The 57,671-nt window shown below is 61.8% G+C and carries 44 protein-coding genes (2 of these 44 cut by a window edge); 22 read left to right on the forward strand and 22 right to left on the reverse strand.

Features of this window, described 5'->3' with window-relative positions:
• Nucleotides 1–112, forward strand: the final stretch of a protein-coding gene (locus KUV45_RS18335; protein WP_222161572.1) for a 3-deoxy-7-phosphoheptulonate synthase. Its footprint begins 983 nt before the window's first position; only the last 112 of its 1,095 coding nucleotides appear in the window; its start codon lies off the left edge, out of view; its stop codon occupies nt 110–112.
• Here the strand turns inward: KUV45_RS18335 and KUV45_RS18340 are convergent, their stop codons facing one another.
• Nucleotides 113–715, reverse strand: coding sequence for a lysozyme-like domain containing protein (locus KUV45_RS18340; RefSeq protein ID WP_222161654.1), 603 nt, complete (start codon nt 713–715; stop codon nt 113–115).
• Between the two features lie 262 nt (nt 716–977).
• Nucleotides 978–1,550 carry a hypothetical protein gene (locus KUV45_RS18345; RefSeq protein WP_222161573.1) on the reverse strand — a complete coding sequence of 191 codons (573 nt, stop codon included), beginning with the start codon at nt 1,548–1,550 and terminating at the stop codon, nt 978–980.
• A 487-nt stretch (nt 1,551–2,037) separates the two neighbouring features.
• Between KUV45_RS18345 and KUV45_RS18350 the strand changes: the two genes are divergently transcribed.
• Entirely contained in the window at nt 2,038–4,167 is a 2,130-nt protein-coding gene (locus KUV45_RS18350) for a PhoX family phosphatase (RefSeq protein ID WP_222161574.1), read from the forward strand.
• A 247-nt stretch (nt 4,168–4,414) separates the two neighbouring features.
• Here the strand turns inward: KUV45_RS18350 and ppk1 are convergent, their stop codons facing one another.
• Nucleotides 4,415–6,637: a polyphosphate kinase 1 gene (gene ppk1, locus KUV45_RS18355; RefSeq protein WP_222161575.1), complete on the reverse strand. Its 2,223-nt coding sequence runs from the start codon at nt 6,635–6,637 to the stop codon at nt 4,415–4,417.
• Between the two features lie 48 nt (nt 6,638–6,685).
• Nucleotides 6,686–7,693 carry a porphobilinogen synthase gene (gene hemB, locus KUV45_RS18360; RefSeq protein ID WP_222161576.1) on the reverse strand — a complete coding sequence of 336 codons (1,008 nt, stop codon included), beginning with the start codon at nt 7,691–7,693 and terminating at the stop codon, nt 6,686–6,688.
• Nucleotides 7,694–7,902: 209 nt separating this feature from the next.
• Here hemB and elbB point away from each other — a divergent pair, with 209 nt between their 5' ends.
• Entirely contained in the window at nt 7,903–8,565 is a 663-nt protein-coding gene (elbB, locus tag KUV45_RS18365) for an isoprenoid biosynthesis glyoxalase ElbB (RefSeq protein ID WP_206940262.1), read from the forward strand.
• A gap of 169 nt (nt 8,566–8,734) precedes the next feature.
• On the opposite strand, the gene tatC is transcribed toward elbB, so the two are convergent.
• The 14 genes from tatC to KUV45_RS18435 all read right to left on the reverse strand — a co-directional run bounded on the left by tatC (nt 8,735) and on the right by KUV45_RS18435 (nt 27,871).
• On the reverse strand, nt 8,735–9,529 hold the full coding sequence (tatC, locus tag KUV45_RS18370) for a twin-arginine translocase subunit TatC (RefSeq protein WP_222161577.1): 795 nt from the start codon (nt 9,527–9,529) through the stop codon (nt 8,735–8,737).
• Nucleotides 9,526–9,954, reverse strand: a complete 429-nt coding sequence (tatB, locus tag KUV45_RS18375) for a Sec-independent protein translocase protein TatB (protein WP_222161578.1) — start codon at nt 9,952–9,954, stop codon at nt 9,526–9,528. The genes tatC and tatB overlap by 4 nt, the downstream gene beginning before the upstream one ends.
• A 6-nt stretch (nt 9,955–9,960) precedes the next feature.
• Entirely contained in the window at nt 9,961–10,221 is a 261-nt protein-coding gene (gene tatA / locus KUV45_RS18380) for a Sec-independent protein translocase subunit TatA (protein WP_222161579.1), read from the reverse strand.
• A 58-nt stretch (nt 10,222–10,279) separates the two neighbouring features.
• On the reverse strand, nt 10,280–10,612 hold the full coding sequence (locus KUV45_RS18385) for a phosphoribosyl-ATP diphosphatase (protein WP_222161580.1): 333 nt from the start codon (nt 10,610–10,612) through the stop codon (nt 10,280–10,282).
• A 21-nt stretch (nt 10,613–10,633) separates the two neighbouring features.
• Complete coding sequence (gene ubiB / locus KUV45_RS18390) at nt 10,634–12,256, reverse strand: ubiquinone biosynthesis regulatory protein kinase UbiB (protein WP_206940251.1); 1,623 nt, start codon at nt 12,254–12,256, stop codon at nt 10,634–10,636.
• Nucleotides 12,253–12,894, reverse strand: a complete 642-nt coding sequence (locus tag KUV45_RS18395; RefSeq protein ID WP_222161655.1) for an SCP2 domain-containing protein — start codon at nt 12,892–12,894, stop codon at nt 12,253–12,255. The genes ubiB and KUV45_RS18395 overlap by 4 nt, the downstream gene beginning before the upstream one ends.
• A 7-nt stretch (nt 12,895–12,901) precedes the next feature.
• Nucleotides 12,902–13,648: a bifunctional demethylmenaquinone methyltransferase/2-methoxy-6-polyprenyl-1,4-benzoquinol methylase UbiE gene (gene ubiE / locus KUV45_RS18400; RefSeq protein WP_206940250.1), complete on the reverse strand. Its 747-nt coding sequence runs from the start codon at nt 13,646–13,648 to the stop codon at nt 12,902–12,904.
• 111 nt (nt 13,649–13,759) lie between these two features.
• A complete protein-coding gene (locus KUV45_RS18405) occupies nt 13,760–14,143 on the reverse strand; it encodes a gamma-butyrobetaine hydroxylase-like domain-containing protein (protein WP_222161581.1) in 384 nt (127 codons plus the stop codon).
• A 169-nt stretch (nt 14,144–14,312) separates the two neighbouring features.
• Nucleotides 14,313–15,635 carry an ATP-dependent protease ATPase subunit HslU gene (gene hslU / locus KUV45_RS18410; protein WP_222161582.1) on the reverse strand — a complete coding sequence of 441 codons (1,323 nt, stop codon included), beginning with the start codon at nt 15,633–15,635 and terminating at the stop codon, nt 14,313–14,315.
• 2 nt (nt 15,636–15,637) lie between these two features.
• On the reverse strand, nt 15,638–16,156 hold the full coding sequence (gene hslV, locus KUV45_RS18415) for an ATP-dependent protease subunit HslV (protein ID WP_206940245.1): 519 nt from the start codon (nt 16,154–16,156) through the stop codon (nt 15,638–15,640).
• Nucleotides 16,157–16,485: 329 nt separating this feature from the next.
• Nucleotides 16,486–22,272, reverse strand: coding sequence for an Ig-like domain-containing protein (locus KUV45_RS18420; RefSeq protein ID WP_222161583.1), 5,787 nt, complete (start codon nt 22,270–22,272; stop codon nt 16,486–16,488).
• A gap of 810 nt (nt 22,273–23,082) precedes the next feature.
• Entirely contained in the window at nt 23,083–23,826 is a 744-nt protein-coding gene (locus KUV45_RS18425) for an SPOR domain-containing protein (RefSeq protein ID WP_222161584.1), read from the reverse strand.
• Nucleotides 23,827–23,829: 3 nt separating this feature from the next.
• Nucleotides 23,830–25,515: an arginine--tRNA ligase gene (argS, locus tag KUV45_RS18430; protein ID WP_222161585.1), complete on the reverse strand. Its 1,686-nt coding sequence runs from the start codon at nt 25,513–25,515 to the stop codon at nt 23,830–23,832.
• 130 nt (nt 25,516–25,645) lie between these two features.
• Complete coding sequence (locus tag KUV45_RS18435; protein ID WP_222161586.1) at nt 25,646–27,871, reverse strand: primosomal protein N'; 2,226 nt, start codon at nt 27,869–27,871, stop codon at nt 25,646–25,648.
• A gap of 168 nt (nt 27,872–28,039) precedes the next feature.
• Between KUV45_RS18435 and rpmE the strand changes: the two genes are divergently transcribed.
• Nucleotides 28,040–28,252: a 50S ribosomal protein L31 gene (gene rpmE / locus KUV45_RS18440; RefSeq protein ID WP_206940235.1), complete on the forward strand. Its 213-nt coding sequence runs from the start codon at nt 28,040–28,042 to the stop codon at nt 28,250–28,252.
• Nucleotides 28,253–28,629: 377 nt separating this feature from the next.
• Complete coding sequence (locus KUV45_RS18445; RefSeq protein WP_206940233.1) at nt 28,630–29,901, forward strand: malic enzyme-like NAD(P)-binding protein; 1,272 nt, start codon at nt 28,630–28,632, stop codon at nt 29,899–29,901.
• A 178-nt stretch (nt 29,902–30,079) separates the two neighbouring features.
• Here the strand turns inward: KUV45_RS18445 and KUV45_RS18450 are convergent, their stop codons facing one another.
• Nucleotides 30,080–30,841: a YdiY family protein gene (locus KUV45_RS18450; protein ID WP_206940232.1), complete on the reverse strand. Its 762-nt coding sequence runs from the start codon at nt 30,839–30,841 to the stop codon at nt 30,080–30,082.
• Nucleotides 30,842–30,944: 103 nt separating this feature from the next.
• Nucleotides 30,945–33,473, reverse strand: coding sequence for a penicillin-binding protein 1A (locus tag KUV45_RS18455; protein WP_222161587.1), 2,529 nt, complete (start codon nt 33,471–33,473; stop codon nt 30,945–30,947).
• A 237-nt stretch (nt 33,474–33,710) separates the two neighbouring features.
• On the opposite strand from KUV45_RS18455, the gene pilM reads away from it, so the two are divergent.
• The 12 genes from pilM to eno all read left to right on the forward strand — a co-directional run bounded on the left by pilM (nt 33,711) and on the right by eno (nt 50,176).
• Nucleotides 33,711–34,763: a type IV pilus assembly protein PilM gene (gene pilM / locus KUV45_RS18460; RefSeq protein WP_222161588.1), complete on the forward strand. Its 1,053-nt coding sequence runs from the start codon at nt 33,711–33,713 to the stop codon at nt 34,761–34,763.
• Entirely contained in the window at nt 34,760–35,317 is a 558-nt protein-coding gene (locus KUV45_RS18465) for a PilN domain-containing protein (RefSeq protein WP_222161589.1), read from the forward strand. The genes pilM and KUV45_RS18465 overlap by 4 nt, the downstream gene beginning before the upstream one ends.
• Complete coding sequence (locus KUV45_RS18470; protein WP_222161590.1) at nt 35,314–36,039, forward strand: type 4a pilus biogenesis protein PilO; 726 nt, start codon at nt 35,314–35,316, stop codon at nt 36,037–36,039. Before KUV45_RS18465 ends, KUV45_RS18470 begins: the two co-directional genes overlap by 4 nt.
• The gene (locus tag KUV45_RS18475; RefSeq protein ID WP_222161591.1) at nt 36,036–36,566 is read left to right on the forward strand and encodes a pilus assembly protein PilP; all 531 of its coding nucleotides are present in this window, start codon (nt 36,036–36,038) and stop codon (nt 36,564–36,566) included. Before KUV45_RS18470 ends, KUV45_RS18475 begins: the two co-directional genes overlap by 4 nt.
• A gap of 24 nt (nt 36,567–36,590) precedes the next feature.
• Complete coding sequence (locus KUV45_RS18480) at nt 36,591–37,967, forward strand: type IV pilus secretin PilQ (protein WP_308126728.1); 1,377 nt, start codon at nt 36,591–36,593, stop codon at nt 37,965–37,967.
• Complete coding sequence (gene aroK / locus KUV45_RS18485) at nt 37,967–38,515, forward strand: shikimate kinase AroK (protein ID WP_206940219.1); 549 nt, start codon at nt 37,967–37,969, stop codon at nt 38,513–38,515. Before KUV45_RS18480 ends, aroK begins: the two co-directional genes overlap by 1 nt.
• Nucleotides 38,512–39,630 (forward strand): 3-dehydroquinate synthase, encoded by a 1,119-nt coding sequence (gene aroB, locus KUV45_RS18490; RefSeq protein WP_222161593.1) that lies wholly within the window; start codon nt 38,512–38,514, stop codon nt 39,628–39,630. Before aroK ends, aroB begins: the two co-directional genes overlap by 4 nt.
• A gap of 547 nt (nt 39,631–40,177) precedes the next feature.
• Nucleotides 40,178–44,623 carry a glutamate synthase large subunit gene (gene gltB / locus KUV45_RS18495; RefSeq protein WP_222161594.1) on the forward strand — a complete coding sequence of 1,482 codons (4,446 nt, stop codon included), beginning with the start codon at nt 40,178–40,180 and terminating at the stop codon, nt 44,621–44,623.
• A gap of 34 nt (nt 44,624–44,657) precedes the next feature.
• A complete protein-coding gene (locus KUV45_RS18500; protein ID WP_206940214.1) occupies nt 44,658–46,076 on the forward strand; it encodes an FAD-dependent oxidoreductase in 1,419 nt (472 codons plus the stop codon).
• A 186-nt stretch (nt 46,077–46,262) separates the two neighbouring features.
• Entirely contained in the window at nt 46,263–47,918 is a 1,656-nt protein-coding gene (locus KUV45_RS18505) for a CTP synthase (RefSeq protein ID WP_206940212.1), read from the forward strand.
• Between the two features lie 5 nt (nt 47,919–47,923).
• Nucleotides 47,924–48,775 (forward strand): 3-deoxy-8-phosphooctulonate synthase, encoded by an 852-nt coding sequence (gene kdsA / locus KUV45_RS18510; protein ID WP_206940210.1) that lies wholly within the window; start codon nt 47,924–47,926, stop codon nt 48,773–48,775.
• A 105-nt stretch (nt 48,776–48,880) separates the two neighbouring features.
• The gene (gene eno, locus KUV45_RS18515) at nt 48,881–50,176 is read left to right on the forward strand and encodes a phosphopyruvate hydratase (protein WP_222161595.1); all 1,296 of its coding nucleotides are present in this window, start codon (nt 48,881–48,883) and stop codon (nt 50,174–50,176) included.
• A gap of 832 nt (nt 50,177–51,008) precedes the next feature.
• Here the strand turns inward: eno and fdxA are convergent.
• On the reverse strand, nt 51,009–51,332 hold the full coding sequence (fdxA, locus tag KUV45_RS18520) for a ferredoxin FdxA (protein WP_206940206.1): 324 nt from the start codon (nt 51,330–51,332) through the stop codon (nt 51,009–51,011).
• A gap of 250 nt (nt 51,333–51,582) precedes the next feature.
• A complete protein-coding gene (gene mutS, locus KUV45_RS18525) occupies nt 51,583–54,171 on the reverse strand; it encodes a DNA mismatch repair protein MutS (protein ID WP_374107047.1) in 2,589 nt (862 codons plus the stop codon).
• Nucleotides 54,172–54,543: 372 nt separating this feature from the next.
• On the opposite strand from mutS, the gene KUV45_RS18530 reads away from it, so the two are divergent.
• The 5 genes from KUV45_RS18530 to alaS form a co-directional block, all read left to right on the forward strand.
• Nucleotides 54,544–54,702 (forward strand): YqaE/Pmp3 family membrane protein, encoded by a 159-nt coding sequence (locus tag KUV45_RS18530; RefSeq protein ID WP_206940204.1) that lies wholly within the window; start codon nt 54,544–54,546, stop codon nt 54,700–54,702.
• A gap of 193 nt (nt 54,703–54,895) precedes the next feature.
• Entirely contained in the window at nt 54,896–55,387 is a 492-nt protein-coding gene (locus KUV45_RS18535; protein ID WP_222161596.1) for a CinA family protein, read from the forward strand.
• Between the two features lie 225 nt (nt 55,388–55,612).
• Nucleotides 55,613–56,686, forward strand: coding sequence for a recombinase RecA (recA, locus tag KUV45_RS18540; RefSeq protein WP_206940191.1), 1,074 nt, complete (start codon nt 55,613–55,615; stop codon nt 56,684–56,686).
• 169 nt (nt 56,687–56,855) lie between these two features.
• Nucleotides 56,856–57,335, forward strand: a complete 480-nt coding sequence (locus KUV45_RS18545; protein WP_222161597.1) for a regulatory protein RecX — start codon at nt 56,856–56,858, stop codon at nt 57,333–57,335.
• Between the two features lie 217 nt (nt 57,336–57,552).
• Nucleotides 57,553–57,671 carry the 5' portion of an alanine--tRNA ligase gene (alaS, locus tag KUV45_RS18550; protein WP_222161598.1) on the forward strand. Its footprint extends 2,488 nt past the window's final position, so 119 of the gene's 2,607 nt are visible here — the first part of the coding sequence; its start codon is at nt 57,553–57,555; its stop codon lies beyond the right edge, outside the window.

The following is a 57,671-nucleotide window of genomic DNA, read 5'->3' on the forward strand; positions in this document are numbered from 1 at the left end:
GGACCCCGGCAAGCTGCGCTACGGTGTCTCCGTCACGGACGCGTGCATTGGCTGGGAGACCACCGAACACCTGTTGAGTGTGGCCGCAGAGCGCCTGGCCGAGGGCGCCTGATCAACCCCGGCAAAATGGCCAGACCTGGAAGAATCCATCGCAACGAAACTCCGCCTCGCAGGCGGCCAACTGGCCGCGATAACGCGAGGCGGTGGTCGCGACCTCGCGCGCCGCGCGCATGACCGCAGGCTTGGCGCGATAACTACCACGCTGATAGCCCCCCTGGCCTTCGTGGTAGGCCAGGTAGAGGTGTTCCGGATTGGCCAGCGAGACGCCGGTCATGCGCTGCGTTCGGGCGTTGTACCAGCCGATGAAATCGGTGGCATCGTCCATGTCGCTGCGGCTTGAGAACAGCCCACCCGCATCATCACTGTATTCTCCCCAGACCGGGTCCTGGGCCTGGGCGTAGCCGTAGGCCGAGGAGGGACGCGTCCACGGAATGAACCCCAATAGCGTGGTTCTGGGCGGCCTGACGTGGCTGCGAAACGATGATTCGCGCTTGATGAACGCCATTTGGGTCCAGGGGGGAGTCCCCCACTTTTCATACGAGGCACGCGTCGCGTCATACCAGTCCGGCTGCTGGCGAAAGATTTCGCACAGATTGTCCTGATGGGCCGGTGGCGCTGGGGCAAAGGCCGCACAGCCTCCCAGCAGCAGCAACATGCCGCTCAAGACCAAGCACTTCAAGACTAAGCACTTCAAAACCCTGCGAGCCGGTTGAGAGACAGCGCCCTTGGAGATACAGCGCCCATGGACAGAGCGCTTGGAGGAACAGCTCCTGGAGAGGGAGCTCCTGAAAAAAGACTCGGGGGCAGGCCTTGAGGCGGGCATGGACACTCCATTGTCGTGATGAGCTTGAGCATTATGCCGTTCTCGCCACCTGGAGAACACTTGGCGTCACCCATGCCGCTTTCATCGACTTGTTCTATGCCGTTTCAGGCGTCGCCTGAGAGAGCTCCCCTGGATCCTGCATATCTTCTGGCACTCGTGGCAGGTCGACGGGTAGATGGCGGGCGAAGAATGCCAGACAGTCGAGACTGCTGGAGGCGTCGGGAGCGAGCGGGCAGTTCCATGGGGAATCGCGCAACTCATCGGGCAACTGTTGGCTGAGCTGCTCCAGCTCCTGGCTCTTTGGCCAGCTGAGCCAACGCTCCCTCTCCAGGGCCTGGGGTTGACGCCACTTGAGCATCCAGTCGTCGCCCCAGGGCAGTACCGCCAGATGTCCGGGGTCTGGCAACGGCAGCCCCTGGAAGGCGCTGGACCACCAGGCGGGGTGGAGCTGCTGGCGGTGAAGCCGGTTCAAGCACTGGGCCAGCAGTCCCCGCTGGATCACCATCACATCCAGGTGCTGGTGGTCCTGATTGAGCACATGCACCGCCAGGCTCTGTCGATTCACGCACAGCTCTTTCGCGATCAGCGTGTCGAGTGACGCTTGCGGGTCACTATGGCCCAGCACTCCCCGCTCTAGTGCCACCAGAGCGATAGTGTGGGGTGGCATGACCAGCACGCAGGGTAGGGCAGGATCCAGTTGACCAAGGAGATCCAGCCGGGAGTGGCTCCCCCCTCGTTGCTGCCTTTGATCGGTGCAATGTACCCAGTGCCAGCAAGGTTCTGGGTCCTCATCGCTAGAGGGTGCCTTTTGCGGCATGAGCAGAATGCGCTGATGTCGGTGTCCCAGATGCCACATGGTTCTGGTCCTGTCGAGAGCAAGCGTTGGATCACTCTGTCGTCACGTAAGCTTAGTTTCTTTCACTAATTGTTACTCTTTTAACATTTCAGTTACCTCTTATGCTTTGTCCGGCGTACCGCATCGTCACATCCCTGTCATCTAGACATCCTAGGGTGTCGCGAGGACCGACATCGCCGAGATAGCGCACCCAACAGCGCAGATCGGCGCGAGTGACTGCCCGCCACCGGCCCGCAGCCGGCAACGACATCCCGTCTGCCGACGTTCCACACGTCGACGGCCAAGAGAGGACTGCGCAATGAGCAAGGAAATCGAAGATCACCGCCTGTTGAACCCCAGCAGCAATGAGCCCTTTTCTTCAATACTCGATCGTCGCCTGTCGCGCCGCGCTGTGATGAAGGGCGGCATGGGCATGGCAGCCATGTCCATGCTGGGGGGCTTCGGGCTGACCGCTATCGCCGATCAGCATGGGTCAGGCATGTCCAAGACGCCGCTGGCACTGGCCTTCGACGCGGTCAAAGGGTCGCGCACGGATGCGGTAGTGGTGCCTGCGGGGTATACCGCCCAGGTACTGGTGCCCTGGGGCACGCCGCTCGATGACAGCGCCCCCCAATGGCGCGACGACCTGGCCATGACGCCAGAGGGACAGGCGGCCAGCGTCGGCATGCACCACGACGGCATGCACCCCTTCGCTTTGGATGATGCCAGCGGCTCTGAGCGCTTCCTGCTGGTGATGAACAACGAGTACATCGATGAAAATGCCCTGTGGGCGCCCCAGGGTGGTCCCACCAACATGGCGGAGGGCAAGCGTCCTGCCGATGAAGTCCGAACGGAAATCAATGCCCACGGGGTCACGGTCGTAGAGGTGCAGAAGGGCGCCAACGGACACTGGAGTCACGTCAAGGGATCCCGTTACAACCGTCGCTATACCAGTGCCACGCCGATGCACCTGTCTGGCCCGGTGGCCGGCAGTGACTACGTGAAGACCCGGTTCTCTCCGGGGGGAACCCAGGCGCGGGGCACCAACAATAACTGTGCCAATGGGTATACCCCCTGGGGAACCTATCTGACCTGCGAAGAAAACTGGCCGGATTATTTCGTCAAGGACGAAGGGCGGACGCGGGACGACGATCGTCTTGGCATCGCCACCGGGCGCGGTCGCTATGGCTGGGAAACCGCAGCGGGCGACGCCAGCGAACGTGATGACGAGTTTACCCGGCTGATCGGCAACCCCGGCGATGGCGATGCCACCGGCGACTATCGCAACGAGGCGCGTCAGTTCGGCTATATCGTTGAGATCGACCCGTACACCGGCAAGCAAGCGGTGAAGCGCACGGCGTTGGGGCGTTTCCGCCACGAGGGGTGCTGGCCGGGCAAGTTGGAGGCTGGCCAGCCGGTCGTGTTCTACTCTGGCCACGACTCCCGCAACGAGTACATCTACAAGTTCGTGTCCAGGGCGGTCTGGGACCCGGCGGATGCCATCGCGCCCGGCGCCGAGGCCGACCGCCTGGCGCTAGGCAGCAAGTACATGGATGAGGGCACGCTGTACGTGGCTCGCTTCAATGCCGATGGCAGTGGCCAGTGGTTGCCGCTGACGCCGCAAGCCACCACCCAGGATGGTCGACCCCTGGCCGAGGCCCTGGAGCTCGGTGCCGACGATCTGGCAGGGGTGATCATCCATACCTGCGATGCCGCTGACCTGATGGGGGCAACGCCGATGGATCGCCCGGAGTGGGGCGCGGTGGATCCTTCCACCGGTGAGGTCTACATGACCCTTACCAACAACTCCAAGCGTACCGAGGAAGGCACCGAGGCGACACTGACCGGCGATGGCGACAGCATCGAGGCGTTGGGGAATGGCTATGCCACCGCTCCGGTCAATGCCGCCAACCCGAGGGCCAACAATGAGGCGGGGCAGATCATCCGCTGGCGTGAGGGGGCAGATGCCAGTGCTTTCGAATGGGAGGTCTTTGTCTTCGGTGCCGCCGCCAGCGATGCCGATAACCTGTCGGGCCTGACCGCCGACAACGAGTTCGCCAGTCCCGACGGTCTTTACTTCGACGAGCGCGGCGACGGCCAGGGTATCCTGTGGATTCAGACCGACAATGGCTATGAGGGAGTTGCCGAAAGTACCAATGACCAGGTTCTGGCGGTGGTGCCGGCAGGGCTGGAGCGTGCCGATGGTGCGGCTGCGGTGCTGTCCGGTGCCAACCAGGACAAGCTCAAGCGCTTCTGTGTGGGTCCCAACGGCTGCGAGGTGACGGGTATCTTCTCGACGCCTGACAAGACGGCGCTGTTTATCAACATCCAGCATCCTGGCAACTGGCCTGCCAGTGATGATGCCACCCAGGCCACCGATTCCAGCGTGCGTCCGCGTGCTGCCACGGTGGTCATTCAGCGCAAAGACGGCGGCCAGATCGGGCTCTAGCCTTCGCTAGCCGCCTTTGACTGCGGCGTCCAGCACCGGCCCCCGGCTCCTTCATCGGAGCCGGGGGCTTTGCTTTTGGGGCGGGGCGCGACAGGGGCGGGGCGCGACAGGGGCGGGGCGCGACAGGGGCGGTGCTGGCGCCAAGGCGCCCTGATGTCCGTGATGTTGGCGGTGCCGGCATGATATGCCCCCGACAGCATCGCTGGCGGGGGCTTTCTAGGAGCGCTGTGTCCTGGAGCTAAAGCCGTCAGGCACGGGCGGCATAGGCGTAGAGCAGCGTTTCCTGGGCCGAGATCGGGGCGGCCTCGCCGGGATCCTGCTTGATGTAGGTCCCGTCGCCCTGCAACAGCCAGCTCTGACAGTTGTCGACCAGGTAGGTTTCCAGGTCCTTGCGCACCCGTGCGGCCAGTTTCTTGTCCAGCAGCGGGAAGCAGGTCTCGACCCGGTGGAACATGTTGCGGGCCATGAAGTCGGCGCTGGAGCCCCAGGTTTCGGGCTTGCCGTCATTGTGGAAGTGGAAGACTCGGGTGTGCTCCAGAAAGCGACCGATGACCGAGCGCACGCGAATGTTCTCCGAGATGCCGGGAAGTCCGGGGCGCAGGCAGCACATGCCGCGAATGATCAAGTCGCATTCGACCCCGGCCTGGGAGGCGCGATAGAGGGCCTGAATCAGCTTGGGTTCGGTCAGGGAATTGCACTTGACGATGATATGGGCGCGCTTTCCCTTGCGCGCGAAGTCGGCTTCGCGCTCGATCATTGCCACCACTTGCTCGTGCAGGGTGAACGGAGCGTGGAGCAGCTTTTCGATCTGGCGGGTGCGTCCCATGCCAGAGAGCTGCTGGAACACCTTGTGCACGTCGGCACACAGCACCGGATCGGCGGTCAGCAAGCTGTAGTCGGTGTAGAGTTTTGCCGTCTTGGAATGGTAGTTGCCGGTGCCCAGGTGGGCATAGTGACGCAGCGCGCCCTTCTCGCGGCGCACAATATGCATCATCTTGGCGTGGGTCTTGTAGGCCATGACACCGTAGATGACGATGGCGCCGGCCTCCTGCAGGCGTGAGGCGAGGGCCAGGTTGTCGGCTTCATCGAAGCGGGCGCGCAGTTCGATGACAACGGTGACTTCCTTGCCATTGCCGGCGGCCTCCACCAGGGCGGTGACGATGGGGGAGTCGGCGCCGGTGCGATACAGCGTCTGCTTGATCGCCAGCACGTCCGGGTCGCGAGCGGCTTCACGGCACAGGTCTTCCACGGGAGTGAAGGACTGGAAGGGGTGGTGCAGCAGGATATCGCCTTCCTGCATGGCCTGCATGATGCTGTTGGGCTGTTTGACCTGCTTGGGTATCCCCGGCACGAAGGAGCGATACATCAGCTCTGGGCGCTCCGAGTCCCCCAGTACCGACATCATGCGAGTGAGGTTGACTGGGCCGTTGACGCGATAGAGGTCATTGGGCTCGAGCTGGAATTGCTTGAGCAGAAAGTCGGACAAGCCTTCCGGGCAGTTGTCGGCCACCTCGAGGCGCACGCCACTGCCGTAGCGGCGGGCCAGCAGCTCACCACGCAGGGCCGAGGCCAGGTCCGAGACTTCTTCCGGGTCCACGGTCATGTCGGCGTTGCGGGTCAGGCGGAACTGATAGCAGCCCTTGACCTTCATGCCCGGGAACACTTCGTCGGCGTGGGCATGGATCATCGAGGACAGGAACAGGTACTCGTTGAAGCCTTCCTCACACAGCTCGCTGGGCAGTGCGATCACTCGTGGCAGGGAGCGGGGCGCCGGAAGAATGGCGAGGCCGCCTTCGCGGCCGAAGGCATCCTTGCCTTCCAGCTCGACGATGAAGTTCAGGCTCTTGTTGACTAGGCGTGGGAAGGGGTGCGACGGGTCCAGGCCAATCGGGCTGACGACCGGAATGATTTCGTTGGAGAAGTAGTCATGGACCCACTTGCGCTGAGCCTTGGTCCAGTCGCTGCGGCGGCGGAAGCGAATGTTCTGTGCCTCCATTGCCGGAATCAGCTGCTCATTGAGAATGCGGTACTGACGTTCGACATGCTCGTGGGCGATCTTGGAAATCTCGTCCAGCACGGAGCGCGGGCTGCGCCCATCGGCCCCGGTGGCGTCATCGCCCATGGCGATCTGGCTCTTCAGGCCGGCGACGCGAATTTCGAAGAACTCGTCCATGTTTGAGGAGAAGATCAGCAGGAACATCAAGCGGTTGAGCAGCGGATGCGCTTCATCCAGTGCCTGTTCGAGCACCCTGATGTTGAACTGCAGATGCGACAACTCACGATTGAAGTAGAGGCTGGGATCGCTGAGATCCGCCTCCGGGTCGGGCAGAGCCTTGGGCTTGATCCCGGTGCGCGTCTGATTCAGCCGCGGCACCGGGGTATCGGCCTGGGGGGAGTCTCCCACCGAGACATCGGACTTGCCCAGGGTGGCCTGTTCAATGGTGGCGTTGTCGGTCTGTGCGTCTTCCATGGTCATTCCTCAAAAAGGGGCCCGGGAAGGCGCCGTTCCTTCCCCTCGTCAGCTTGCCAACAGTCTGGCCGCTCGCTTGGCAAAATAGGTCAGCACGCCGTCGGCTCCGGCACGCTTGAAGCACATCAGGGACTCCAGAATGACGCTGTCGGCATCCAGCCAGCCATGGTCGAATGCCGCCATGTGCATGGCATATTCACCACTGACCTGGTAAGCGTAGGTGGGCACACGCAGTTCGTCCTTGACCCTGCGCACCACATCCAGATAGGGCATACCTGGCTTGACCATCACCATGTCGGCGCCTTCGGTGATGTCCATGGCGGCCTCGTGGAGCGCCTCGTCGCTGTTGGCGGGATCCATCTGGTAGGTGGACTTGTCGGCCTTGCCCAGGTTGGCCGCGGAGCCCACGGCGTCGCGGAAGGGGCCGTAGTAGCGCGATGCATATTTGGCGCTGTAGGCCATGATGCGGGTGTTGTGCAGTCCTTCCTGCTCCAGCAGCTCGCGGATCGCGCCGATGCGGCCGTCCATCATGTCGGACGGTGCCACCACGTCGGCGCCCGCCTCGGCATGGGACAGGGCCTGCTTGATCAAGGTCTCCACGGTGCGGTCATTGGCCACGTAGCCGTGCTCGTCGAGGATGCCGTCCTGGCCGTGGCTGGTGTAAGGGTCCAGCGCCACGTCGGTGATGACGCCGAGTTCCGGCAGGGCCGCCTTGAGCTCGCGCACGCTGCGCTGGACGAGTCCGCCTGCGCTGTAGGCTTCTTCGGCCAGCTCGCTTTTCTTGTCGGCATCGACGACCGGAAACAGGGCAATCGCGGGGATCCCCAGCTCGACCGCTTCTCGGGCTTCTTCAATCAGCAGGTCCAGCGACAGGCGCTCGACACCGGGCATGGACGGCACGGCCTCGCGACGACCTTCGCCTTCCAGCACAAACACTGGCCAGATCAGGTCATCGGCGGTCAGGGTGTTCTCACGCATCAGGCGGCGAGAGAAGTCGTCCTTGCGCATGCGACGGGGACGAGCAGCAGGAAACAGGCGAGGGGTGATGGCACTCAAGACGGCACTCCACTGGGAACGAGATTTGGCGCCACGCGCTAGTGTGGTGGCGTTAGATGACAGGCGCGTGACATCCGTCGAGTATATTCCTCCTCGCCTGTTCGTCGAAAGTCGCGTCTTGTCGCACCCTTGGTGACTCTCTAGAGTAGTGGCTGTCTTGGCTGCACTTGGCGCCCTGGAGAGCCAAGTGCGCTCATAAGGAGAATGAAATGAGTAAACAGGTAGCGATCGTCCTGTCAGGTTGTGGCGTCCAGGATGGCTCTGAAGTCTATGAAACCACCCTGACCCTGCTGCGCCTGGATCAACTGGGCATTGCCTATCGCTGCTTCGCACCGGATATCGATCAGGCGGTGGTCGATCATCACCGCGGCGAGGCGGTCGAGGAGACGCGGAACGTGCTGGTGGAATCTGCGCGCCTGGCCCGGGGAGAGATTTCTCCGCTGGATGAGCTGTCTGCCTCGGACTTTGATGCGCTGATCTTGCCCGGTGGTTTCGGGGTGGCCAAGAACCTGTCGAACTATGCGACAGCCAAGTCCGATATGGACGTGCACCAGGACTTGAGTGAGCTGTTGATCGAGTTTCACGACGCACGCAAGCCGATCGGACTGATGTGCATTGCCCCGGTGCTGGTGCCTAAGGTCCTGGGGCCGGGAATTGCCGTGACCATCGGCAGCGATCCGGAAGTGTGCGGCTGCATCAGTGCCATGGGCGGGCTGCATCGTAGCTGCGCCGTTGACGATATCGTGGTGGATTTCGAACACCGTATCGTCACGACGCCTGCTTACATGCTGGCGACCCGCATGAGCGAAGCGGCACTAGGCATCAACAAGCTGGTCGAGCGCATCGATGAGATGATGGATCTGAATCACTGAATGTGCGGTACGCACATCACCCAGTGATCGGGATTGGATAGCAAAAAGCCGACGTTTTACGTCGGCTTTTTGCGTCTTTCGCTACAGGTCTTTCGCTACAAGTCTTTCGCTACCGAGGCGTCGGTTGCTGTGTCCCCAGCGACGCGCATGTTTGCACAATGCTCCGGGATCAGGCGTCGTTGGGGCCTTCGCTGGCGCTGTCTTCCTGTTCGGCATCAGCGCGGCGGCGCTTGACGAGCCGGCCGAACAGCAGCCCCACCTCATAGAGCAGATACATGGGAATGGCCAGCAGGCTCTGGCTGACCACGTCCGGGGGCGTCATCAGCATGCCGATCACAAAGCAGCCGAGTATGACGTAAGGGCGCTTGGCGCTCAGGCTTTCGACGCTGGCCGCTCCGGTAAGCACCAGCAAGAAAGTGGCGATCGGGATCTCGAAGGCAATGCCAAAGGCGAAGAACAGCTTCAGTACAAAGTTGAGGTACTGGTTGATGTCGGTCATTACCTGCACGTTCTCCGGCCCGGTCTGGGTGAAGAAGGCGAACAGCAGGGGAAACACGACATAGTAGGCGAAGGCCGCGCCGAGATAGAACAGCACCACGCTGGAGGCCAGCAGGGGCAGCGCCAGGGCCTTTTCCTTGTCGTAAAGTCCCGGAGCGACGAAGGCCCAGGCCTGATGCAGCACGAAGGGAATGGCCACGAATACCGCCACCACCAGCGTCAGCTTGAAGGGCGCAAGGAAGGGCGATGCGACCTCGGTGGCGATCATCTGCGAGCCTTCCGGCAACAGCTCCATCAGGGGATCTGCCACAAACTGATAGATGTCGTTGGAGAAGGCGTAGAGCGCCAGGAATATCACCACGATGGCGATCACCGCGCGCATCAGTCGCGAGCGCAGTTCCACCAGGTGTTCAATCAGCGGGGCGTGGCCCTGACCGGACGGCGGCGTGTCACCAGAATGGCTCATCGGGCGGTGGAATCCTTGTGATCGGAAGTGGCAGCTGAGTCGACGGACGAGGTTGGCTGGCTGGCGCTGTCAATGGCGGCGTCCAGACGCTGGTCCGCGCTGGTGCTGCCGTCGCTCTGCGGGCGAGCGCTGTCACGAGGCGGTGCATCGGCGATGGACTCGACACTGCGCTTGGCGCTTGCCGCACTGTTCTTCGCCTGGCTGACGCCTTCGTTGAGCTTGCGCTCCTGCTCCTTGAGCTTCTGCCGCAGTTCCTCGGCTTCGAGCTGGGCGCTGATTTCGCGCTGCATGCCCGCCACTGAGCGTTTGATCCGGCCTACCCACAGGCCGGCGGTACGCGCGGCCTTGGGCAGACGCTCGGGACCCAGCACCAGAAGCCCCACCACCCCGATGATCAGCAGTTCGAGAAAGCCGATATCGAACATGTGGCGTTACTTGCGTTCGTCGGAGGACTCGGGCTTGCGCTCTGCCTCGACATCGTAGGTGTGGGTGCCGGTGGGCTCGTCATGACGCACCTGGGCCTGAGGCTTGTCTTCCTCGGACTTCTCTTCGTCTTCGTTGACGGCCTTCTTGAAGCCCTTCACGGCGCCTCCCAGGTCGCTGCCGACATTTCTGAGCTTCTTGGTGCCGAAGATCAGGATGATGATGCCGAGCACGATCAGCAGCTGCCAGATACTGATACCACCTAACATAAGTGCTTCCTCAATGTACGGCGCCAAGCGCCTTGAATCGTTGGTTCCGGCCGCCTTGTCAGCGGGGGCGGGACGCCTTTTCCTCGTGGCCCGATACGCCAAAGCGACGGGCCAGTTCATCCAGCACCTGCTGATGGTCAAGGCCCAGGTGCGAGAGCATCACCAGGCTATGAAACCACAGGTCTGCCGTTTCAGCGATCAACGCCTCTTGACTGGCTGGATCAGCGTCAACGTCCTTGGCGGCGAGGACGGTTTCCACCGCTTCCTCTCCCACCTTCTCGAGTATCTTGTTCAGGCCCTTGTGATGCAAGGAAGCGACGTAAGAGGACTCGGGGTCGGCGTGTCGACGTTCAGCGAGGGCGGCGTCGAGCTGCTTCAGAATATCGCTCATCGGTGAAGGTTCCATGAAGGGTCAGTTCCAGATCACCAGCAGGGTGCCAATGCCTGCCGCCAGCAGGACGGGCCATGGCTGGCCCGATAGCCATGCCGTCAATGGCTGCCAAGCCAGTGCGACCGCGGCCAGCGCCAGGCCCAGGCGGGTCCGTCGGACGCGCTTGGCCTGGCGGGTGAGCTGACTCAGGATATGGGTCAGTACATCGGCCTGCTGAGTGATCTGTCGGGAGCGCTTTTCGGTTTCCGACAGCGCCTTGTGGGCCAACACGGGCAGTTCCGGTAGCTGGCGGGTGAGCTCCGGCGCTTGCCGCTTGAAGGAGTCCCAGAGTCCGTGGGCGCCGGCGCGCTCTTTCATCCACTGCTCCAGATACGGCTTGGCGGTGGCCCACAGGTCAAGATCGGGATAGAGCTGGCGGCCGAGTCCCTCGATATTCAACAGGGTCTTCTGCAACAGCACCAGCTGTGGCTGGACTTCCATGTTGAAGCGCCGTGCGGTCTGGAACAGTCCCAGCAGCACCTGGCCGAAGGAAATATCCTTGAGCGGCTTTTCGAGGATCGGCTCACACACGGTACGCACCGCGGCGGCAAACTCGTTGGCGCGGGTGTCTTCTGCCACCCAGCCGGACTCGATGTGCAGCGCCGCCACCTCGTAGTAGTCCTGGTGGAAGAAGGCCAGCAGGTTGCGGGCCAGATAGTCCTGGTCTTCCCTTGTCAGGCTACCGACGATGCCGCAGTCGATGGCGATGTACTGGGGATCGCTCGGATTCTGGCGCGAGACGAAGATGTTCCCCGGGTGCATATCGGCATGGAAGAAATTGTCGCGAAAGACCTGGGTGAAGAAGATTTCGACGCCTCGCTCTGCCAGACGCTTGAGGTCTGTCCCCTGGGCCTTGAGGGCATCGATATCGGCCACCGGAACGCCGTGGATACGCTCCTGGACCATGACCTTCTGGCGCGTCAGCGGCCAGTGGATCGACGGTACGTAAAGCAGTGGCGAGCGCTCGAAGTTGCGCTTGAGCTGGGAAGTGTTGGCCGCCTCCTTGGTCAGGTCCAGTTCATCGAACAGGGTGACCTCGTAGTCGCGTACCACCTCCAGCGGATGCAGTCGGCGTGCCTCGGGCAGAAAACTCAGGGCCTTGGCCAGCAGATACATCAGCGACATGTCCTGGCGCATGACCCGATCAATGCCCGGGCGGATGACCTTGACCACCACATCCTGGCCATCGTGCAGGCGCGCCGTGTGAACCTGGGCAATCGATGCAGAGGCCAGCGGCTCCCGCGAAAATTCGGCAAACAGCGCCGACAGCGGTTCACCCAGGGACTCTTCGATCAGCGCTTCTGCCTGCTCGCCAGGGAAGGGCGGTACCTGATCCTGCAGTCGCTTGAGTTCGTTGGCGATATCGTCGGGAAACAGGTCGCGTCGCGTCGACAGCATCTGGCCAAACTTGACGAAGATCGGTCCCAGCGACTCCAGCGCCAGGCGCAACCGCTCACCCCGTGAGCGCTCACCTACGGGCACCAGCTTGAGCGGCGACCAGGTGAACACCAGGCGTAGCCACCAGGGTAGTTTTTCCAGGGGCAGCAGGGTATCCAGGCGATAACGGGTGACGACCCAGATGATGCGCAGGGGGCGAAGGATCATGGGGCGTCGTTCTCCTGGGCCAGGCGGCGGGTCAGGCGCTTGAGGCGTGCTTCGGTGCGATCAGTGGCGAGTTCGAGCTCGGTCAGGGCGTCGCGCATGGCTTCCAGCTGGTGGCGGCCGGGCAGCCAGCGAGCTTCCTCGAACACGTACTCGGAGACATCGGCGCACAGTTCCCGCTGGGTGCGAAGCCCCCAGCGGGATAGACCGCGTAGCCCTTCGGCAAGCTGGTGGGCGGGTAGATCCCCCAGCCAGCGGGCGAGTTCGGCCTCCCAGTCCAGATCCAGGTCCATCAGCAGGTCGCGGGTCGCCTCCAGCAGGTGGATCTTGCCGCGCACCGCCAGGCGGCCCTCGAACATCAGGCGCTCCATGTCGGCACCGCCGGCGAGGCGTCCCAGGGTATCCGTGTCCAGCTCGACCACCGCATCCCAGGCAGCTTCCTCGACCTCATCGATCAGCAGCAGGTCAAGCCCTTGAGGGTGGTAGCACAGGCCCAGCTGCACCGGCGGCGATTCCAGGCACAGCAGGACGCGCTGGCCCGCCAGCTGGCGTAGCCGCGAGGGGGCAGCGGGGTCGCGGGCAAGCAGGGTGTTGACGGTCTTCTCGATGCCGGCCAGCAGCAGGGTCGGGGTCAAGGCCATCATGTCCTCAAAGCTTGATGCCGCGGTGCAGGGCGACGATACCACCGGTGAGATTGGTGTATTCGACACGCTCGAGGCCGGCCGTTTCCATCATGCCCTTCAGCGTTTCCTGGTCAGGATGCATGCGAATCGATTCGGCCAGGTAACGATAGCTGTCGGCATCACCCGCCACCATTTCGCCCATCTTCGGCAACAGGCGAAATGAGTACTCGTCGTAGGCTCGGGTCAGCAGGGGGTTGCCGGGCTTGGAAAACTCAAGCACCAGCAGACGGCCCCCAGGCTTCAGGATGCGCGCCATCGACGCCAGCGCGGCATCCTTGTCGGTAACGTTGCGCAGGCCAAAGGCGATGGTGATGCAGTCAAAGGTATTGTCGGGAAAGGGCAAGCATTCCGCGTTGGCCTGAACGTACTCGACATTGCCACCGACGCCGCGGTCGAGCAGCTTGTCACGGCCCACTCCCAGCATCGATGCGTTGATGTCGGCCAGAACGACCTTGCCGCGAGGGCCCACCATACGCGAGAACTTGAGCGCCAGATCCCCCGTTCCACCGGCAATATCAAGCACGCTGTGGCCTGGGCGAACACCGGAACGCTCGATAGTGAGACGCTTCCACAGACGATGGATACCGAAGGACATCAGGTCGTTCATGACGTCATAACGGGCTGCCACGCTGTGGAAGACATCGGCGACGCGTGACGCCTTTTCGTCGACCGGCACGTCCTGAAAACCAAAGTGGGTAGTGCGCTTATCCATGGGACTCCCGAGTCGTGAGCTGTCGCGAGATGGGCCTAGAAAACGGCCATTGTAGCCTTGCGGGCCGGGCTTGTCTTTGACCGTGGCCTGGCCTCGGAAAGACGAGTGCTGCTACAGCTGACGGATCTCGATACCCAGCGGCTCGCGGCTGGCGCCAGCGGCTTCGAGGCGTTCGAGGTAGTCGGCCCAGTTGGCGTCGCGCTCGCGGATCAACCAGGCCAGGTAGTCCCAGCTGTAGAGCCCACTGTCATGGCCGTCATCGAAGTGAAGCTTGAGCGCGTAGCGTCCGGCCTGGCGAATATCGGCAAGGCCTACATCCTTCTTGCCTACCTGCAGGGTGGCGGTATCGGCGCCGTGGCCGCGAACCTCGGCAGACGGCGAAAACACCCGCAGGTATTCCACCGGCAGGCGGTGGCGTGAGCCATCGGCATAGCCAATCTCCAGCTCACGCGCTTTCCTGTGATAATGCACCAGGGTAGGGGTAGGGGCTGTCATGTCGATCTCCACGGAGTGATATGCCGATCTTGCGCTTGCTGCGGCCCTTGTGGTTGAAGCTGTTCATCAGGGATTGTCATGACAGCCTACCATCACGACACGGGCCGCGGCGCGATGCGCGGCGGCCCGTGGGGGGTGATGCTCAAGCCTCGTCGGGCATGGCACGGTATTACAGAATATACCGGCTCAGGTCCTCGTCCATCGCCAGCTCACCCAGCTGAGAATCGACGTAGGCGCGGTCGATGACCAGCGGGCTGCCAATGTCGGAGCCCTTGAAGGAAGCTTCTTCCAGCAGTCGTTCCATCACGGTGTGAAGGCGGCGAGCCCCGATGTTTTCGGTGCCTTCATTGACGTTATAGGCGATCTCGGCGATGCGCTCGATGCCGTCGTCGGTGAACTGCACTTCCAGGCCATCGGTGGCCAGCAGCGCCTCGTACTGACGGGTCAGGGCGGCGGACGGCTCGGTCAGGATGCGCTTGAAGTCCTCCGGCGTCAGCGCCGACAGCTCGACGCGGATGGGCAGACGGCCCTGCAGTTCCGGAATCAGGTCTGACGGACGCGACAGGTGGAAGGCCCCTGAGGCGATGAACAGGATGTGGTCGGTCTTTACCATGCCGTACTTGGTCGACACGGTGGAGCCCTCGATCAGCGGCAGCAGGTCGCGCTGGACGCCCTCACGGGAGACCTCCCCACCGCTGGACTGTCCGCTGCCCTTGGCCACCTTGTCGATTTCGTCGAGGAAGACGATACCGTTCTGCTCCACCGCCTCCACGGCGCGGGATTTGATGTCGTCCTCGTTGACCAGCTTGCCGGCCTCTTCGTCGCGCAGGATAGAGAAGGCTTCCTTGACCGTGACCTTGCGGGTCTCGGTCTTGCCCTTGCCCATGCCCGAGAACAGGCTCTGGAGCTGGTTGGTCATCTCTTCCATGCCCGGCGGTGTCTGGAATTCCAGATTGGGGGCCTGGGGAGACACCTGAATCTCGATTTCCTTGTCGTCGAGCTGACCCTCGCGCAGCTTCTTGCGGAACATCTGGCGGGTGGACGAGTCTTGACGCGGTTCGTCTTCCTGGCCCCGCGGCGGCGGCAGCAGGGCGTCGAGGATGCGATCCTCGGCGGCGTCCTCGGCGCGGTGGCCGACCTCTTCCTTGGCCTGCTCGCGGACCAGCTTGATGGCCGCTTCGGTGAGGTCGCGGATGATCGACTCGACGTCGCGCCCGACGTAGCCCACCTCGGTAAACTTGGTGGCCTCGACCTTGATGAACGGTGCCTTGGCCAGCTTGGCCAGGCGTCGAGCAATCTCGGTCTTGCCGACACCGGTGGGGCCGATCATCAGAATGTTCTTCGGCGTGACTTCCTGGCGCAGCTCACCGTCGAGCTGCATGCGACGCCAGCGGTTGCGCAGGGCGATGGCCACGGAGCGCTTGGCATCCTGTTGACCGACGATGTACTGATCCAGCGCGTGGACAATTTCGCGGGGTGTCATCTGGGTCATGATCAAAGCTCTTCCAGGGTCACGTGGTGATTGGTGTACACGCAGATGTCACCGGCGATTTCCAGCGACTTCTCGGTGATCTCGCGGGGCGACAGCTCGGTGTTCTCCAGCAGTGCGCGGGCGGCGGACAGGGCAAAGTTGCCGCCGGAGCCAATCGCGATGATGCCGCGCTCGGGCTCGACCACGTCGCCATTGCCGGTAATGATCAACGAGGCCTTCTTGTCGGCGACCGCCAGCAGGGCTTCAAGACGACGTAGAGCGCGATCGGTGCGCCAGTCCTTGGCCAGCTCCACCGCTGCCTTGACCAGGTTGCCCTGATACTTCTCGAGCTGGGCTTCGAAGCGTTCAAACAGGGTGAAGGCATCCGCGGTACCGCCGGCAAAGCCTGCCAGCACCTGGCCATGATAGAGGCGCCGCACCTTGCTGGCGTTGCCCTTCATTACCGTGTTGCCCAGTGACACCTGGCCGTCACCAGCCAGCGCCACCTGGTCGCCGCGGCGAACGGAAACAATCGTGGTCATGGAGCATTCTCCTTGAGGAAACCCCGGCATTCGACCGGCCTCGGGTTTCCTGTGACTTTCGAGGGAAGGGTCCCTCGTTGAAGACGATAGTCTGGGAGGTGTGGGCACCATGCCGAGATTTCAACCGGGCACAGCGGGCATCGCGCTGGCGGTGGGGCAGAATACGGTCGTGGCCTAGCCATGGAGACTGTCGTTGGCCATGGCTGACGCTGCATGCACTGCTCCGGGCCCGTAAACGACAGCACCCGGCCGAGGCCGGGTGCTGTTTCTTCCTTTACATCAACTGCTTCCTTGCTACTGCGGGTATCGATAGGGGCTCAATGCAAGCCTTACTCGATATCGAGCTGGTGGTTCTCCAACAGACCCTTGAGGAAGTCATCGCTGGAGCCCGACATGCTGACGTCGGACAGCACGATGACCTGGCTGGCGTTGCTGCCGTCGGCGCTGATGTTGCCACCTGCGTCGATGTGCAGCACGGTGTCGGCCCCTTGCTGTTCTGCCAGCAGGTAGTCAAACAGCGACGCCTCTGATGCATCTTCCAGCAGATCCGACAGATCCAGCTTGTCGGCACTGGAACTAGCGCCATAGACACCGGTGTGGAAGTCGACAATGGTGTCCGTCGCGGGCGAGCCCTCGACGCCTGCGTCAGCGAGAGTGAAGACAAAGGTGTCTGCACCGCCACCGCCGATCAGGATGTCATCGCCGGCACCGCCCCTCAGGGTGTCGTCACCGCCCTGGGTACGAGTGGTTTCCAGCAGCGACTCGTAGTTGTCGCGAACGTAGTCGCTGAGCTGGGCATTGGTCGGTGCTTCACCATCACCGTGCTCCGGAGACCACGTCAGGAACTCGAATACCCCCCTCAGGCCCATGCCGTCATGGGTGCCAGCAGCGAAGCTTGCTCCCGTGTCGCCATTGGTCCAGCTCAGTTCGTCACTGTTGGTGGTATCACCAAAGATGATGTCATTACCGCCGCCACCATCCAGGGTGTCGTTGCCAAGACCGTTATATCCGGTCTCCGTAGAGCCGGTGGCCAAGGCCAGGTTGAGCTCGAACTGGGAGTCGACAATTTCCGCCTCACCAATGGTGCCGGTGAATGCGGTGCCGTCATCCAGAATGACGGTAGACTCCCCGACCACGTCGGTGTTGTCGAAGTACTGGGTGATCTGCGAGACGTTGGTATCGTCGGGCAGAATCGTGCGGGTCTTGGGCGTTTCGTCCCAACCCACCGCGTGCACATCGGTGTATTGCGTCAGGTCGTTGAAGGCATCTACCGTCTCCTGCATCGTGACCTGGGTGGTATTGGCCGTCCACACCTTGACGTCGTTGTTCACGCCCGACATGTAGTACTGGGGGGTACCATCGGTGTAGAAGATGGTCTGGTTTTCCACGTCGTCAGTGCTGACTTGCTTGAACCAGGTCTCCGTCTTGCGGAACGCATCTTCGGTGTTGGTGTAACCACCCGGGCCCCAGCCGTTCACACGGTCGATGACCGCCTGGAACAGGTTGTTACCGACAACGTCCTTGAACTCCATGGTGTAGGCGTGATCGTTGAAGATCACCACGTTCATGTTGATGACGCCAACATGATCCTTGAGGCCATTGACGAATTCGGTGACCGCCTCCCTCAAGATCTCGATACGCGTCTTGAAGTAGCCGGGGTAGCCTTCTTTCGGTACGTCAGTGTAGGCCAGCGTACTGACCGAGAAGTCGAGCACCAGGGCCAGGTTGTAGTCCTTGCCATTCTCGATAATGGTCGCGCTGCCGCCATCGTCGCCAATGACGACATCGTCGCCGTGACCTGCGGTGATGGTGTCATCGCCGTCACCACCGGCCTGCACGCTGTCTTCCTCGCGGGTCTCGAGCGTCAGGTAGCCTTCGGCGTAGTCGCCATCCCCATCGGTACCGGTCAGCTCGTAGGTGACGTCGAGGCTGCCACCTTCACCGCCTGAGCGATATTCCATGCCGCCGAGGCTAAGGTCGTTGCCCGCCTGGCCAGTGATTTCCACCGACTGGAAGGGCTGACTGGTCTCAAGTTCGATACGCCACCCGTCCTGAATGCCGGCCACGGTGATGCTGTTGCCGTTATCGGTCAGGGTAATTTCCGAGGTGACCTCGACACCCACGGCATCGAACACCGAGATGTCGCTGACCGAGAGGTCGACAGGGGTACCACTGCCCAGGGCAGGTACCGTGCTGCCAGCGCCGCCATCGGCATCAAAGGCAAACGCGGAGACCGAGAGGGACGCTGTCGAGCCGGAGTTGCCATCGACATGCAGCGTCTGCTGATAGCGGCTGATGGACTGGTGGCTATCCCAGGACGCCTGGCTCTTGCTGATGACAGCATTGTTGAGGAAGTCGACGCGGATGACCTCGCCAGCACTGATCTTGGCGTCCTTGACACCCAGAGCGTTGTCATCGCGAACGATGGTCTGGCCCTTGGAACTGATCAGCACATCGTTGCCAGGCTCTGCATCCGCCACGTTGTAGCCGATGAAGCTGTGGTCCTCGGCAGCGGTTCCCGTCGATACGATGACGTCATTGGTCTCGCCAGTGGTGAAGGCATCGCTGGCCATGACCGAGTAGCTGGTCCCATCGTCAGACAGGGCTACAGAGAAGGCGACGTCGCCGTCAGCGGTGACCGCTGACAGCATCTTGCCATCGTTGCTCAGTTCATAGGTCAGGGGCTTGCCAAGGTAGACCAGAGCGTTGCCAGCGCTGTCCAGCGCTGCGGTGCCATCGATGGCTTCATAGAACACCACGCTATCGGCACCATCGGCGCCGGCATGGGTGGCGAAGTTGAGGGAACCAGAAGCGCCATCTTCCAGGAAGGCCGGGTCCGCCATGAACACTTCCGGCATGTCGTCGTTGAGGTTGACGGTCAACTTGCCGGTGACGACATCACCATCACCATCTGTCAGTGCATAGCCGAGGTTCAGAGAGATGGAGTCCTCGATGTTGACGATAGGATGATCAAGCACATCGCTGAGGACCACTTCGTAGCTGCCGGAGGCAAGGTCAGTGACCTTGGCGGTCAGTACCGTCGTGCCATCGGCCGTGCTGCCCGTCAATACGGTGCCATTGGCACTGACAGCAAAGGTAATGGCATCACCGCCTGAGGTCAGCGACGGCAGGCCCGCCGTCTGCCAGGTGAAGGCACCTGTGCTGGCCGGACCGTCCTCGCCAAAGGTATAGCCTAGAGATCCCGTCGTCTTCACGACTTCACCAGACACATCGCCGTTGCCGCCGGCCAGGCCACCTGACAGGCCGTCCTCGTCGAGGGTAGTGACGGGGGAAGTGGTGTTAGGATCACCATCGGTCTCGGGCGTCGTAGGTACGATGCCGTTGTCCATAATATTGACTGTTACCGTGGCACTGCTGGTATCGCCATCACCGTCCTTAAGGGTGTAAGAGATCCTGGCGATACCTTCGAACTTGGGCGCAGGGGTGAAGGTCAGTGTGCCATTGCTGTTGATGGACACGGTGCCTACGTCTGCACCGCCGATCACGGTCGCCTTGCTGATGCGGGCCCCGTCGGCGCCCAGCGCGTCGTTCGCCAGCACGTTCAGCGTTATGGGCGAGTTGTTCTCGGCATCAACGCGGTCATTTCTTGCCAGCGGAGAGTCGTCATCGACCAGGATGTTCAAGGTGCCCGAGGCCTGGGCGCCTGCGCTGTTGGTGATGGTGTAGCCCAACGCCAGCTCGATGTTGTCTTCTTCTGTTGGGTTGGTGTGATCCAGTGGCTGATGGAGCACCACCTTGTAGCTCCCTGACGCCAGGTCAGATAGCTGAATGGTGATCACCTTGCTGCCATAATCGTCAAAGCCCACCAAGGAGCGACCGTTACCGTTGAGGTAGAAGGTGACATCGCTACCCCCAGAGGTTAGCTGTGGCAACGAGCTCTGGTCCCAGGAAAACGCATCAGATGGACTGGCAGGCCCCAGCGAGCCAAAGTCGTAGCTCAGCTGACCTGTTTTTACGATGGCAGTGCCAGCAATGTCGCCGACACCGCCTTCGCTTCCACCCGGCAAGCCGTCCTCATCCACGACGGCGAGAGGAGCGCTGGAGGAAGGGTCACCATCGGTTTCTGGCGTTGTCGGCCCTGTGGCCGTCTGGGTGACGTCCACCTTGAGCTTGCCATAGGCAATATCGCCATCACCATCGGTGAAGGTGTATTCGACAACAGCTTTTCCAGTGAAGTCCTGAGCCGCAGTAAAGGTCAGGGTGTTGTTGGCATTGACCACGACGGTGCCGACGCTATCACCGCCCGCAACGGTCGCAGACAGTTGCCCAGCGCCATCTGCTCCGGCCTGGTCATTAGCCAGAACGTCGAAGGTGATGGGACTTTGGTTGTCGGTGGACGTCTGGTCATCCTTCACCAGGGGAGAATCGTCATCAATGATGACTTTCAGTGCGCCCTTTGCCGTTAAACCTTGCTTATCCGTGACGGTATAGCCAACCACCAGGCGAATATCATCCTCGACCTCAGGGTTGCGGTGATCCAGCGGCTTGGTAATGACCACCTTGTAAGTGCCTGTCGCCACATCGGTCAACTGGATGAAAACGATCTTCTCGCCCGAGTCAGTGCTGCCGACTAGAGAGCGACCGTTGCCGTTCAAATTGAAGGTGATGGCGTCGCCACCGGTGGAAATCAGTGGCAGGTTGCTGGGATCCCAGCGGAAGGCGCCGGTATCCGCCGCTCCGTAGATGCCAAAGTCATATCCCAGCGTGCCGAAGCGCACAGTTGCGGTAGTCAGCGCATCATTGACACCGCCTCGTACCCCTCCTGCAAGCCCTTCTTCATCCAGTACGGTGGTTTCCGTCTTGGTCAGCGGATCACCATCGCTATCAGGCGTGACTGGGCCCACGTTTCCTGCGCTGTCGACGCTGATTGCCAGCTCGCCGGTGGCTTGGTCGCCATCGCCATCCACCAAGGTATAGGTGATGACGGCGTCTCCTGCGAAGTTGACGTTAGGCGTAAAGGTCACGGTGCCGTCGGCGTTGATCGCGGCCGTGCCGGTAGCGGCTCCGCCCTGCACTTCCACCTTTGTCACCTGGCTGCCATCGCCACCGGGACGGTCGTTCTCAAGGACGTCCACCGTCACCGCCGTGGCGCTGTCGGTAGAGGCTGCATCTTTGAGGGTCTTGGGGGAGTCATCATTGACGACGACGTTCAGCTTGCCATCGGCGCTCAGGCCTTCGGCATCGGTGATGGTGAAGCCGACGGAGAACTCGATATTGTCCTCCATGGTCGTGTCAGAATGATCCAGCGGCTGACGAATAAAGACGGTATAGCTGCCTTTCTCTACGTCCATGAGCTGCAGAGTAATGACGGCTTCGCCATCTGGCGTCTTGCCTTCAATGACCCGGCCGTTGGGGCTCAAGGTATAGCTGACAGCTTCACCCCCAGAGGTGACGGCGGGCATATCTTCCAGGTGCCAAGAGAAGGCGTCGGTCCCGGCCGCAGGGCCACTGGCGCCATAGCTGTAGCCGAGCTCGCCCCGGGCCGAGGCCAGCATTTCAGGCACATCGCCGACGCCACCCTCGCCGCCACCTTGCAGGCCGTCTTCGTCGACGGTGGCAGTGGGTGAGGTGGTTGCGGGATCATCGTCCGTCTCTGGCGTGACGGGGACAGCCTTGAGTTTTACCGTCGTATTGAAGGTGCGGCTGGTGACGTCACCGTCGGTGTCGCTGGCCGTAACGGTGAAGCTGAGTTTAGGGTCATCCTCGATGACGTCCCTGTCGATGGTGAAGGTCCAGGTGCCGTCGCTCTTGATGGTCAGTACGCCATTGTCCAGCTGAATGGCGGTATCGAGTGCATAGCTGGTGCTGTCGCCAGGCACCTTGACGCTGGCATCTTCCAGACCGTCGGCACCGCCGCTGAGCGTCCAGTTGCCGGTATGTGTGGTGGAGACTTCGATTTCGCTGCCGTCTTGGTAAGTGATGGCAGGCGAATCATCGTCGATAAAGACAGCGATCATGTCGCTCGAGGTGGCGCCGGCACTGTCGGTCAGGGTGAAGCCAACCTGTAACAGAAGATCGTCTTCCGCCGTGGGAATGCCATGGTCGGCTGACTTGAAAAGTGTCGCCTCAAACAGACCCGAAGAGGTGTCTTGCATGACAAGTTCGAAGACTTTTTCGCCATCTTCGTCAGCGGCTGTAAGGGTCAGGCCGTCATCTGACACTGCATACGTCACAGCGGAGCCGCCGGACGTGATTGCCTGAATACCTGTAGTTTTCCAGGTAAAAGGCGAGTTGCTGGCAGGGGTTCCGTTGTTATAGGAAAAACTGATCAGACCCTGGGTGGTGATATCCGTGCCGGGGAGATCATTGATTCCACCAGCATTGCCGCCTGTCAGTCCATCTTCATCAAGGAACGCGGTTGTGTTCACTGTTTCAACGTTGCTTTCAGCCATCACTGTCCACCTGTAAGTAGAGGAAAATGCGCCGACGCTCAATGACAGAATTCGCCATTGTTGTGCAGTTTCAGGGTTGTTGACGTAACCCCGTCATATGGGCATGCGCTGGCGAAAACCATGCTAGTGATAAGGACAAAGTGGTAATACTGGCTGCATGGGCAGGTGGGTGATCTTTGGTATGCGTGATTAGGTAAGGTATGGATGATCGCTCTAATCTGAGTCATTCATTCGCGTGATAATCAGAGAATATAAATGTGCTTATATGGCGTGTTTTTTGGGTTTTTTCTGAGGTGTGTCACTGTTTCTTGTACCACGGTACGTGAAAAATGCGTTATAGATGTGAGAGTTGTCTGAGCATATTCAGAGGTGTAATAGAGGGGCAAAGAAAATGAGCCATATGTCTGATGCTCTGTCGAAAACAACCTGTCGAAAACAACAAGGCCCGCTCCTGGGGGCAGGAAGCGGGCCTCGAGGTGTCAGCACGCCGTCGTCAAGTGACGGGGTAAGGCATCAATTCTGCAGTTGAATCAGCAAGGGTTCGATACCTTGGGTACTCATCAGGTCCTGGGCGCGTGCCAGCTCGTTGCGGTCGCTGTAAGGACCGACCTGCACCCGGTGCCATGTCGCCCCGCCGGTAGCCTCGACCTCGCTGATCTTGGCCAGCAGGCCGAAGTCCTTGAGCCGGCCCGCCAGTTGGCGTGCATCGCCCACTTCACGAAACGACGCTGCCTGCAGCATGTAGCGGCGTTCGGCGCTGCGGGGCGTCTCCGAGGGCGTGCTCGCCGCTGTGTCCTCGCGGGAGTTGGCGGCGATCACGGCGGCAATGGGGTCATCGTCCGAGATGGCGTCATCACTGGACGTTGCCGCTTCCGGTCGACGAGCCGTGGACTCGGGCACTTCCTCGTCTGACGCAATGACCTCTGACTCCGGGAGCAGGGTGTAGAACTCGAAGGTCGGCATGGGCGGTTCGCTGTCGCTGCTCTGACCTTGTCCGCCGCTGGTGGAAGTACTACTTGTTCCACCGCCCTGGCCATCATTGCTCGATGGCTTGGGCAGTACCGCAGCGATCGGCGATCGCGGATCCTGCCATGGCGCGGTGCCGTTCTGGTGGTGTGCCAGCAGAAAGCCAGCCGCCAGGCCGACGGCCGCCCACAGCCAGCCGGGAATGCCGCCGCGGCCGCGCGTGGAGGGCTGTTTGCGCTTCTGGCTGCTGGTGGCTCCCCGTTTGCGGGGCGGCGCCTTGCGAGTGGCCATGGCTTACATCTCCTCCGGCGCGCCGACGCCCATCAGGTCAAGCCCATTACGCAGCACCTGGCGGGCGGCAAGGCCCAGTGCCAGGCGGGCATTGCGCAAGGCAGCGTCGTCGACCATGACCTTACAGGCGTTGTAGCAGCTGTGGAAATCGGCAGCGAGGTCCTGCAAGTACTGGGCAATCTGCTGGGGCTCGCGAGCCTTGGCGGCGTGTTCGACCACCTCGGGGTAGCGGGCCAGGCGATTGAGCAGCGCCTTTTCCTGGTCCGCTTCGAGCAGGCCCAGATTGGCCATGCCCGTGGCGTGGTCGAAGGCCAGGCCTTCGCTCTCGGCCTTGCGCAGCACGCTGCAGACGCGGGCGTGGGCGTACTGCACGTAGTAGACCGGGTTGTCATTGGACTGGGAGCGCGCCAGATCAATGTCGAAGGTCAGCTGGGAGTCTGCCCGCCTGGCAGCGAGGAAGAAACGGGTGGCATCTCGCCCGACCTCATCGATCAGGTCACGCAGGGTGACATAGCTTCCTGCGCGCTTGGACAGCTTGACCTCGACCCCTGAACGGGTCACCAGCACCATCTGGTGCAGTACGTAGTCGGGCCAGCCCTTGGGAATACCCACGTCCAGGGCTTGCAGACCGGCGCGGACCCGGGTCACGGTGGAATGGTGGTCGGCCCCCTGCTCATTGACGACGGTGGTGAAGCCCCGTTGCCACTTGTCGAGGTGGTACGCCACATCCGGCAGGAAGTAGGTGTAGCCGCCCTCGCTCTTGCGCATTACCCGGTCCTTGTCATCGCCAAAGTCCGTGGTGCGCAGCCACTGAGCGCCTTCCTGCTCATAGGTGTGACCATTCTCCGCCAGGCGGCGTGCGGTTGCCTCGACCTTGCCGTCTTCGTACAGCGAGGACTCCAGGAAGTACACGTCGAAGCTGACGCCGAAGGCACGCAGGTCGAGATCCTGCTCCCGGCGCAGATAGGCGACGGCGAAGTCGCGGATGGCCTCGAGGTCATCGGGATCGCCCTTGCCGGTCACATGGCGATCGTCGGCATGGACGGTGTCACCGGCCAGGTAGGCGTTGGCCACGTCGGTGATATAGTCGCCGCGGTAGCCGTCCTCCGGCCATCCTGCGTCGTCTGGCCCGAGCCCCTTGGCGCGGGCCTGGACGGACAGCGCCAGGTTGCTGATCTGAGCGCCTGCATCGTTGTAGTAGAACTCGCGGGTGACATCGTAGCCGGTGGCCTCAAGCAGGCGACACAGGCAGTCGCCGACGGCAGCGCCACGGCCATGTCCGACGTGCAGCGGGCCGGTCGGGTTGGCCGAGACGAACTCGACCTGCACCTTCTCTCCCTGGCCTGTCAGGCTGCGGCCGAACGTATCGCCAGCATCCAGCACGTGGCGCACGACCTGGGCAGCGGCATCCGTGGCGGCGAAGAAGTTGATGAAGCCTGGGCCCGCGATGTCGACCTTGGCGACAGCATCGCTTTGCGGGAGAGCGGCCACCAGTTTTTCCGCTATCTGGCGCGGGGCTGACTTGGCGGGCTTGGCCAGCATCAAGGCGAGGTTGGTGGCGTAGTCACCGTGAGCCTTGTCCTTGGTCGGATCGACCTTGTAGGTGGGGGCGAGTTCCTGGGGAATGACTTCCTGCTGCTTGAGCTCGGCAAGGGCGGCATCCAGCAGCGCAACGATAGTGTCTTTCATGAGGCGTCTATGTCCTGTGGCACGGTGGCCGAGCGCGGCGATCAGGGCGCCAGTCGGCAGGCAGACCGTGCATTATCGATGATTGCGTCCAGCCTTTAAAGGCCGGACGTCTGCTCATGGAAATTCCGGATCAGCTCAGGCTCTGAGGGTCGACATCGATCGACCAACGAACGCGTCGGGCGTCGGGCCAGGCCTCCAGCCGCTGTGCCAGCCACGCTAGGGCAGGGTGCAGCTGACTGCGCTTGTCAGACATCAGCGCCAGCTGCAGGTGGTAGCGGTTCTGTCGCCGCTCCATGGGGGCGGGCACTGGGCCGAGGCAGTCGAGTTCGAGCGCCTGTTGCTTGATGTGATCGCGCAATTCGCGGGCGAGCTCTCGTGCCAGGGTGGTCAGTGCCTCTTCTCGAGGCCCCTCCATGCGCAGCAGGGCCATGAAACGGTAGGGAGGAAGGGCGGCGATGCGTCGCTCATCCAGCAGTGTCTGGGCCAGAGCGTCATAACCCCGGTCTGCCAGCAAACGGAGGTTCGGGTCGTCCGGGTGCATGGTCTGTACCAGCACCCTGCCCGGGTGGGCCGCGCGCCCGGCGCGGCCGGCCACCTGCTCGAGCAGCTGGGCGGAATGCTCGAGGGCACGAAAGTCGCTGGCATAGAGGCCGGCGTCGGCATTGACCACGACCACCAGAGTGACGTGAGGCAGATGGTGTCCCTTGGCAAGCATCTGAGTGCCCACCAGGATGGCCGGCTCGCCCCGGCGCACCTCCGTCAGCATCTTCTCCAGGGCATCCTTGGTACGGGTACTGTCACGATCGATACGATGCACGGGAACGTCGGGAAAACTCTCCGCCAGGCTTTCCTCGGTGCGCTCGGTGCCGCTGCCCAGCGGGCGCAGGTCAGCACTGCCACACTCTGGGCAGGCGTCGGGAAGGACTCGCCGGCGGTCGCAGTGGTGGCAGGCCAACATGGGAGGCTGGCGATGCCACGTCATGCGAGCATCGCAATGATCGCAGTCCGCCATCCAGCCGCAAGCATGGCAGGACAGGGTGGGTGCAAAGCCGCGGCGATTGATGAACACAAGGACCTGATGTCCGGCGCTCAGAGTGGCCTTGATGGCGTCGATAACCGGTGGAATCAGGCCACCGCGGCGAGTGCGCCCCTTCAGGTCGACAAGCTCCAGGCGAGCGGGAGCGTGGCGGGTGGCTCGCTGGGTCAGCCGCAGGTGGGCGTAGTCCCCTGTCAGCGCGCGATGGAGGCTTTCCAGTGAGGGTGTTGCGCTACCCAATAGCAGCGGGATCTGGTCGCGCTTGGCGCGCACCACCGCCAGGTCTCGCGCGTGGTAGCGCAGTCCGTCCTGTTGCTTGAAGGAACCGTCGTGCTCTTCATCGACGATGATCAGGCCTGGCCTCGCCAGCGGCGTAAAGATGGCCGAGCGAGTGCCGATGATGATCAGCGCTCTGCCGCTGGCAGCGGCTTCCCAGGCATCCAGGCGTTCATGGTCGGTCAGACCGGAGTGCAGCGCGACGACGGGCACACGAAAGCGCTGGCGGAAGCGTCCCAGGGTCTGGGGGGTAAGCCCGATTTCCGGAATCAGCACCAAGGTCTGGCGACCTTTGGCCGCGACGGCCTCGATCAGCTGCAGGTAGACCTCGGTCTTGCCGCTTCCCGTGACACCGTGCAGCAGACACGGGTGAAAGCGATCCAGGCCCTGGTGCAACCGATTGAGCGCTTTCGCCTGTTCGTCGTTCAGGCTGAGGGCGGGGCTGGCGAGCAGGCCCTTGGTGTCGTCCGTGGGGGCCGCGGCGAGCGCTTCCTCATGGCGGATGATCAGTCCCTTGGCTTCCAGGGAGCCCAGCTGGTCTCGGCTGAAGGACTGTGCCAGGACCACCTGGGTCGTCAGGCCATGGGGGTGTTGGCCGAGCATCTCGAGCAGTGCGGCCTGGCGAGGCGCGCGTCCCAGTCGCGAGCGGTCGGCGTTGGCATTGATCATCCAGCGTTCACGGGTGCGGGCCTGCAATGGTCGCCCCTGGCGGAGGAGCACCGGCATGGCATGTGCCAGGGTGTCGCCCAGCGCATGTTGATAGTAGCGCGCGGTGAACCGGCACAGCCAAAGCCAGTCCCCCGGCAGCGGCGTGCTGTCGATACAGCTCTGAATGGGCTTCAGCTTGTCCAGTGGGAAGTCGCTGTCATCGGCGCAGGCCACGATGACTCCCACCACCTGCCGACGACCGAATTCGACGCGCACGCGCAGGCCCTCCTGCCAGCCGTCGGGCGGAACTGGGCCGCCAGGACGGTAGTCGAACAGTCTGCGCAGAGGTGAGGGAATAGCAATGCGCAGTACGCGCGGGGCAGGGGTGTCAGGCAATTGGCCTCCACAATGAAGTCTGCTAGAATGCTCCGCCGCCTGTAACAGGCAGGTGGTTCACCGGCCGGCACGGTGGTGCGTCACAGCATGCACGATGGCCGTGCCATTACCCGTATGCGGTGCCTGGCAAAGGATCAGGTGGCGGCATACCGAAAAGTGAGGTTCACGATGAAACAAGGTATCCACCCGGATTACAAGACGGTCAACGCGACTTGCTCCTGCGGCGCCAGCTTCGAAGTCGGCTCCACTGTCGGTCACGACCTGCACCTGGACGTCTGCTCTCAGTGCCACCCCTTCTACACTGGCAAGCAGAAGCAGGCTACCACCGGTGGCCGCGTCGAGCGCTTCAACAAGCGCTTCGGTGCTGCACTCAAGCGTTGATCGTCTGATGGGCGCCGTCGTCAGGCGACGGCGCAATGTCATGAAGACGCTCGGGCTTTGCCCGTCACAAACCCGCCAGCATTGGCGGGTTTGTTGTATCTGGAGGACGCATCGCACCACGTTTCTGGGTATCGCTGTTGCGGCGCATCAATGCGTAAGATGTCGCTGAGGTCTAGTCTTCTAAGGACTGTTGCGTCGCTCGGCTGATGGATTCAGCGCTTTGTTAGACGTTGGTGCAATGCAGCAAAAGTTGTCGACATTGTCAGCGAACATCTTCAAACGAGCGTGTAAATATCGCTTTTGGTGCCAATGTTGAGAAATGGAATATTTTTCTATATTGTGTGGCCACGTTCCACAAGGATATCCGGACACCAAGCATGACAGACGCAAAGAAGCAGGCTGCGCTGGACTATCACGCACTTCCCATTCCCGGCAAACTGTCGGTCGAGCTGACCAAACCGACGGCCACCGCCAAGGACCTGGCGCTTGCCTATAGTCCTGGCGTGGCGGAGCCCGTCCGCGAAATCGCTCGGGACCCGGAGAATGCCTATCGCTATACCGGCAAGGGCAACACCGTCGCGGTGATTTCCGATGGCACTGCCATCCTTGGCCTTGGCAACCTCGGTCCGCTGGCCAGCAAGCCGGTCATGGAAGGCAAGGGGGTGCTGTTCAAGTGCTTTGCCGGCATCAACTCGGTCGATATCGAGGTCGATGCCGAGAGTCCGCAGGCGTTCATCGACACGGTGGCACGCATTGCCGACAGCTGGGGTGGCATTAATCTCGAGGACATCAAGGCGCCGGAGTGTTTCGAGATCGAGCAGGCCCTTGTCGAGCGCTGCAAGATCCCGGTCTTCCATGATGACCAGCACGGCACCGCCATCGTGACGGCGGCGGGCATGCTGAATGCGCTCGATATCGCCGGCAAGTCGCTTGAGCAGGCGCGGATCGTCTGCATGGGGGCTGGTGCTGCTGCAATTGCCTGCATGAAGCTGCTGGTGGCTTGTGGGGCGAATCCCGCCAACCTGGTGATGCTCGACCGCAAGGGAGTCATCCATAGCGGGCGGGAAGACCTGAATCAGCACAAGGCGATGTTTGCGGTGGATACCGACAAACGCACCCTGGACGACGCCATCGATGGCGCGGATGTCTTTATCGGCCTGTCCGGCCCCGGCCTGATGACGGCCGACCATATCCGCAAGATGGCCAAGGACCCCATCGTCTTTGCCTGCACCAACCCGGATCCCGAGATTCATCCCGACCTGGCCCGGGAAACCCGCCCGGACGTCATCATGGCGACGGGGCGGTCTGACTACCCCAACCAGGTCAATAATGTGCTGGGTTTCCCGTTCATCTTCCGTGGCGCGCTGGATGTGCGTGCAACTCGCATCAACGAGGAGATGAAGGTAGCGGCGGTCCATGCGCTCAAGGACCTTGCCCGCGAGCCTGTTCCTCAGGCGGTGCTGGATGCCTACGAGCGTGACGCCATGAGCTTTGGCCGGGAATACATCATTCCGACCCCGGTGGATGTGCGCCTGCTGGAGCGAGTGACCTCCGCCGTCGCCCAGGCGGCTGTCGACTCAGGGGTGGCACGCAAGCCCTATCCTTCGCACTATCCGCTGAAGACCATCGACGACGTCTACGGCAGCTGAGCGCCGTCTCAAGCGTGGCTCTCTGGTCATGCGGTAATGAAAAAGCCCTCCACTGGAGGGCTTTTTTGTATGGGCTTTTTTGTATGTGAGGGCTTGATCAGGGAGCGCAGAGCTTGGTGTGTCGAGAGAGGATGGTTCACCAACGCTGGCACGGGCGCTGATCCAGGCTGACGTCGTCTTAGAACTCGTAGCGTAATGAGGCTGACGTAATTCGATCCGTCCGTGCTTCGGCGTCTTCGGGTGGATCCGAGTTGTGCTTTATCTCATGCGACAGTCGCAGCGACATGTGCGCATTGATCCGGGTATCGAGTGCGGTGTAAGAGCGTAGCGTCGAGTTCTTGCGCGTGGTCTCGACCGAGAGTTCCTGTTCAAGACTGGCGCTGGCGCTCAGGATGTAGCCGGCTTCCATGGCGCCGTAGGCGACGGCTAGGCGCTGATCGTCCTCGTCGGGCAGGATGTCTGCGCGATAGCCTGGGCCTGCCTCAAGCTCAAGGTGGGCGCGGGGAGAGTCGAGGATCTGCCGGCCGTAACCGGTAATGGCGGTGAACTGATGATCGTAGCCGCTGAAACGATCCTTCTCCCAGCGACCGAAGGCAAACAGATAGTGAGGACCTACCAGCTCGCGGCGCTGACGAAACGAGGTCATGTAGCGTTCGGCGCTGGTTTCACTGTCCTCGCTGGCATGGCGGGCTTCGGCCCGAAAGCGCGATAGCCAGGCGCCGTTAAGCCAGGTCAGCTGGGTCTTGCCCAGCACGGTCTCGGTGTTGGTATTGCCGGAGAGGCGGGTATAGCCAAATTCGACATGCCCGATAAAGTCGGGGGCGTCGTCGTTCGGCGCTGCAGGGGCGTAGAAGGAATCGGCCAGGGATGGCGATATCGGCACAAAAAGCCCAAAGAAGCACAGTGTGGCTGCCAGCGTGCGTAAGCGGGAAAGCACCATGTGGTGGTCACCTGGATAAGGCTAGGGGAAGAGATCAGGATGCCGCCATGGCGGCAGTCATGCTTCTCCCCCGGGCGGGGGAGAAGCGACTTGCGGGATGAGGCTAGAAGATAGCTTCGTAGGCGCCAGTGCCCTGGGAGCCGCTGTGACGCTCCACGGCGCTTTCCACGCGACGGGGCTGGACACTGGGCATGTGATCTTCGTCGAAGATTTCCTCGATGCCACCGCCCTGGTTGTCGCCGAGTAACCGGCCGGTGTTGGCGTCTACGCGGGCCGTCACGATACCCGGCGGCTGCGGCGGAATGTTCTCCGGCTTGCCCGCCAGCGCCTGGCCCATGAAGTCGACCCAGATCGGCAGTGCTGCCTGGGCGCCGTACTCCGCAGTGGGGGTGTTGTCGTCCTTGCCGACCCATACGGTTGTGGCGTAGTCGCCGTTGAAGCCCGCGAACCAGGCGTCGCGCTGATCATTGGTGGTACCGGTCTTGCCGACGATATCGCTGCGCTCAAGGGAGAGCGCGCGGCGAGCGGTGCCGCGTTCGACCACGTCACGCAACATGTCACGCAGCAGGTAGACCGCGCGGGCATTGGCCACCCGCGGAGCGACTTCATAGGTCTTGCCGTCTATCTCGGTGGTGCTTTGTCCTTCCTCGCACTCACGGCATGCCACCCGCGGGCTTGCCTCTTCCACCAGCGTCTGTTGCTCACCTTGGGTAATCTTTTCGATAAACCAGGGTGTGACGCGGAAGCCGCCGTTGGCGAGCACGGCGTAGGCATTGGTCATCTCCAGTGGCGTCAGGCTGGCGCTACCCAGAGCCAGTGACAGCCCGTTAGGCAGACGCTCTCGGGAGAAGCCGAAGTCGACCAGAAAATCGATGGTGCGATCAAGGCCAATGCTTTGCAGCAGGCGGATGGTGACTAGGTTGCGCGATCGTGCCAGGCCAGTGCGCAGACGGGTCGGGCCAAGGAAGTCGCCGCTGGAGTTCGATGGGCGCCACAGTTCGTTGCTGCCATCGTTGAGCACCACTGGGGCGTCGTTGATCACGGTGGCGGGGGTCACATCGCCGCTGTTGAGGCCTGCCAGGTAGATAAACGGCTTGAAGATCGAGCCCGCCTGGCGACGTGCCTGAATGGCGCGGTTGAACTTGCTGGCATCGAAGTCAAAGCCCGCCTGCAAGGCCAGAATCGCACCGGTCTTGGGATCCATCACCACCAGCGAGCCTTCCGCATCGGGCTGCTGGGAGAGTCGCCAGCTGTCGTCTTCGCGCTGCAGAATGCGCACGAGATCACCGCGGCTGGCGATCTGGGAGGCTGCCGTGGGCTTGGCCCCACGATAGCGAGCGCTCTTGTAAGGTGCTGCCCACTCAAGGCCCGCCCAGTCCAGGGTGATCAGCTGGCTGTCGTGGGTAAGAACCTTCATTTCACGGCCATCGGTCGCCACCACAATGGCGGGCTCCAGGGGGCCGAAGGAGGGGGTGCGCTCGAGCACTTGCAGCCAGTTGCTGACGTCGCCATCGATGCCTTCGACCGTTGTCTGACTGCGTTCTGCGGCACGACGAGCGGTCTCCATCACCTCGGGTGAGCCAGACAGCTCTTCTTCCAGGCCAGTGCGCTCGGTCTGGTCCTGCGCTTCTGCCAGACTTTGCGGGATATCGGTGTCTTCCGGGCCGCGCCAGCCGTGGCGGGTATCGTAGGCGATCAGGCCATTGGCCAGCGCCTGCCGCGCCATGGGCTGCAGCTCGCTGTCGATGGTCGTGGTGATGCGATAGCTGCCGGTATAGGCCTCGTCACCGAAACGTTCGGTGGCAAACTGGCGCGCCATCTCCGCGACATAATCGGCCTGAACTTCGGCACGGGCGACGTGACGGCTAGCCGTGATCGGGGCTTGGACGGCGTCGTCGTAGGCTGTCTGGCCGATATACCCGAGCTCGCGCATGCGGAACAGGATCCAGTTGCGGCGAATCAGGGCGCGTTCGGCATTGGCCAGCGGGTTGAAGGACGAAGGAGCCTTGGGCAGCCCGGCAATCATGGCGCTTTCGGCCAGGGTCAGTTCGTCCAGCGGCTTGTCATAATAGACCTCTGCCGCAGCGGCAATGCCGTAGGCGCGGTGGCCGAGGAAGATCTTGTTGACGTACAGCTCCATGATTTCCTGCTTGGACAGAATCTGTTCCATCTGCAGCGACAGCAGGATTTCACGCAGCTTGCGGGTAAAGGTGCGGTCCAACGTCAGCAGATAGTTTCTCGCTACCTGCATGGTGATGGTCGAACCCCCGGACTGGGGCGTGCCGCCGCTGGTGATCAGCTGCTTGACGGCCCGCGCCAGCCCTTTCGGATCCACCCCCGGGTGTTCAAAGAACGCCGCGTCCTCAGCGGCCATCAGGGCCTGCAGCATGGGCTCGGGGATCTCATCGAAATCGACGGGCATGCGGCGTTCCTCGCCGAATTCGCCAATCAGCTGGTTATCCCTGGTGTAGATGCGCAGCGGGGTCTGCAGCTCGAAGTCCTGCAGCTGGCGGACATCGGGAAGACCGGGCGCAAAATAGAGGGCGGCACCAACGACACCCAAGGCTGCTGCGGCGCCCAGTGAGATCACTAGCCACACGGCAGAGAATAAGAGCGTTCTGAGATACTTCATGAAATCGCGGTGTCCATGCTGAAAACGAAAACGGCGGGGTATATCACTGAAAAAGGCAATCCTTTGCGTCGGCCATTATAGGAACTGGGCGCAGCCGTCACCACCTTTGTGACGAATTACCCGCCTTGTTGCACAAAGTCGTGGCACAGATCAGTAACCTCTTGCCTACGGTTGGCTAGGCTGGCACCACGGTAATGTGCATCGGGTGCATGCCATAGCTGCGGATGCGACGACGACATGTGGTTTACCTCAAGGCCCAATGGTCTGGTAGGTGTGGATATCACGTCTGCCACGGTCAAGCTGATCGAGCTTGAGTCGGTAGCGGGTGGCCACCGAGTGGTCAGCCATGCGGTGGGACCCTTGCGCCAGGGAGCCGTGGTCGAACGTCGTATTCGCGATATGGGCGAGGTGATCGAGGTCCTGTCCCGTGTCGTCGAACGCGCTGCTCCGCGCAGTCGGCATGCCGCCGTGGCCGTCCCTTCTGGAGCGGCGATCACACGCTTGCTGCGTTTCCCGGCGGACTTGAACGATGACCAGGTCGAAGCCCGCATCGAGTGGGAGTCAGACAAGCACATTCCGTTTCCGTTCCGTGAAGTGGCATTCGACTTTCAATGCCTCGGTGAGTGTGCCGATGATCCGGCATATCGGGAGTGGTTGCTGGTGGCGTGTCGGCGCCACGATGTCGAGCAATTGACCCAGGCGCTGGAGGCCAGTGGGCTGGTGCCGGCCGCCGTCGACGTGGAGAACTTTGCCATCGAGCGAGCCATGGCAGGGCTCTATCGGCGTCTGCAGATGGGGGATGAGGCCTTGGCACTGGTGGATGTTGGTGCCTATCTCAATGCGCTGCATGTGATTGAGGCAGGGCGGATCATCTATAGCCACGACAGTCTTTACGGCGGTATGCAGCTGACCGAGGCCATCCAGCGTCACTACGACATGAGTCTTGATGAAGCGGGTTTTGCCAAGAAACGCGGCGGCTTGCCGGGGGACTACGGGCATGCCGTGTTGCTGCCGTTTCTCGATACCTTGATCGATCATATCGAAAACTCGCTCCAGCTCTATCGCGTGTCGGGGGGATTTCGCCCGCTCAGTCGTCTGTTGGTGGCGGGGGGCACCAGCCTGATCGGCGGTTTCGCCGAACGGCTATCTGAGTCGATCGGATTGCCGGTCAGCCTGGTCGATCCGCTGGAGGGCATGAACATTGCGGCATCGCTGGACGTCGACGCCGTGCGTGCCGAGGCCCCCGCGCTGCTGACCGCCTGTGGCCTGGCGCTGAGGGGGCGAGCATGAGCCGGGTGCGCATCAACCTGCTCGATTGGCGCGACGCGACCAGGGTGCGGCGTACCCGTGGCTTCTGGTTGACGGTGGTCCTGGCTGCAGCAGCAGGTGTGGGGATGGCCTTGCTGGCGTCGCTGTGGCTGCAATGGCAGCTGTCGCTGATGGCTGAGCGTGATCACCACGTGCAGCAGGCGATGACGCAGCTCGAGGCAACGTCGCGGGAAATGGCGGACCTTGACCGGCAGCTGGCGCTGCTTGACCAGGAAGAGGCACTGCTGTCTCGGTTGCAGGACCAGCGTCGGCAGACCCTGGATGTGGTCAATGGTCTGGCTGCGACGCTGGTCAATGGCGTGCGTTATGACCGGGTCGAGCGCCGCGATGATGCGCTGATTCTCGAGGGGGAAGCGGTCGACAGTGCGCGCCTGGTCGAACAGCTGCGTGCCCTCGAGCGAGTACCGACGTTCCTGGAGCCGCAGCTGTCTCGGGTGGGGGCGCAGCATGGTCGCCAGCGCTTTGTCGTGCAGTTGCAGCTGGCGTCCCACGCCGTCGAGAGGCCAAGACCATGATGCCGTCACTGGATCGGCGCAGGGCGCTGGGGCATGGGTCCGACGCGATAGGGGGGCCATCATCGCGCTCCTGGTGGTTGCGTCTAAGAGAAGAGTGGCGACGCTTGGGTTTGGTCGACTGGCGACGGCTGGAGCTGGGTGAGGCCGGGCGCTGGCCATGGATGCTGCGCGTGCTGGTCGGCTCCAGCGCCTTTTGCGTTGCGCTTGTTGTAACGCTGGTGTGCTACGTGCGACCGCTAGCGATACGCCTGGAGCACCTTCAGTGGCAGGAGCAGCAGGCGATCGGGGAGTTTGAAGCGCGGGCGCGTGAGCTGGCGGAGCTGGATCGCATGAAGCGCTTGCTGGTGAATCTGGATCAGATGGTCAGCGAGCGTCGGCAGATGCTGCCGGATGGGGCTGATATCCCCTCGCTGCTTGAAGGTATCGGGGATGAGGCCAGAGCCCGGGGGCTGGCACTGCAGGAGCTGGCGCTGGGGCAGCCTCGTCCGCTGGCGCTCTATGTGGAGCGTCCCTTCGAGCTGCGGGTGCGGGGGGGGTATCACGCCATTGGCGGCTTTATCGCTGACCTCGCCAACCTGCCGCGCTTGGTGACCATTCACGACTTCAGTCTGCTGCCCGTGGAAGGCCAGCTTGAGCTGAGTGCTCGGGTGCAGACCTACAGTATTGGCGATGCGTCGGCCGCCGCTGTGCGAGTCTCCGATGAGCAGGTGCGGCGTCAATGAGCAGCCGCTGTCGGGGAGAATTCACCCGTCTGTGGCTGGTTCTGGCCTGTGTCGTGACGGGCTGTGTCTTGACGGGCTGTGAACACGACAGCCTGAAAGCGTTGGATGAACGACTGGCGACGGCGCTGACCACCGAATGGCGCCAGCCGGCAGGAGAGCTGCCTGAGAGCATTGATCTTCCCGTACTTCACTACCTGTATGCCGAGTCGAGGAGTCCTTTTCGGTTTGAGGGGCAGGTGCAGCGCGTTCCTGAGGGGTTGGCCGCCTTTGCTCTGGACGAACTGACCCTGGTCGGCGTGCTGGAGCGCCAGTCCCAGCGCTGGGCCTTGTTCGAGACGCCTGGAGGGCGGGTGCATGCCGTAATGGAGGGGCAGTCGCTGGCCTCTCCAGCGGTCAAGGTGGCGGCCATCGAACCCGATGCGGTCAGGCTGGAAGCCGATGATCCGGAGCATTATGCCTGGCGGGATCGCCTGGTGTCGGTGGGCGAAGGGCCAGCAGGGTCCGTCGTCGCCACAGCAACTCAATGACGCGGGGCGAACATGCAGAGACTGATGAATTCATGGCGCAGCCCGATGAAGGGCCGCAAGCACCGCAGGCGGGGGTTGTTGCTCTGGCTCGTGCCGGTCATCTTGGGAGTGGCGTCCTGCAGCGTGCAGGCGGCAGATTATCCGCAGGCGGACTATCAGGGCGCGCCGATCACGCTGAACTTCCAGGATGTCGAAGTGCGTTCCGTGCTGTCGGTGCTGAGTGACTTCACCGGCCTCAATATCGTGGTCAGTGATAGCGTCAGTGGTCGCGTCACGCTGAATCTCGATAACGTGCCTTGGGACCAGGCCCTGGAAATGGTGCTGCAGACCCAGGGGCTGGGTAGTCGCCGCCAGGGCGATATCCTGCTGGTGGCCCCGGTGGCGGAGCTTGCCGAGCGGGACCGGCTCTCGTTGGAGGCCGCTTCTCGACGCGACCTGTTGGAGCCGCTGGTGACGGAGCATGTAGAGGTGCGCTATGCCAAGGCCAGTGAGCTGGCGGCGCTGCTGCGAGGTGAGAGTGGCTTTGGTCTGCTGACCGAGCGTGGCAGGGTTGCCACGGATCCGCGCACCAACACCTTGCTGATCCAGGATGTGCCGGCTCAGCTGCTCGAGATCAGAAGAACCCTGGCGCGGCTCGATGTGCCGGTCAAGCAGGTACAGATCTCGGCGCGTATCGTCGTCGCCAGGGACAATACCGCCGAGGAAATCGGCGTCAACTGGGGTGTCAGCAGTCGCCATGGCAAGACCGTCGGCGATAGTGGGGATATCACCATCGGGGATGTGATTTCGGGCAATCGAGGGGATACCTACGGCGGCATGTCCGTGGACCTGGGAGATGCCCTGGAAGCGGGTAACTCTTTCAACATCGGCTATCTGGCCGGTGACGTGCTGCTGGACCTGGAGCTTCGAGCGCTGGAGAGCGAAGGCAAGAGCCAGACCATTTCCGAGCCCAGGGTGATCACTTCCAATCAGCATACGGCGCTGATCAAGCAGGGTACGGAGATTCCCTACCAGGAGTCCACTTCCAGTGGCGCCACCAACGTGGAGTTCAAGGAGGCCGTGCTGGCGCTGGAGGTAACGCCACAGATCACCGGTGACGACCGGGTGGTGATGGATCTGACCATCAACAACGATACCTTGGCCGAGCAGAGCATCGACGGCGAGCCCGCTATTGATACCAACGAGATTCAGACCCAGGTGCTGGTGGATGACGGTGAAACCGTGGTGTTGGGCGGAATTTTGACCACGCAGCAGCTGCATACCCTCTACAAGACCCCCTTGCTGGGTGACCTGCCGGTGCTGGGTAGGCTTTTTCGCTATACCGAGGACGTCAACGATAAGGTAGAGTTGTTGGTATTCATTACACCCCGGATACTCGACGACGGCCTGGCGAATCACTGATGCAGGATGTACCGAACCTGATTCTGATAGGCCCCATGGGGGCTGGAAAGAGCACCATCGGCCGCCTGCTGGCGGCCGAATTGTCACGTCCCTTTTACGACAGCGACCATGAGATCCAGGCACGCTGCGGCGCGGATATTCCCTGGATCTTCGATGTCGAGGGCGAGAGTGGCTTTCGCGATCGTGAAAGCAGCATGATCAGCGAGCTGGTCGATTACGACCAGGTCGTCATCGCCACGGGTGGTGGCGCCGTGCTGCGCGAGGAAAATCGACAGTGCATCCGGGAGGGTGGCACCGTCATCTATCTCTATACCACTGTGGAACAGCAGCTCAAGCGTACCGCCAAGGATCGCAACCGTCCGCTGTTGCAGCGCGGTGATCGCGAGCAGCTTTTGCGTGACATGTTTGCGCTGCGCGATCCGCTGTATCGTGCCACCGCCGACCTGGTAGTGCGTACGGATCGCCGCGGACCGCGCTCCGTGGTCAACGATATCGTGCGGCGTGTCCATCGTCTTCTCGACCCCCTGACTTGCAAGGCTTCCTCATGACCACCGCATCGATTGCTGATCCCTTGTCGTTGAACGTCTCCCTGGGAGAGCGTAGCTACCCCATCTATATCGGTGCGGGACTGATGGACCAGGGCGAGCGCCTGGTCTCGCACCTGTCCGGGCGGCAGGTGATGGTGGTGACCAATGAGACCGTGGCGGCGCACTACCTCGATCGCCTGACGACGGCGCTCGCCCGGGTGGACGAAACGCTGCGTATCGAAACCCTGGTGCTGCCCGATGGTGAGGCGTACAAGAATATCGAAGGGGTGTCGCGCATCTGGGATGCCTTGCTGGAGGCTGGCTTCAACCGCCGCTCTACGCTCGTGGCCCTGGGTGGCGGGGTGATCGGGGATATGGTCGGGTATGCCGCCGCGTCTTATCAACGTGGCATCTCGTTCATTCAAGTGCCGACCACGCTGTTGTCTCAGGTGGACTCTTCGGTGGGAGGCAAGACCGGGGTCAATCATCCCTTGGGCAAGAATATGATTGGTGCCTTCTGGCAGCCCCGTGCCGTGCTGATCGATACGGCGACGCTGGCGACGCTGCCCCAGCGGGAGTTGTCCGCCGGGCTTGCCGAGGTGATCAAGTACGGCTTTATCTACGATCGCGCTTTTCTCGAATGGCTGGAGCAGCAACTCGACGCGCTGCGTCGGCTGGATGACGCGGCTCTGGCCATGGCCATCGAGCGTAGCTGTGCGATCAAGGCCGAGATCGTGGCCCTGGATGAAACCGAGCAAGGTGTTCGGGCGCTGTTGAATCTGGGCCATACCTTTGGTCATGCCATCGAGGCCCATATGGGCTACGGTGCCTGGTTGCACGGCGAGGCAGTGGGAGCGGGCATGATGATGGCTGCCGACCTGTCGATGCGGCTCGGATTTATCGATAGCGAAGCGGTCGACCGCACACGGCGGCTGATCGAGCGCTGTGGTCTCCCGGTGTCGGCGCCGGCCGAGATGAGTGTGGAGGACTTCGTGTCACGCATGAAGCTCGACAAGAAAAATCTCGACGATGGCATTCGACTGATCCTGCTGCAGGAGCTCGGCAAGGCCTGCGTCCATGATCAGACGCCATCCGCGGTCCTTCACGATTGCATCAAGGAGTTCCCGCGTTGCTGATGCTGGGCTGCGGCAGGGGGTAGTGCCCGACCGGTTTTGCTCGAGCGTGGATCGCCGGCGCCCGCCATTGTGCGGGCGTTTGCGTGTCTGAGGGTAGCGTCGCTCGCGACAGACTGATGCAAGGGGGGGTGATTTCGTCAGTCTGTCAGCCAGTCATAGGTAATCAGAGCGGCTGGCGAGCAGGTTCACGAACAGCGTTCATGCGTCGATCAGTATGTCATATGCCTGATCGGCATGGGGTGTCGACAGTTTTTACGACTAAAGTCTAGTGGCGAAATCGGGGTAGTCGAACTTGCTGGAAAACACTTCCAAGTGGTTGACCTGATACGTTTTTTTTCTTGCTTGTCTGTGCAACCTTCAGATTTACGGTGTTTTTTTATCTATGTGGAGGTTGCGGGTAATTGCGCAAGGGCAGGGTGCTGGCTATGCTGGGAACCCATTTTTCCTGCAGTTAGCGATGGCCCGAACGGGCGCTAAATAAAAAGAAAAACCGATAATAATATCGCGAAAATGCTGTGACTACAACCCTTTCACCCGAGGCGCGCCCATGAACAAAGGTCTTCATCAGCCTGGCGAGTTCCGTGACAACTGCGGGTTTGGCCTGATCGCCCATATGGAAGGGCAGGCTAGCCATGAATTGCTCAGCACTGCCATCGAGTCCCTGACCTGCATGACCCACCGCGGTGGTATCGCGGCCGACGGCAAGACCGGCGATGGTTGCGGGCTGTTGTTGAAGATGCCCGACGGCTTCATGCGTCAGGTGGCTCAGGAGAGCCTTGATGTGGCCTTGGGGGATCGCTACGCCGTAGGGGTGATCTTTCTGCCGGATGACGACCAGCGCGAGACGGCCGCCCGCCAGACACTGGAAGACTGCCTGACCCAGCGTGGTGTCAAGGTCATCGGCTGGCGCGACGTGCCGGTCGACCCCAGTGTCTGTGGTCCCATGGCCCTCGACTGCCTGCCGCGAATCCGTCAGCTGTTTGTCGAGCCGGGTGCAGGGGAAGAAGCGTTTGATGTTTCCCTGTTCATGGCTCGTCGTCTGGCCGAGCAGGCCCTGATTCATGAGCCCGACTTCTATGTAAGCTCGCTGTCCAGTGAAGTGGTGTCCTATAAGGGGCTGGTCATGCCGGTAGATCTGCCGGCCTTTTATCAGGATCTCGGTGATGAGCGCCTGGAAACCGCTATTTGCGTGTTTCACCAGCGCTTCTCCACCAACACCGCCCCCCGTTGGCCGCTGGCTCAGCCGTTCCGTCTGCTGGCCCATAACGGCGAGATCAACACCATTGAGGCCAACCGTGGCTGGGCCAACTCGCGCAAGGAGAACTTCATCTCCGAGCGGCTGCCCGACATCGCCAGCCTCGACCAGATCGTCAACACCACCGGTTCCGACTCCTCGAGCATGGACAATATGCTGGAGGTGCTGTTGACCGGTGGCATGGAGCTGCACCGTGCGGTGCGCATGATGGTGCCGCCTGCTTGGCAGAACGTGGAAATCATGGACGGCGACCTGCGCGCCTTCTACGAATACAACTCCATGCACGTGGAGCCGTGGGACGGTCCTGCCGGCGTGGTCATGACCGATGGGCGTCAGGCGCTGTGCATGCTTGACCGCAACGGCCTGCGTCCGGCCCGCTGGGTGATCACCAAGAACGGCTTCATCACCCTGGCCTCCGAGATCGGCACCTACGACTACAAGCCCGAAGACGTGGTCGCCAAGGGGCGTGTCGGTCCCGGTCAGATTCTGGCGGTGGACACCGAGACCGGTGAGGTGCTGCACACCAGCGACATCGATGAGCGGCTGAAGTCTGCCTATCCCTACAAGCGCTGGCTGAAGCAGGAAGCCCAGTTTCTCGAGTCTGCCCTGACCGAGCTTGCCGCCTTCAAGAATATGGACCCTGAAACGCTGCAGGTGCAGCAGAAGATGTTCCAGGTGAGCTTCGAAGAGCGCGACCAGGTGCTGCGCCCGCTGGGAGAAAGCGGTCAGGAAGCCGTCGGCTCCATGGGTGACGACACCCCCATGGCGGTCCTGTCGGGCAAGCATCGCATGCTCTCGGACTACTTCCGTCAAAAGTTCGCCCAGGTGACCAATCCGGCCATCGATCCGCTGCGTGAAGCCATCGTCATGTCGCTCGAGACCTGCATCGGTGCCGAGCGCAACGTGTTCAAGGCGACCCCGGAACACGCCCACCGGATCGTGCTGACCACCCCGATCCTGTCGCCACGCAAGTTCACCGCCCTGGTGAGTCAGGACGACCCCGCCTTCGCCAGTCACACCCTGTCGCTGGGCTATGACCCGGAAGAGAAGGGGCTCAAGGCTGCGCTGCTGGAGCTTTGCCGCGAGGCAGAAGCCGCGGTACATGAGCAAAAGGTCATTCTGGTCCTGTCCGACGCTGACCTTCCCCAGGGGCAGGTGCCGATCCATCCGGCACTGGCGGTGGGCGCGATCCACAACGAACTCGGTCGCAAGGCCCTGCGTCCTCGCGTCAACCTGATCGTCGAGACCGGCTATGCCCGCGACGCGCATCAGATGGCGGTGCTGTTCGGTGTCGGGGCGACGGCGGTCTATCCATGGCTTGCCTATCAGGTCATGGCCGATATGCACCGTACCGGTGAGCTCTCTGGCAACCCCGCTGATGCTCGCGAGAATTATCGCAAGGGCCTGCAGAAAGGGCTCTACAAGATCCTGTCGAAGATGGGTATCTCGACCCTGGCGTCCTACCGTGGCTCCCAGCTGTTTGAGGCGGTGGGGCTTTCCTCGGAAGTCATGGATTTGTGTTTCACCGGCATGGCGTCGCGCATTCAGGGTACTGGCTTCAACGAGATTCAGCTGACCCAGGTGGCGCTGGCCAAGGACGCCTGGAAGCCGCGCAAGGGTATTTCCCAGGGCGGCCTGATGAAGTACGTCCACGGGCACGAGTATCACGCCTACAACCCCGATGTGGTGAAAGCGCTGCAGGAGGCGGTGCAGGAGGGCGACTACAGCAAGTGGAAGAAGTTTGCCCAACTGGTCAACGATCGTGATCCCGCCACCATTCGTGACCTGCTCAAGCTCAAGCCCGCCGCCGAGCCGCTTCCGCTTGAGGAGATCGAGCCGGTCGAGGACCTGCTGCCACGCTTCGACAGCGCCGGCATGTCGCTGGGGGCACTGTCTCCTGAGGCCCACGAAGCGTTGGCGCAGGCCATGAACGAGGCCGGTGGGCGCTCCAACTCTGGTGAGGGCGGTGAAGACCCCTCACGTTACGGCACTATCAGAAGCTCCAAGATCAAGCAGATCGCCTCTGGTCGTTTTGGCGTCACTCCGGCCTATCTGGTCAATGCCGAAGTGCTGCAGATCAAGGTCGCCCAGGGTGCCAAGCCTGGTGAAGGCGGCCAGTTGCCGGGTGGCAAGGTGAACGAGCTGATTGCCCGTCTGCGCTACTCGGTGCCGGGAGTGACCTTGATCTCGCCGCCGCCACATCACGATATCTATTCCATCGAGGACCTGGCTCAGCTGATCTTCGACCTCAAGCAGGTCAGTCCTGATGCCCAGGTGTCGGTGAAGCTGGTGTCTGAGCCGGGTATCGGCACCATCGCGACCGGTGTGGCCAAGGCGTATGCAGACTTGATCACCGTGTCCGGTTATGACGGTGGTACCGCGGCAAGTCCGCTGACCTCCATCAAGCATGCCGGTTCGCCTTGGGAGCTAGGCTTGCCGGAAGTGCATCAGGCGCTGCGTATCAACGGCCTGCGCGACAAGATTCGACTGCAGACCGACGGCGGTCTGAAGACCGGTCTCGACGTGATCAAGGCGGCGATTCTCGGTGCCGAGAGCTTCGGCTTTGGTACGGCGCCGATGGTGGCCCTGGGCTGCAAGTACCTGCGCATCTGTCACCTGAACAACTGCGCCACCGGCGTGGCGACCCAGATGCAGTATCTGCGTGATGAACACTTCCGCGGCACGGTGGACATGGTCAAGCATTACTTCCGCTTCATTGCTGAAGAAGTGCGTGAGCTGATGGCGCTCGTAGGGGTGCGCAAGCTCACCGACCTGATTGGCCGCACCGATCTGCTGGAGGTGTTTGAAGGCCTGACACCGTCGCAGAACAAGCTGGACCTGACGCCGTTGCTGGCCAACGATCACGTGCCGGCAGATGCGCCCCAGTCCTGCCAGGTCAGCCGCAACGTGCCACATGACCCTGGTGCCAAGAACCTCGAGGTGCTCGATGCGCTCAAGTCGGCGATCGAGTCCAAGGCCGGGGCCGACGTGTCCTTCTCCATCACCAACTGTGACCGTTCGGTGGGGGCGCTGACCTCTGGCGCCATTGCCAAGCAGTATGGCGAGGCTGGTCTCGACGATGCCCCGGTGACGGCACGCTTTACCGGCGTGGCGGGTCAGAGCTTTGGTGTATGGAACGCTCGCGGGCTCAACCTGTACCTGGAAGGGGATGCCAACGACTACGTCGGCAAGGGCATGAATGGTGGCAAGATCGTCATCACGCCGCCGAAGAACAGTCAGTTCGACAGCCACAAGACAGCGATCATCGGCAATACCTGCCTGTACGGCGCGACCGGTGGCAAGCTGTTCGCCGCGGGCACGGCCGGCGAGCGCTTTGGCGTGCGCAACTCCGGTGCCCATGCGGTCATCGAAGGCTCTGGCGATCACTGCTGTGAGTACATGACCGGCGGCATCGTCTGCGTGCTCGGTGAAACTGGCGTCAACTTCGGTGCAGGCATGACCGGCGGCTTTGCCTACGTGCTCGACGAAGATCGCTGTTTTGTGGATCGCTACAATCACGAGCTGGTGGAGATCCATCGCGTCAATACCGAGGCCATGGAGGCCTACCGGAGACACCTGAGGGAGACCATCGAGGAATATGTTGCCGAGACCGGCTCACAACGCGGCCAGGCGATCCTCGAGGACTTCAGCGACTTCATCCGCCATTTCTGGCTGGTGAAGCCCAAGGCGGCGAGCCTGAGCGGTCTGCTCGCCCAGTCCACGCGTCAGCCCGAATAACCCGACGGCGTCCCGAACAAGGCAGGAGAACATCATGGCAAACCGTTTGAGCAACGACTTCCAGTTCATCGACGTCGGTCGTCAGGATCCGCAGAAGAAAGCGGCGCGCACCCGCGCCCGTGAGTTCGCTGAAATCTACGAACCGTTCAAGCCCATGGATGCGGCGAGTCAGGCCCATCGCTGCTTGCACTGCGGCAATCCCTACTGTGAATGGAAGTGCCCTGTTCACAACTATATTCCCAACTGGCTGCAACTGGTCAGCGAGGGCAACATTCTCGAGGCGGCAGAGCTGTCTCATCGCACCAATTCGCTGCCCGAGGTATGCGGCAGGGTGTGCCCCCAGGATCGCCTGTGCGAGGGTGACTGCACCCTCAATGATGGCTTTGGCGCCGTGACCATCGGCTCGGTGGAGAAATACATCACGGACACGGCCTTTGCCATGGGCTGGCGCCCGGACATGAGTCAGGTGACCTGGACCGACAAGAAGGTCGCCATCATCGGTGCCGGACCCGCCGGGCTCGGTTGCGCGGATATTCTGGTGCGTAATGGGGTCAAGCCGGTGGTGTATGACAAGTACGCCGAGATCGGTGGTCTGCTGACCTTCGGTATTCCGGAATTCAAGCTTGAAAAGACCGTCATGGAGCGCCGTCGCGCCGTATTCGAGGAGATGGGCGTGGAGTTCCGCCTGGGCGTTGAAGTCGGCAAGGACATTGCCTTCGACGAGCTGCTCGAGAAGTACGACGCGGTGTTCCTCGGCATGGGCACCTACACCTACATGGAAGGTGGCTTCCCGGGCGAGGACCTGCCCGGCGTGCACAAGGCGCTCGACTACCTGATCGCCAACGTCAATCATCGTCTGGGCTTCGAAAAGAACCCCGAGGACTTCGTGTCTCTGGAAGGCCAGCGGGTGGTGGTGCTGGGTGGCGGCGACACGGCCATGGACTGCAACCGTACCGCCATCCGTCAGGGTGCCAGGGAAGTCACCTGCGCCTATCGTCGTGATGAAGAGAACATGCCGGGTTCCCGTCGCGAGGTAGCCAATGCCCGGGAGGAAGGTGTCGACTTCCTGTTCAATCGGCAGCCGGTGGCGGTCGTCGGTGAGGAGCGAGTCGAAGGCGTCAAGGTGGTGCGCACGCGGCTGGGCGAGGCCGACGAGAACGGACGTCGTCGTCCTGAAGTGGTGCCAGGATCCGAGGAAATCATTGCGGCGGATGCCGTGGTCATTGCCTTCGGTTTTCAGCCTAGTCCGGCCCCCTGGTTCGAGACCTTTGGTATCGAGGTTGACGAGCGTGGCCGGGTGAAAGCGCCGGAGCACGGCAGCTTTGCTTTCCAGACCACCAATGAAAAGATCTTCGCCGGTGGTGACATGGTACGCGGCTCCGATCTCGTGGTGACCGCCGTGTATGAAGGCCGCCAGGCGGGCGAGGGCATCCTCGACTACCTCGATATCTAGAAACCGAGAGTGATGCTGGCGCCCGTTCGATCAGTTGGGCGGGCGCCAAAGCGCTGGCGAGTTGGGCAGAGAGAAGAAGCTTCCCTGTTGTGCAAATTGAGCCGTTGATCGAATTCTGCTAGTCTGTCGTCCCATCCTGGCGCGGCTTCCTGCCGGGCCTACCGATCACGTTTCGACAGGTTCTCCATGACACGATATATCTTCGTGACCGGCGGCGTTGTGTCCTCTCTTGGCAAGGGCATTGCGTCGGCCTCGCTGGCGGCGATTCTCGAGGCTCGCGGCCTCAAGGTCACCATGCTCAAGCTCGACCCGTACATCAACGTGGATCCGGGCACGATGAGCCCTTTCCAGCACGGAGAGGTGTTCGTCACCGAGGATGGCGCAGAGACGGACCTGGATCTGGGTCACTACGAGCGCTTCATCCGGACCAAGATGACCCAGGCCAACAACTTCACCACCGGCCGAGTGTACGAGCACGTGCTGCGCAAGGAGCGCCGTGGTGACTACCTCGGTGGTACGGTGCAGGTGATTCCGCACATCACCGACGAAATCAAGCGTCGCGTGTACGAGGGTGGTGAAGGGTTCGACGTAGCGCTGGTCGAGATCGGCGGTACCGTCGGCGACATCGAGTCACTGCCGTTCCTTGAGTCCATCCGTCAGATCCGCAGCGAGAAGGGCGCCAGTAACGCCATCTTCATGCACCTGACCCTGGTGCCGTACATCCAGACGGCGGGTGAGACCAAGACCAAGCCGACCCAGCACTCCGTCAAGGAACTGCGCTCTATCGGTATCCAGCCGGACATCCTGATCTGCCGCAGCGAGGTCGAGCTGGAAGAGACCGAGCGTCGCAAGATTGCGCTGTTCACCAACGTCGAAGAGCGTGCGGTGGTGCCGCTTCAGGATGCCGACACCATCTATCGCATTCCGCTGATGCTGCACGAGCACGGCCTTGATGACATCGTCTGCGACAAGCTGCGTCTGGAAGCCCGCGAGGCCGATCTGAGCGAGTGGGTCAAGGTGCTCGATGCCAAGCTCAATCCGCTGAAGTCGGTCAACATCGCCATGGTCGGCAAGTACATGGAGCTGCTGGACGCCTACAAGTCGCTCAACGAAGCCTTGATCCACGCGGGTATCCAGACCCGCGTGAAGGTCAACGTCGACTACATCGACTCTGAGGATATCGAGCGTCACGGCACCGAGCGGCTGGCAGGCAAGGACGCGATTCTTGTGCCGGGTGGTTTTGGTGAGCGCGGGGTCGAAGGCAAGATTGCCACCGCGCGCTTCGCCCGTGAAAACGACATCCCTTACCTGGGCATCTGCCTGGGGATGCAGGTAGCGGTGATCGAGTACGCTCGGCATGTGGCAGGTTGGGACGATGCCAACTCCACCGAGTTCACCCACGATACCCAGCATCCGGTGGTGGGCCTGATCACCGAGTGGCTCAATCCGGAGGGCAAGATCGAAATCCGTGATGAGGCCTCCGATCTCGGCGGCACCATGCGCCTGGGCGGCCAGGAGTGCCGGCTGGCCAAGGGGTCCAAGGCGCGTGACGCCTACGGCGACGAGGTCATCGTCGAGCGTCATCGCCATCGTTTCGAGGTCAATAACCAGTTTATTGAAGAGCTCGAGAAGACAGGACTGGTCATCTCCGGTCGCAGCGTCGACAACTCCCTGGTGGAAATGGTCGAGCTGCCGGATCACCCCTGGTACGTGGCGTGTCAGTTCCATCCGGAATTCACCTCGACGCCGCGTGACGGGCACCCGCTGTTTACCGGTTTCGTCAATGCGGCACTCGGGCACAAGGCCAAGCGCACCCGCGCCCAGTCCACCCATCAGGAGTGATACTGATGTCTGACGCCCAGCGTATTATCGAGTTTGCCGGCCTGAGGGCCGGCAATTCGTTGCCCCTGGTGCTGTTCGCCGGGATGAATGTTCTTGAATCCCGCGAGCTGGCGCTCGAGGTGGCCGAGGCCTACGTCGAGGTGACCGGCAAGCTCGATATCCCTTATGTGTTCAAGGCGAGCTTCGACAAGGCCAATCGCAGCTCGGTGCATTCCTTCCGTGGGCCTGGGCTGGACAAGGGGCTTGCGATCCTCGACGAGGTGAAGTCGCGCTTCAATGTGCCGGTGATTACTGACGTTCATGAGCCCTATCAGGCGGCGCCCGCCGCTGAGGTGGCTGACGTCATCCAGCTGCCGGCGTTTCTGGCGCGCCAGACGGATCTAGTGGTGGCGATGGCCGAGACCGGGGCGGTGGTCAACATCAAGAAGCCCCAGTTTCTTGCCCCCCACGAGATGCGCCACATCATCACCAAGTTCCGTGAGGCCGGCAACGAACGGCTGCTGCTGTGCGAGCGCGGTTCCAGCTTTGGCTACAACAACCTGGTCGTCGATATGCTCGGTTTCGGCGAGATGAAAGACACCGGCTTCCCGCTGTTGTTTGACGTCACCCACTCGCTGCAGCGTCCGGGCGGACGCGCCGACAGTGCGGACGGACGCCGTGCGCAGGTGCTGGACCTGGCCCGTGCCGGGGTTGCCGTCGGTATCGCCGGGCTCTTCCTGGAAGCGCACCCGGATCCCGACTCGGCAAAATGTGACGGCCCATGTGCCTTGCCGCTTGATAGACTCGAGCCCTTCCTGGCACAGATCAAGACGTTGGACGACGTCGTGAAACAGCTTCCGTCCATCGAGATACGCTAGCGCTACCTCTGATAGCCTGACGGGCCTGACCCAAGGGCCTATGGCACGTCCAGAGTAGATCGACAACGCTGACACGAGCTTTATCACCCACAAGGACCCATCGAGATGACCAAGATCGTCGATATTCGCGCCCTAGAGGTGCTGGATTCACGCGGTAACCCCACCGTCCAGGCAGAAGTGCGCCTGGAAAGCGGCGCCGTGGGCGTCGCCTGCGCGCCGAGCGGCGCCTCCACCGGCTCCCGCGAGGCGCTGGAGCTGCGTGACGGCGACAAGGGTCGTTACCTGGGCAAGGGTGTGCTCAAGGCCGTTGACGCGGTCAATGGCAAGATTCGTGACGCTCTCGTGGGCATGGATGCGCGTGATCAGCGTGGCCTGGACGACGCCATGCTCGAGCTCGATGGTACCGACAACAAGGAAAACCTGGGCGCCAACGCTATCCTGGCGGTGTCACTGGCCGCCGCCAAGGCAGCTGCCAACGCCAAGGGCGTACCGCTGTACGCCCACATCGCTGAGCTGTACGGCCAGCCGGGGCAGTACCTGATGCCGGTGCCGATGATGAACATCCTCAACGGTGGCGAGCATGCCGACAACAACGTCGACATTCAGGAGTTCATGGTGCAGCCGGTGGGTGCCGCCAGCTTCCGTGAAGGCCTGCGCGCCGGTGCCGAGATCTTCCATGCCTTGAAGAAGGTGCTGTCGTCGCGGGGTCTTGCCACCGCCGTAGGTGATGAAGGTGGCTTTGCCCCTAACCTGTCTTCCAATGCCGAGGCGCTGGCGGTCATCAAGCAGGCCGTCGAGGACGCCGGCTACGAGCTCGGCAAGGACATCACTCTCGCGCTGGACTGTGCCGCCAGTGAGTTCTACAAGGACAGCCAGTACGTGCTGGCAGGCGAGGACAAGCGCTTCGACGCCGAAGGCTTCGGTGATTACCTGGTGGGCCTGGCCGACGAGTATCCGATCGTGTCCATCGAGGACGGCCTGGACGAGTCCGACTGGGACGGCTGGAAGTCTCTGACTGCCAAGCTGGGAGACCGTGTCCAGCTGGTCGGTGACGACCTGTTCGTGACCAATACGCGGATTCTGAAGCGTGGTATCGATGAATCCATCGGCAACTCCATCCTGATCAAGTTCAATCAGATTGGTTCACTGTCCGAAACGCTGGATGCCATCCGCATGGCACAGGACGCGGGTTTCACGGCGGTCATCTCCCACCGTAGCGGTGAAACCGAAGACACGACCATCGCCGACCTGGCGGTAGGCACTTGCGCGGGCCAGATCAAGACGGGTTCGTTGTGCCGTAGTGATCGTGTCGCCAAGTACAACCGCCTTCTGGTCATCGAGCAGGAGCTGGGAGAGCGCGCTACTTACCCAGGTCGCGCGGCGATCAAGGGACAGGCGTAGGGTTTGATAAACCCTTTGCGGTGGTTGTGTCCTCACATCTTGTAAGACATTGACTACATTTTATGTAGGACATTAACCCCATATGACCCGAAGAGGCCCGCGATGTTATCGCGGGCCTTTTTTATGTTGTTCATTTCTATATATTTTTTGGGGCGTCGCAAAGAAGCGGGTCACGTAGGACATGTCGCACTGCAAAATAAGGCGACTTGAGATGATGCCCAAAGCTGACAGAATGCACTCATGAATCGAGAGGTCAGGCTTCGCGGCATCAGGCTGCTTGCCAGGACTGCGAGACGCCTAGGGTGGTCGGATTCGTCTGCATGGAGGTAGACAGGTTCGGCAACAACAGGCAGGCATGAAACGCCGATCGCAGGACCATCACGGCATGTGGCTCGACGTTCGATTCAGTTGGGTGTTTTCGGGATGCGTTCTAGAGTCAAGAGTGCGCCTGGTGCGACAGGATGTCGCTTCTGGGCACGGAGGGCACTCAGGGAGTCGGGCGGAGGGAGCCGCCCAAGGAAATGCTTGGAGCGGGCGGCCTACGGGCCGCCTTTTTTTATGCCAGCAGGTTGGCTGGCGTGACGAGATGCTGAGCCTGGTGGCCGGCGCGGTCGGCTCGAACAGCTGCCCTGAACAGCGGGTCCGGGCAGGTGGTTTGGACAGGTCGTTTGGATAGTGAAAACGGCCAGCCGAGTTCGGAGAGACGCCTGATGGCCGGGAAAGCGAGCGCCATGGAGGTATCGTCTGAAGGATGTTCGACACCGCCAGCAACACAATAGCCGCCTCGTTGGGCGGCTATTGTGTTACGCAGGTAGTGGCTTGTCGTGCCAGATCAGCGTTCGAGCTGCTCCAGCTTGCCTGTCTTGCCGTCCCACTGCTCGGCGTCTTCCGGTGGATCTTTCTTTTCGGTGATGTTGGGCCACACCTCGGAAAGCTCCGCATTGATCTCGATGAACGCCTCCTGGCCCTCGGGCAGCTCATCCTCGGAGTAGATGGCCTCGGCCGGGCACTCGGGCTCACACAGGGCGCAGTCGATACATTCGTCCGGGTGGATCACCAGAAAATTGGGACCCTCGTAGAAGCAGTCCACCGGGCAGACCTCGACGCAATCGGTGTACTTGCACTTGATGCAGTTTTCGGTGACGACGAATGTCATGCCAGTCTCCCTTCCTCGGGCCAGTTCGGTGCTGGCCGCTCAATCATTGGTCACTTGCGCCCGAAAGGTCGCCATGGCGACGCTCCGGATCATGGGTAGCTCGCGCCCCGACGCAGAGGAGCTGAGCGTCGTTTCGCCTGTCGCGTGTTAAGCCTTAAAGTTATATGGAAATGGCTTTCTTATAATGCACGGTCCTTGGGTGCCACATTCTAGACCCGCACTTCTGTAGGGGCAAGCGCGGGGTGCACGGTCATACTGACGATTTCCAGCGGTATAGAAGCTCCAGTGCCTGACGCGGTGACAGTTCATCGATGGCCAGTTGCTCGAGCTCGTCGATCAAGGGGTGAGGCGTGCTGGCGAACAGGTCTGCCTGCTGGGGGGCAGGCTCCGCTCGCGACAGGCTGGACGGGCCTTGTCCATGATCCACTTCCTGCTGCTCCAGCGCGGCGAGCTTGATCCTGGCTTCGGCGATGACGGACTGGGGAACGCCGGCCAGTTGCGCGACCTGGAGACCGTAGCTTTGGCTGGCTGGGCCTTCTTCCACCCGGTGCATGAACACGATGCCTTCATTGTGCTCTGCAGCGGTCAAGTGCACGTTGGCCACCGCAGCAGAATCTCCGGCCAGAGCGGTCATTTCGAAGTAGTGGGTGGCAAACAGGGTGAAGGCCCGCGTGCGGGTCAGGTGTTCGGCACTGGCCCAGGCCAGCGACAGTCCATCAAAGGTACTGGTGCCGCGGCCAATTTCGTCCATCAAGACCAGGCTATGATCTGTGGCGTTGTGCAGGATGTTGGCAGTCTCGGTCATTTCCACCATGAAGGTGGAGCGGCCACCGGCCAGGTCATCGCTGGACCCTATGCGGGTAAAGATGCGGTCCACCGGGCCGATGGTGGCACTGTCAGCGGGAACGAAGCTGCCACAGTGGGCGAGCAGGGTGATCAACGCGGCCTGACGCATGTAGGTCGATTTACCGCCCATGTTGGGGCCGGTAATGACCAGCATGCGGCGGTCGTCGTCCATCAGCAGGTCGTTGGGCACGAATGGCGTGTCACTGACCTGTTCGACGACCGGGTGGCGTCCACCGCGAATATCGAATCCGGCCACATCAGCGAGCGTGGGACGTACAAAATCCAGTGCCCGTGCGCGTTCGGCCAGGGCGCATAGCACATCAAGGGAGGACAGTGCTCTGGCGGTGGCCTGCAGGCGAGCGAGCTCCGCGTTGAGGCTGTCGATCAGGCCATCATAAAGCAGCTTTTCCCGGGCCAGTGCGCGGGATTTGGCGGATAGCGCCTTGTCCTCGAATTCCTTGAGCTCCGGGATGATGAAGCGCTCTGCGTTCTTCAGTGTCTGGCGCCGGATATAGTCCGCAGGGGCTTCCTTGGCCTGGGCTCGAGGAATCTCGATGAAGTAGCCATGGACGCGGTTGTACCCCACCTTGAGCCCGGCGAGCCCGGTGCGTGCCCGCTCCCGTGTTTCCAGTTGCACGAGGTAGTCACCGGCGTGCTCGGCCAGCCCTCTGTGTTCGTCCAGTTCACTGTCGAAACCGTCAGCGATCACGCCCCCATCCCGAATGACCACCGGGGGATTGTCGATCAGCGCACGGGTGAGCAAGTCCGCCAGCTCGGGAAACGGCTGGATATGGACGCGCAGTTCGTCAAGCGTGGTGCCTTCAGCGTAGCCAGCCAGCTGATCGCGCAGAGCGGGTAACGCATTGAAGGCGTCTCTCAGTCTCGCCAGGTCCCGCGGGCGAGCGCTGCCCAGCGCCACCCTGGCCAGGATGCGCTCGATGTCGCCAATGGCCTTCAACTCGTCGCGCAGCGGCTCGTAGCCTTCCTGGTCCAGCAGCAAGCTGATCGCGGATTGACGTCCCATGACCTGCTGCCTGTCTCGCAGCGGGCGGTTCAGCCAACGCTTGAGCAGGCGCGAGCCCATTGCCGTGGTGGTGGTGTCCAGGACGCTGGCGAGGGTGTTGTCGCTGGTACCTCCCAGGTTGATGTCAATCTCCAGGTTGCGCCGGCTTGCTGCATCAATGACCACGCTATCGTCACGATTTTCCACACCGATCGCGGTGACATGGGGCAGGGCGCTGCGCTGGGTGTCCCTGGCGTAGTCCATCAGCACACCAGCCGCAATGATGGCGGAGTGCAGGTGTGCGCAACCAAACCCCTTGAGGTCCTGAACCCGGAACTGATCACACAATACCCGGTGCGCACTTTCATGATCGAACAGCCAGTCACTCTGGCGTCGAAGCCCGCGTCGTTCGGACATGGAGGCGGGTAGTTCCAGGCTTTCCGGCACCAGCAGTTCAGCCGGATCCAGGCGCGTCAGCTCGGACAGCATTTCGGTTTCACTGTCGACCTCGAGCACGCTGAAGCGTCCGCTGGAGACCTCCAGCCAGGCTAGGCCAAGGTGGTCGCCATAGGGAGCTACCGCCACCAGCAGGTTGTCGCGGCGTGCATCCAGCAGTGCCTCATCATGCAGGGTGCCTGGGGTGACGATCCGCACCACTTGACGCTCTACCGGGCCCTTGGACGTCGCCGGGTCACCGATCTGCTCGCAGATGGCCACCGATTCGCCCGCACTGACCAGGCGAGCCAGATACCCCTCGGCGCTATGGTAGGGAATACCGGCCATGGGAATCGGCTTGCCTGCTGACTGGCCACGCTGTGTCAGCGTGATATCAAGCAGTGCCGCGGCGCGCTTGGCGTCGTCGTAGAACAGTTCGTAGAAGTCCCCCATACGATAGAACAGCAGGACGTCAGGATGCTCGCGCTTGATCCTGAGGTACTGGGTCATCATCGGCGTATGGCTGGGAGCACTGGGCTTGGCCATGTCGTTCATGGAATCTCAATGCGCTGGTGGGCGGATGGATAAAGCGAGGATCGGTCGGAACAAGGCCGACGAAAGCCCATAAGGATAGCATGGCCGACGGGCCGATCTGTAGCGCAGCCAGGACGACGGAGGGGGATGATAGAACCGCCTACATCATGGCAATATGATGCATGCGCGACACGGCATCTGTTTGTCGGAGAGATCTCCGGCTACCCAAGGTGGTATGCCTCAGGGCGCGAGCAAAGGCGGTGACGGAGTCACCGCTGCCCCTGGGAGCATCAGCCAACAGATGTCACTGCAAGGACCACGCTTCCCGATCCCTCTTGGGCGATGATCCAAGTTGGGTGATGATTCAAGGACGTTGAATAAAGGAGCAAGTATATGGACGTTATTCGCATCATTCTGGCCATCCTGCTGCCCCCGCTGGGTGTCTTCCTGCAAGTTGGCTTCGGTCTGCACTTCTGGCTGAACATCCTGCTGACGCTTCTCGGCTATATTCCCGGGATCGTTCACGCGGTGTGGATTATCGCGAGGCGCTAGGTGGCCTCGTCGTCAATCCTGTGATCGGCGTAGAGCACATTGCGGCGACTGAGGTCGCCGCAATGCGTTGATCCCGAGTTGCGGGCACGATGTTGGCGTCGTATCCCGCGCGCCTGCATGACGTCGCGGCCCTATCGTTTCGGCCCCAGCGTTGCGGCCCGTGCCCCCCACCTTCACTTCAGGAGCTATCTCCATGACGCCTGCACCAGAAGATATCCGAGTGCTGTCGAGTCGCTTGGGTGAACTGTGCCTCAAGCTTCAGGTCCAGGTGACCACCGCCGAGTCCTGCACCGGTGGCGGCGTGGCCACCGCGATCACCGATATCGCAGGCAGCTCGGACTACTTCGAGACGGGCTATGTGACCTATTCCAATGCCGCCAAACAGCGCCTGCTGGGGGTGCCATTGGCCTTGCTGGAGCGCCACGGGGCCGTCAGTGAGTCAGTGGTCGAAGCCATGGTGGCTGGAGCATGTGCCGAAAGTGGCGCATCCCATGGCGTCGCCATCAGTGGTGTTGCGGGGCCTGGCGGGGGCAGCGACCATAAGCCGGTGGGCACGGTCTGGTTTGCCTTTGCCGCAGATGGCGTGTGCGTGGCAGAACGTTGTCACTTTGCAGGAAATCGCGATGACGTGCGCCGCCAAGCCATTGCCTACGCGCTGCAGGGGCTGATTGATCGGCTGAGCTAACGCCAAGGCTAGCGTTAGCCCACAGGGTGACGATGTTGGCGGCCGGCGGCTCGCTGGCATTGGGCTCCGATGGTAGCAATAGGCCTGGAGCAGGGGTGGTGGTCAGCGCATTTTTTCGTCATACTACTGTTCAGTCATACAGTAATTGCCAGGGTCCGGCGCAGGGCCCGATGGGGACCAGGACACGCCGTTCGGCCCCGATCCATTGTCTACAGGAGCTCCGAAATGGCGCAGGATCAAAACCGCAGCAAGGCGCTTGACGCCGCTCTTTCTCAGATCGATCGCCAGTTTGGCAAGGGCACGGTCATGCGTCTGGGCGATGCCCCCAGGGTGGTCATGCCGTCGGTGTCCACCGGCTCCTTGGGTCTGGATATCGCCCTGGGCATTGGCGGTCTGCCTTACGGGCGCGTCGTGGAAATCTTTGGACCGGAATCCTCGGGCAAGACCACGCTGACGCTGTCGGTGATCGCTCAGGCACAAAAGGACGGCAAGACCTGTGCCTTTATCGATGCTGAGCACGCCCTTGACCCGAGCTATGCAGAAAAGCTCGGCGTCAACCTGGATGATTTGCTGGTCTCCCAGCCGGATACCGGCGAGCAAGCCCTGGAAATCTGCGACATGCTGGTCCGTTCCGGCGGTGTGGACGTGATCATCATCGACTCGGTGGCGGCTCTGACTCCCAGGGCGGAAATTGAAGGCGAAATGGGGGATTCCCACGTGGGTCTCCAGGCGCGTCTGATGTCCCAGGCGCTGCGCAAGATTACCGGCCACATCAAGAACGCCAACTGCATGGTGGTGTTCATCAACCAGATCCGTATGAAGATTGGTGTGATGTTCGGCAGCCCGGAAACCACCACTGGTGGTAACGCCCTGAAGTTCTATTCCAGCGTGCGCCTGGATATCCGCCGCACCGGTTCGGTCAAGCAGGGCGATGAGGTCACCGGTAACGAAACCCGGGTGAAGGTCGTCAAGAACAAGGTGGCTCCGCCGTTCCGCCAGGCCGAGTTCCAGATTCTCTACGGCAAGGGCATCTATCACGCCGGCGAAGTGGTCGATCTGGGCGTCCAGTGCAAGCTGGTGGACAAGGCAGGTGCCTGGTACAGCTACCAGGGCAACAAGATCGGTCAGGGCAAAGCCAATGCCGCCCAGTTCCTGGAAGACAACCCTGCGATCATGGAAGAGATCGAGTCTCAGATTCGTGCTCAGCTGCTGGTCCAGCCAGATCCCAAGAAGGAAGAGCAGGACAAGCAAGCGGAAGCCGCACCAGCGGGTGACGACTTCGGCGATGACCTGCTGTAATTCGCTGCTGCGGTACTGGATGGGGGTAGGCAACGCCGGCCTCCATCGCCATTCGGGCCCCTGCTAGGGGCCCGTTGCGTTTTGACGTTCACCAGGTGGGTGGGGCGCGCGCCGTACCACGCCGAGCATGAATGCTGGTGGTCATGCAGTGCACAGACGGGAGGCTTGCATGCGCAAGGCGAGAACGGAGATGTCGCCACGGGAGCAGGCGGTCGAACTGCTCGCCCGGCGTGAATATGGTCGTCAAGAGCTGACGACACGGTTGCTGAGCCGAGGGCACGAGCATGATGAGGTCGAAGCGCTGCTGGACGAACTGGCCGAGCAGGGCCTGCAGAGTGATCGTCGCTTCGCCGAGAGCTTTCTGCGTGGACGGGTGCTGCGCGGGCAGGGGCCGGTCAAGATGCTGGCGGAGTTGGGGCAGCGTGGGGTCGACCGGGAGTTGGCCAGAGACGCCCTGAGAGAGATAGAACAGGAGGAGTCGGTGGACTGGTATCAACTGGCGACCGAGGCCCTCGAGCGTCGATTCGGCAGAGGGCCGGCAAGCGACCCGAAAGAGCGGGCAAGGCGAGAGCGCTTCCTGGCCGGGCGAGGGTTTGATTTTGATCACGTCCGCGAGGCACTGCGCGCCATGTCTCAGGCAGATACCTAGTATCGTTGAAGGCTCATATAAAGCGGTGTGGTTGTCCGCCCATCCCAGGGCTCGTGTGCAGGTGTTTTACGTGACCCACTTTAGTCGCTTGACAACTACGCTATAATGTCCTCTTTTGCGACGGCTCCGGGGTGTGGTGTCATGCCCGGTAGCTGCCGGCGTGCCACGCCAGCTGGCCGGCTCGACGCGCTCTATCGCTCATCGTCACGGGTATTTCATGAAAAGCGCAGATATCAGACAGGCCTTCCTGAGGTTCTTCGAGGAGCACGGTCACACTCGCGTGCCGTCCAGCTCCCTGGTGCCGGGCAACGACCCGACCCTGCTGTTCACCAATGC

The sequence above is a fragment of the Halomonas sp. DP3Y7-2 genome, from assembly GCF_019800795.1.
Classification (GTDB): Bacteria; Pseudomonadota; Gammaproteobacteria; order Pseudomonadales; family Halomonadaceae; genus Halomonas; species Halomonas litopenaei_A.

Excerpts from the sequence above, each read along its gene's own strand:
- KUV45_RS18500 (WP_206940214.1), top strand. The coding sequence starts at position 44,658 with ATGGCAAACCGTTTGAGCAACGACTTCCAGTTCATCGACGTCGGTCGT.
- kdsA (WP_206940210.1), top strand. The coding sequence starts at position 47,924 with ATGTCTGACGCCCAGCGTATTATCGAGTTTGCCGGCCTGAGGGCCGGC.
- KUV45_RS18425 (WP_222161584.1), bottom strand. The coding sequence starts at position 23,826 with ATGGCCACTCGCAAGGCGCCGCCCCGCAAACGGGGAGCCACCAGCAGC.
- aroK (WP_206940219.1), top strand. The coding sequence starts at position 37,967 with ATGCAGGATGTACCGAACCTGATTCTGATAGGCCCCATGGGGGCTGGA.
- recA (WP_206940191.1), top strand. The coding sequence starts at position 55,613 with ATGGCGCAGGATCAAAACCGCAGCAAGGCGCTTGACGCCGCTCTTTCT.
- eno (WP_222161595.1), top strand. The coding sequence starts at position 48,881 with ATGACCAAGATCGTCGATATTCGCGCCCTAGAGGTGCTGGATTCACGC.
- fdxA (WP_206940206.1), bottom strand. The coding sequence starts at position 51,332 with ATGACATTCGTCGTCACCGAAAACTGCATCAAGTGCAAGTACACCGAT.
- ubiE (WP_206940250.1), bottom strand. The coding sequence starts at position 13,648 with ATGGATAAGCGCACTACCCACTTTGGTTTTCAGGACGTGCCGGTCGAC.
- hslV (WP_206940245.1), bottom strand. The coding sequence starts at position 16,156 with ATGACCACGATTGTTTCCGTTCGCCGCGGCGACCAGGTGGCGCTGGCT.
- KUV45_RS18420 (WP_222161583.1), bottom strand. The coding sequence starts at position 22,272 with ATGCAAGACACCTCTTCGGGTCTGTTTGAGGCGACACTTTTCAAGTCA.
- KUV45_RS18450 (WP_206940232.1), bottom strand. The coding sequence starts at position 30,841 with ATGGTGCTTTCCCGCTTACGCACGCTGGCAGCCACACTGTGCTTCTTT.
- KUV45_RS18465 (WP_222161589.1), top strand. The coding sequence starts at position 34,760 with ATGAGCCGGGTGCGCATCAACCTGCTCGATTGGCGCGACGCGACCAGG.
- ubiB (WP_206940251.1), bottom strand. The coding sequence starts at position 12,256 with ATGATCCTTCGCCCCCTGCGCATCATCTGGGTCGTCACCCGTTATCGC.
- aroB (WP_222161593.1), top strand. The coding sequence starts at position 38,512 with ATGACCACCGCATCGATTGCTGATCCCTTGTCGTTGAACGTCTCCCTG.
- KUV45_RS18470 (WP_222161590.1), top strand. The coding sequence starts at position 35,314 with ATGATGCCGTCACTGGATCGGCGCAGGGCGCTGGGGCATGGGTCCGAC.
- KUV45_RS18345 (WP_222161573.1), bottom strand. The coding sequence starts at position 1,550 with ATGCCACCCCACACTATCGCTCTGGTGGCACTAGAGCGGGGAGTGCTG.
- rpmE (WP_206940235.1), top strand. The coding sequence starts at position 28,040 with ATGAAACAAGGTATCCACCCGGATTACAAGACGGTCAACGCGACTTGC.
- ppk1 (WP_222161575.1), bottom strand. The coding sequence starts at position 6,637 with ATGGAAGACGCACAGACCGACAACGCCACCATTGAACAGGCCACCCTG.
- KUV45_RS18445 (WP_206940233.1), top strand. The coding sequence starts at position 28,630 with ATGACAGACGCAAAGAAGCAGGCTGCGCTGGACTATCACGCACTTCCC.
- KUV45_RS18480 (WP_308126728.1), top strand. The coding sequence starts at position 36,591 with ATGAATTCATGGCGCAGCCCGATGAAGGGCCGCAAGCACCGCAGGCGG.
- KUV45_RS18475 (WP_222161591.1), top strand. The coding sequence starts at position 36,036 with ATGAGCAGCCGCTGTCGGGGAGAATTCACCCGTCTGTGGCTGGTTCTG.
- mutS (WP_374107047.1), bottom strand. The coding sequence starts at position 54,171 with ATGAACGACATGGCCAAGCCCAGTGCTCCCAGCCATACGCCGATGATG.
- tatC (WP_222161577.1), bottom strand. The coding sequence starts at position 9,529 with ATGAGCCATTCTGGTGACACGCCGCCGTCCGGTCAGGGCCACGCCCCG.
- pilM (WP_222161588.1), top strand. The coding sequence starts at position 33,711 with ATGTGGTTTACCTCAAGGCCCAATGGTCTGGTAGGTGTGGATATCACG.
- tatB (WP_222161578.1), bottom strand. The coding sequence starts at position 9,954 with ATGTTCGATATCGGCTTTCTCGAACTGCTGATCATCGGGGTGGTGGGG.
- argS (WP_222161585.1), bottom strand. The coding sequence starts at position 25,515 with ATGAAAGACACTATCGTTGCGCTGCTGGATGCCGCCCTTGCCGAGCTC.
- KUV45_RS18530 (WP_206940204.1), top strand. The coding sequence starts at position 54,544 with ATGGACGTTATTCGCATCATTCTGGCCATCCTGCTGCCCCCGCTGGGT.
- KUV45_RS18395 (WP_222161655.1), bottom strand. The coding sequence starts at position 12,894 with ATGGCCTTGACCCCGACCCTGCTGCTGGCCGGCATCGAGAAGACCGTC.
- hslU (WP_222161582.1), bottom strand. The coding sequence starts at position 15,635 with ATGACCCAGATGACACCCCGCGAAATTGTCCACGCGCTGGATCAGTAC.
- gltB (WP_222161594.1), top strand. The coding sequence starts at position 40,178 with ATGAACAAAGGTCTTCATCAGCCTGGCGAGTTCCGTGACAACTGCGGG.
- elbB (WP_206940262.1), top strand. The coding sequence starts at position 7,903 with ATGAGTAAACAGGTAGCGATCGTCCTGTCAGGTTGTGGCGTCCAGGAT.
- KUV45_RS18350 (WP_222161574.1), top strand. The coding sequence starts at position 2,038 with ATGAGCAAGGAAATCGAAGATCACCGCCTGTTGAACCCCAGCAGCAAT.
- KUV45_RS18405 (WP_222161581.1), bottom strand. The coding sequence starts at position 14,143 with ATGACAGCCCCTACCCCTACCCTGGTGCATTATCACAGGAAAGCGCGT.
- KUV45_RS18455 (WP_222161587.1), bottom strand. The coding sequence starts at position 33,473 with ATGAAGTATCTCAGAACGCTCTTATTCTCTGCCGTGTGGCTAGTGATC.
- tatA (WP_222161579.1), bottom strand. The coding sequence starts at position 10,221 with ATGTTAGGTGGTATCAGTATCTGGCAGCTGCTGATCGTGCTCGGCATC.
- KUV45_RS18545 (WP_222161597.1), top strand. The coding sequence starts at position 56,856 with ATGCGCAAGGCGAGAACGGAGATGTCGCCACGGGAGCAGGCGGTCGAA.
- KUV45_RS18535 (WP_222161596.1), top strand. The coding sequence starts at position 54,896 with ATGACGCCTGCACCAGAAGATATCCGAGTGCTGTCGAGTCGCTTGGGT.
- KUV45_RS18505 (WP_206940212.1), top strand. The coding sequence starts at position 46,263 with ATGACACGATATATCTTCGTGACCGGCGGCGTTGTGTCCTCTCTTGGC.
- KUV45_RS18385 (WP_222161580.1), bottom strand. The coding sequence starts at position 10,612 with ATGAGCGATATTCTGAAGCAGCTCGACGCCGCCCTCGCTGAACGTCGA.
- KUV45_RS18340 (WP_222161654.1), bottom strand. The coding sequence starts at position 715 with ATGTTGCTGCTGCTGGGAGGCTGTGCGGCCTTTGCCCCAGCGCCACCG.